Source organism: Halomonas elongata DSM 2581, assembly GCF_000196875.2.
Lineage (GTDB): Bacteria > Pseudomonadota > Gammaproteobacteria > Pseudomonadales > Halomonadaceae > Halomonas > Halomonas elongata.
On sequence record NC_014532.2, the window covers coordinates 566619 to 623540 of the forward strand.

A 56922-nucleotide genomic window follows, 5' to 3' on the forward strand; every position below is an offset into this window, starting at 1 on the left:
GCAGGGCAAACGGGTTTGGTGCGACTTGGGTATGTGGGTAGTTCACTTTATGGTCGTTTACCTGATGCCATTCGTGCATTCAGGGTGCAGTATCCAAAGGTGCGTCTTGAGCTTCGTGAAGCCACTACGGCTGCACAGATTTCTGCAATACGCGCTGGAGTGATGGATGTTGGTGTGGTGATACCTCCTCTTCATAATGCTGAGGATGTTGGGCTGGAAGGCTTCGATAATGATCGATTATGCATGGCGATACCGAAGGATCATCCTCTTGGGAAAAACGATAAGGTACAGCTCTCTGATCTGTCGGATGAACCGTTTGTTCTCTGGCCTATGCTTGAAGGGCGTGGGTTTCATCTACAAGTGATCCGCCTCTGTGCAAATGCAGGGTTTGTGCCGAGAGTCGAACAGGAAGCGTATGGAATGCATGCGGTTCTATCCTTGGTAGCTGTCGGATTAGGAGTTTCCGTCGTGCCCGATAGCATGAGTGGGTTCCGTGATGATCGAATCACTTATCGACCAATAAATGATGCTGGCTCCGAGTTCGAACTCTCTTTCATTTATCGTGATCTGTCTCCTTCGGCGGCATCCTTCGTTTGTCACGCCTCGGGTAAAGAGAAATATAAGGTGCTCTAGAGCCAAAGGTTCTCTAGAGCCAATAGTTCGGCCAGCGACGCCCTTCTCCCAGGTTGTTGATCAGCAGAGCTACCAGCACCAGGCTCACCGAGCCCGCCAGCACCGGCATCAGCAGGAAGTCATAGCCCACTGCACCGGACATCATCACCACCAGCGGATTGGCGCCCGCGGGGGGATGCACCACCCGCAGTCCCTGCATGGCTGCGATGGCCACGCCAACGCCGATTGCCATGGCCAGTGGTCCGGTGCCCAGCAGTTGCATGGCGACCAGACCGACCAGTGCCGAGACCAGGTGACCGCCGATCACATTGCGGGGCTGGGCCAGCGGCGCGCCCGGCGCGGCGAACAGCAGCACACAGGTGGCGCCGAAGGGTGCCATCAGCAGCGGCACCTCGGTGAACCGGGTCAGCCAGGCCACCAGCCCGATGCCGCTTATGCCGCCCATCAAGCCGGTGAGTATCTGGAGGGTATCGGGACGCGCCGGCAGGGTGCCGCCACCCTTCATCTTGTGGAGCATAGAGGTAGCCTCGTCAGGGTTGTGTACAGACAGGTCTGTACAGTAGTAGCATGCATGCATCGATGCAAGACTCCCGATGAAGAGGAGGTGTGTTCATGGCCAAGCGCGACGACATTCTGGCGACGGCGACCCGGTTGTTCGGGGAGCATGGTTATCATGCGGTTGGTGTGGATCGCATCCGGGACGAGGCCGAGGTCTCGAAGATGACGCTCTACCACCACTTTCCCGGCAAGGAAGCGTTGGTGGAGGCAGTGTTGGAGCAGCGCCACGAGCGCTTCATGGCCTCCCTGAACGCTGCGGTCGAGTCGTCAAGCACGTGGGAGACACGGCTTCGCGCAGTCTTCGACTGGCATGCCCGCTGGTTCGCCTCCGAGAACTTCCACGGCTGCATGTTTCTCAAGGCGACCGAGGAATATGCCCGGGAGCCGGCTTCCCTGCTGGCCCTATCGCGGCGCCACAAGGCTGAGGTGAAGGCATTGGTCGAGGAGATTATCGCCACGCAGGAAGGCGTGTCTGCCCCGCGGCTGGCGCGCCTCGTTCAAGTGACACTGGATGGCATGATCGTCAACGCCTATCTGTTCGGCCCGGACGCCGTGGACGATGCCTGGGCAGCGCTGGCGCCGTTATTGGCGCTGGACGCCCGACCACTGGATCGCGAAGGCGCAGCGGACTGGACACAACCCTGAGTGCTCTCACGGGCCCGTTCAGCGGTGCGCCAGTGGGTCGAGGAATGCTCAGGAAGGGGAGTCGGTATCCTGCAAGACGGGAGATACCAGCGGTGAGGCGAGCAGGCCACTGGGCAAGAGGAAATCGCCTGGATACAAGGGCAGGTTCAGATGCTTGAACTTGGCTTGCAGGTCGATGCCGGCTGCCTGCCAGGCATCGCGGATCAATAGCGTGCAGTAGGTGCCGTTGCCCGGAACGCCGGCGTCCAGGAGGGTGAAGGGGACGCCGAGGTTTGCTTCGGCGAAGTCAGTGGCACTCTGCCGTTGTGCGTCCGTAGCCTTCACGCGGAAGTAGGCAAACTGCCTCGCATGTTCGGCAGCGATGTAGTCAGCCAGTGGCTCACTGATAACGCCGCCCTCGGGGACGGCGTGCACAACCTGCCAGTCGTCGGGCTGGCCAGCCAGCATGCCGACATGGCTGAAGCGGTTATCATCCATGACCATGACGGCTTCGCTGACCGGCTCGGTTCCCTGTCGGAACACCAGGTCGCCCGGCAATAGTTGGCTGGCCTGGCAAGTTCCGGCAAGCAGGCAGAGGGCGAGTAGCAGAAGAGACTTCACTGTTATTAGAAGCTTATCTTCCACTCCCCATCTTCCTTGACCATATCGTCCGTATTTTTCTCGCTCTTGCCATTACCGAAGGTCACCTGGACCTCAACCTCGGCTTCGGTCTTCTCTTCATTGGTTGCGACATTGAGCACCTCGACCTTTTCAATGCCGCCTTTTTCCTCGGCCTTGGCGTGGAAGTTGCCGACCATCATCTTGATCTTTTCCCTGGCCACGCCCATTTCGGATTCCTTGATGTCGGCCAGGGAAACGTGTTCGAGAGCCGTTTTGGCATCGTTTTCTGCCACAGCTTCGTAAAAGGCGGTGAGGCTGCTCTCGGGTGTGTCCGTGGAGGCGCCGCAAGCGCTCACCATGAGGAGGATGAGCGCCGAAGCCAGAAAGTGCATGAAACGTGTCATGGAAGAATCTCCGTATTCACCATGTTGGAGGGAGGCGTTGAGGGGCTTGAATGTCGTCATGTCAGTTGGCTCGGCGACGAACTTGCCATGTTGCTTCGCTGAAGTTGCAGCCTGGGTTTGCTTGTCATGACAACTCGTGAATATACCGAGCCATCAAGTGGGGATAAAGTCCTGTTATGTGTTTTCGGGTTATCTCTTGAGGACTCTTCTCGATGTTTTTGTCAGTGATAACTGACAATGATTGTGAGAAAAAACCGAAGGTCGTGAAGCTATTTGAAATTCTGAGCCAACACTGGATGCTCTGGGCATCTCGGGAGGCGCGTCGGTGGCCAGGATGGACCGGTGGCGTCACCCTGTGAGTACCAGCGAATCACGGGAACCTGTCTGCATGAACACCGAACGTCTCGAATGCGACGCGCCGGTCGGGGTGATCGCCGATACCCATGGCACGCTGCGCGATGAGGCGCTGACGATGCTCGAGGGCTGTGGTGTGATCCTGCATCTCGGCGATGTGGGCAGCCGCGATCAGGATGCGGCGATACTCGAGCGGTTGGCCGAGCTGGCGCCGGTCCATACGGTGCGGGGCAACGTCGACACGGCGCCATGGGCGGAGCGGCTGCCCTGGTACCTGGATCTGGTGGTGAATGGCTGGCGGCTTCACCTGGTGCACGATATCGCCGACTTCGCGCCCGATACGCCCTGCGATGCCATGCTGCATGGCCATTCCCACAAGGCGCGCAACGAGTGGCGTGACGGCCGGCTGCTGTTCAATCCCGGCGGAGCCGGCCGGCGCCGCTTCTCGCTGCCGCTGACCCTGGGCAAGCTGTGGGCCGACGAGACGGCCTTGCGCGGCGCCATCCTGCGTCTTCCGTTGTGAAAGCGATACGGCGCCCCGGGCAGGCACGGTCTAGGGGGCCGGCAACACGGGCAGCCACAGTGCCAGGGCGAGCAGGGTGGCCAGCAGCACCGGCGGGGTGATGACCAGCCCGACTTTCATGTACTGCCCCCAGCCGATGCGGTAGCCCTTGCCGGCGAGCACATGCAGCCAGAGCAGCGTGGCGAGGCTGCCGATGGGCGTGAACTTGGGGCCCAGGTCGTTGCCGATGACGTTGGCGTAGACCATCAACTGCTGAGTCTGCTGTGCGACATCCGCCTGGTCGATGGCCAGCGCGCCGATCAGCGTGGAGGGCATGTTGTTCATCAGCGAGGCCAGGATGGCGGAGGCGAAGCCGGTGCCGACGGTCGCCACGATCGTGCCTTGCTGGCTCAGCCACACCAGCACATCCGCCGCTCGGGCGGTCAGCCAGGCATTGCCCAGGCCATAGACCACCAGGTACATGCCCAGCGAGAACAGCACGATCTGCCAGGGGGCATTGCGAATCACGCGTTTGAGCGAGATGACATGCACGTGCCCGGCGGTGAACCAGCGTCCGGCGATGGCCATCAGGATGAGGGCGGCGCTGCCCATGATGATCGCGAAGGGCACTTCCCAGCGGGTGGTCAGGAAGAGCGCGGCCAGCAGCACGAGCAGCAGCGGGAAGGCGGCGCGAAAGACGTGATGGTCGCGGATGGCGCTGGCCGGAGCTTCCAGGCGTTCGACGTCGTACTGCCCGGGGATCTCGCGGCGGAAGTACCAGCCCAGCACGACGAGGGTGGCGATCAGCGAGACCAGGTCGACCGGCACCATGACCTGGGTGTAGCGCGTGAAGCCGATGTCGAAGTAGTTGGCGCTGACGATGTTGACCAGGTTGGAGATGATCAGCGGCAGGCTCGTGGAGTCGGCGACGAAGCCGGTGGCGATGATGAAGGCCAGGGCGGCACCCGGCCGAAAATCCAGCCGTGCCAGGATGGCGATGACGATGGGCGTCAGCAGCAGGGCCGCGCCGTCGTTGGCGAACAGCGCCGCGATCATCGCGCCGAGCATCACGATCAGTGGAAACAGCAGTCGACCGCGGCCGTTGCCCCAGCGGGCGATATGCAGGGCGGCCCAGGCGAAGAAGCCCGCTTCGTCGAGGATCAGCGAGATGATGATCAGGGCGACGAAGGTGAAGGTGGCATCCCAGACGATGTGCCAGACGGTGTCCACATCGCCCCAGTCGACCACGCCGGTGGCCAGTGCCACCGCCGCGCCGCCCAGCGCGCTCCAGCCGATGCCCAGCCCCCTGGGCTGCCAGATGACCAGCATCAGCGTGGCCACGAAGATGGCGAAAGCCAGCATGTTCGATTCCCTTCTGTTGGCGATCCTTTTAGTGCGTGGCCTGATTGACGCGCCGGGACAACTCCTCGGCACTCTCGACCCGTTCCGAGTAGCGGTCGGTCAGGTAGGCGGAGCGCCCGCGCGTCATCCAGGTGAACTTCACCAGTTCCTCGCAGACATCGACGACCCGGTAGTAGAGCGGCGAAAGATGCATACGACCGGCCTCGTCGAACTCGTTGAAGGCCTTGGGCACGGATGACTGGTTGGGGATGGTCAGCATGCGCATCCAGCGGCCGAGGATGCGCAACTGGTTGACGGCATTGAAGCTCTGGCTGCCGCCGGAGACTTCCATCACGGCCAGCGTCTTGCCCTGGGTCGGCCGCACGCCGCCCAGCGCCAGCGGAATCCAGTCGATCTGGGTCTTCATGATGCCGGTCATGGCGCCATGGCGCTCGGGACTGACCCACACCATGCCTTCGCTCCACTTGGCCAGGTCGCGCAGCTCCTGCACCTTGGGGTGCTCGGCGTCGGCATCGTCGGGCAGCGGCAGGCCGGAGGGATTGAAGGTGCGTACCTCGCAGCCGAACCAGCGCAGCAGGCGTGCGGCTTCCTCGGAGAGCAGGCGCGAGTAGGAACGTTCGCGCAGCGAGCCGTACAGCACCAGAATGCGCGGGGGATGACGAGGCTGGTCCGGTCCCACCAGGGCATCGACATCGATGGCGTGCAGGTGATCCGGGTCGATGTTGGGAAGCGGCTCGAAACTCATGGAATATCTCCTTGGCAATGCACGTGCTGGCCGTCCGCTGGGGTGATCCGCGGCACTGGGCGGGCCGGCTCGGAGCATGCTGGCTCCGGAGGGCGGCAGGGCCGAAAGCCATGCGCCGTCACCAAGCGGGAACGGTCGATCATGACGGGTCTGACTCCTGTGACGGGCAGGCAGGCTGCAGTTCGGCGAGCAGCGGTTCGCACAGTTCAGCTCGTCCGGCGCAGCAGTCGCGCACCAGGAAGCTGAGCGTCTCCCGCATGTGATCCAGGTTGGCTCGATAGATGATCGAGCGGCTCTGCCGACGCGAGCTCACCAGCCCTGCCCGCGACAGCACGCCCAGATGCGTCGACATGGTGTTGTGCGGCACGCCCAGCAGTCGGGCGATCTCGCCGGCCGGGAGGCCTTCCGGTTCGAACCGTACCAAGACGCGGAAGGTCTCCAGGCGGGTCGCCTGGGAAAGTGCCGTGAAGGCTTCGAGAATCTTTTCATTGTCCATATGTCGAGACTTACAGAAATAAAGGCGAGAATCAAGCGATGCTGGAATGTCGTGGCTCAGGAGCCCGGCATGTCGCCGTTCGTCATGTGGAGCGGCGACGGCACCGCCGTCAGGGTGCCGTCATGGGAGGCAGGGCGGCTCAGCGGTAGGTGGCGTCGAAGCGCTGGCGCAGCTCGTTCTTCTGCACCTTGCCCATGGTGTTGCGGGGCAGGGCATCGATGAAAAAGACGCGCTTGGGCTGCTTGTACTTGGCCAGGCGCCCCTGCAGGTGGTCGAGCACCTGCGCTTCGTCGAGGCTGGCGCCCGGCTCGCAGACCACCGCCGCCGTGACGCCTTCGCCGAAGTCCGGATGAGGCAGGCCGATCACCGCCGACTCCTGTACGCCCTCGAGCTCGTCGATCACCTGTTCGACTTCCTTGGGATAGACGTTGTAGCCGCCGGAGATCACCAGATCCTTGTCGCGACCGACGATCTGCACGTAGCCGTGATCGTCGATCATGGCCAGGTCACCGGTGATGAAAAAGCCATCTTCCAGCAGCTCCTCGCGGGTCTTCTCGGGCATGCGCCAGTAGCCAATGAAGACGTTCGGGCCGCGCACCTGCAGCAGGCCGATCTCGCCTTCGGGCACCTCTTCGCCGGTCTCGCGGTCGGTGATGCGGATTTCCACGCCGGGCAGCGGCTTGCCGACGGTGCCGGCGCGGCGTGGGCCGTCATAGGGGTTGGAGATGTTCATGTTGGTTTCGGTCATCCCGTAGCGCTCGAGGATGGCGTGCCCGGTCCTGGTCTCGAAGGCTTCATGGGTCTCGGCCGTCAGCGGAGCGGAGCCGGAGACGAACAGCCGCATGTTGGCGGTGCGCTCGGCCGTCAGGCGCTCGTCGGCCACCAGTCGGGTGTAGAAGGTGGGCACGCCCATCATCACGCTGCCGCGGGGCATTTCCTCGAGAATGACCTCGGCGTCGAACCTGGGCAGGAAGAGCATGCTCGAGCCGGCCATCAGGCTGACGTTGCAGGCCACGAACAGGCCGTGGGTGTGGAAGATGGGCAGGGCGTGGATCAGCCGATCTTCCGCCTCGAAGCGCCAGGCATCCACCAGGGTCTCGGCGTTGGAGGCGAGGTTGCGGTGGGTCAGCATGGCACCCTTGGAGCGACCGGTGGTGCCGGAGGTGTAGAGAATGGCGGCCAGGTCGTCGGCCTCGCGTGGCACTACCTCGTTGCGCGGCGTGGCGCGTGCGGCCTTGTCCAGCAAACTGCCGTCGGCATCGGCTCCCAGGGTTTCCACCGCCGGGCAGCCGGTTTCGGCGGCGATGGCACGGGCATCCTCGTGGACCTGGGGCCGGCAGACGAACAGGGCGGGTTCGGCGTCGCCGAGGAAGTAGCGGATCTCGTCGCCGGTATAGCCGGTGTTGAGGGGCAGATAGATGCCGCCGATCCGCAGGCAGGCCAGGTAGAGCAGGATGACTTCGGGGCTCTTGTCGACCTGGACGGCGACCCGGTCGCCGGACGCGACGCCCAGCTCGGTCAGGGCGCCGGCCAGGCGCGCGCTTTCGGCGAGCGTGTCGGCGTAGGAGTAGCGTCGACCCTCGCGGGTGGTGATGAAATCGGCGTCGCCGCGCTGCTGCATGCGGTTGGCGAAGATCTCGAATAGGTTGTGGCTCATTTAAGCTCTCCCTTGGCCTGCTGTTTCCTGGCCTTGCGGGCGAGGTCACGAACCTCACTCGAGCAGGCCACGGTGGCGTTGGCGGTGTAGTTCTCGTGGTTGCGTTCGATGTCGTTGAGCACGTAGAGGTAATTGACCATCAGGCCGGCGGCCTGCTCGAGTCCCTTGTCGGAGATGTCGCCGAGCCAGTTGATGCGATGCAGCTCGGCGCCGTTGCCGAGGTGAAAGCGGGCCACCGGGTTGAGCGGCAATCCCCGGTCGTTCTTCTCCTGCGTCAGATAGCGGGCGGCCATCGGCCGCACGACGGCCTTGAGGGCCTCGGCACGTTCGGGATCCCGGTGCCAGCCCGGCTCATCGAGGGCCGCAAGCGCCTCGCGCTGGGCCTCGGACGTGCTGTCGTCGTCGCGCTGTGCCTTCAGCCATTGAGCGAAGCCCGGCACCGGCGAAAGGGTGACGAAGTGCTTGAGCTGGGGCAGTTCCTGCTTGAGTTCCTGCACCACCTGCTTGATCAGGAAGTTGCCGAAGGAAATGCCGCGCAGCCCGGTCTGGCAGTTGCTGATGCCGAAGAAGGCGGCGGTGTCGGCATCCTCGGGTGCTTCCACGTCGCTGTCTTCCCCCGCCAGGATCGGCTGGATGTGATCCGGCAAGCCCTTGCACAGCGCCACTTCGACGAAGATCAGCGGTTCATCGCCGATGGCGGGGTGGAAGAAGGCGAAACAGCGCCGGTCGCGGGTATCGAGCCGCCGGCGCAGGTCGTTCCAGTCGTGGATTTCGTGTACCGCCTCGTAGTGGATGATGCGTTCGAGCAGCGAGGCCGGTGTGTTCCAGTCGATGCGCTTGAGCATCAGGAAGCCGCGATTGAACCAGGAGGCGAAGAGGTGGGCGAAGTCGGCATCGATGCCCGCCAGCTCTGGGTGTTCGCGACGCAGGGCGAGCAGGTCCTCGCGCATGCGGACCAGTTGATAGGTGCCGTCGCTGGCGAGGTTGAGTCGCCGGAACAGCTCCTGGCGCCGTGGTTCGCAGGCCTCGAACAGGCCGTTCAGGGTGGCGTTGTCGCGAGACTCGCTATAGGCGGCGTAGGCCTGGTCGATTCGCGTCGGATCGGCGGCGAATTCCTCGGCGAGCCGGGCGAAGAAACGCCGGCGTTCGCTGCCATCCAGCCGCTCGTACATGGCCAGGGCGCGGCTGGCCAGGGCGATGCTCGAGGCCTCGCCATCGCTCTCCAGCAGGGCGCGGCAGGCGCCCACCAGATCGGCGTGGTCGGGGTTGGTGTTGTACCCGTGGCGACGTCGCAGCAAGGCGTCGCGCTGGGTGATGTTGTTGAACATCTCCTGCAGGAAGGTCATGTTCATGACGTCGACTCCTTCAGCCCATGAGCAGGTCGGGTAGCCACAGGGCAAGGCCCGGGAAGAAACACAGCAGGACGATCCCCAGCACCATGCACAGCGCGTAGGGCAGGCTGCCGAACAGGATGTCGCGCAACGAGATATCCGGTGCGATGCCCTTGATGATGAAGAGGTTGAGGCCGACCGGCGGTGTGATCAGGCCGATCTCCAGGTTGATGGTCAGCACCACGGCGAACCAGTAAGGATCGAAGTTGGCGGCCAGGATGATCGGCAGCAGGATCGGGGCGGTCATCACGATCACCGCCACCGGCGGCAGGAAGAAGCCGGCCACCAGCAAGAAAACGTTGATGACGCCCATCAGCACCCAGCGATTGACCTCCAGCTCGGCGATGGCGCCGGCCACGGTCTGGGTGATGAACAGCGACGACAGGGCGTAGGCGAACACCTCGGCGCAGGCGATCACCAGCATGATCATCACGCTTTCGCGCAGGGAGTCGCGCATGATCAGCTTGATGGGACCGACCTGCCACATGCGGTAGATGAGAATGGCCAGTGCCAGGCATAGAAAAGCGCCGACGCCGGCTGCCTCGGAAGGCGTGGCCACCCCGCCGTAGAGCGCGAAAAGGATGCCCGCCACCACGGCCAGGAAGGGCAGGACCCGCATCAAGGCCTTGATGTTGGAGTCGGCATTGGCCTTGACGGTCTCCTTCAGGCGTTCGGCCGTCTGGGCCATCGGGGTCTGGTAGCCGCCGGCCAGCTTGCAGGCAATGATGGTCCAGACCATGAACAGGCCCGCCAGCATGAAGCCAGGCACGATGCCGGCGATGAACAATCGCCCGATGGAGGTCTCGCTGGCGATGCCGTAGATGATCATGGTCACCGAGGGCGGAATCAGGATGCCCAGGGTACCGCCGGCGGCAATGCAACCGGCGGCGACGCCGTCCGGATAGCCGCGGGTGCGCATCTCGGGGATGCCCATCTTGCCGATGGCCGCACAGGTGGCGGGAGAAGAACCGGAGAGGGCGGCGAAGATCGAGCAGGCGCCGATATTGGAGACCGCCAGGCCCGCCGGCAGTCGTCCCATCCACAGGTCCAGCGAGCGATAGAGGTCGCGTCCGGTGGGCGAGGAGGCCACGGCGGCACCCATCAGGATGAACATGGGGATGGCCACGAACCCGAAGTCGGCGATGCGCTCGAAGAAGGTCTCGCCGAAATAGGTCAGTTCCGGCAGGCCCCGGTCATACAGCAGGGCGAGCAGCGAGACGCCGCCCAGGGCGAAGGCGATGGGCGTGCCGATGGCCATCAGCGCCACGAGGCCGACGGCCACGATGATACCTAGCGTGATCGGATCCATGTCAGGCCTCCCCGCGCAGCAGTTCGGCGATGTACTGCAGGGTCAGCAGGCTGGTGCCCACGGCCATCGGTACCAGGGCCGGCCAGAGAGGAGGATTCCATACTGTGCCGGTGGTCCATTGCCCATGCCAGGCCTCGGCCAGATAGATCCAGGCGCCGTAGCTCAGGGCCGCACAGAAACCCAGGCCGAACAGCGAGGCCACGCCTTGCATGATCTTGCGAATCACGCCGCCCGCCATGTCGGGCAGCAGGGTGATGGCGACGTGGCCGCCGGTCATCAGCACGTAGGCGCTGCCCATCAGCATGGCGCCGGTGACGGAGAAGACGGTGAACTCCGTCTGCCAGCTGGTGCTCATGCCCAGCACGTAGCGCACGAATACCATGTGGCAGACCGCGAACACGCCGGCGATGAACATGGCGGCGGCCAGGTAGGCGGCGTAGCGAGAGAGGCTGTCCATCATGCGAATGTAGAGATCGATGAGCGGCAGGCGTCTGGCAAGGGGTGAAGTATTGGCCATGGCCATGTCGTCCTCCCGAGGTCAGGGGCACCGGCACCTTCCGGCCGGTGCCGGTGGCGGAGAAGATCCGGATCAATCGACGGCCAGGGCGGCATCGATGAGGGCCTGCCCATCGGGGACGTTCTCGGCGAAGTTCTTGTAGGCGCTCTGCTTGGCGATTTCCAGCCAGGCGTTGTAGTCCTCTTCGCTCATGCTCACGACCTCGACGCCATTCTCCTCGAAGACATCGACCATCTGCTGGTCCAGGCCGGCCGCTTTCTCGGCGAAGAACTCCTCGGCGGCCTGGCCGGCTTCCATGAGCGCCTTCTGCTGAGCCTCGTCGAGTTTCTGCCAGCTCTGCTCGGAGATCAGGATCGGTTCGTACATGAACCACAGGGCATGCTCGCCGGGCTGGGTAAGGCACTCGACCTGCTCGTAGATGCGGTACGAGACGAAGGACATCGAGGAGGTGTTGGCGGCATCCAGAACGCCGGTCTGCATGGCGGTGTAGATGTCCGAGGAGGGCATGGAGGTGATCGATGCGCCCGCGGCTTCCAGCATTTCCTCGAAGGCCGGACCGGCGGCGCGGAAGTTCTGGCCGTCGACGGTGTCCGGCGAGGTGATGCAGCGCTCGCTGGAGGCGAAGCCGCCGGCCAGCCAGGCATCGGCCAGTACCCGGGCGCCGCCTTCCTGAATGACGTCCTTGATCATGCCCATGAACTTGGAGTCGTTCAGCCGCTGGGCGTGCTCGTGGTTGCGCACCAGGCCGGGCATCAGGGTGGCGGAGAACTCCGGATGACGACCGCTGGCATAGTCGAGCGGCAGCGCGGTGATGTCGAGTCGACCACGGGTCAGGGCGGACCATTGCTCGCGTGCCTTGAACAGCGACTGGCCGGGATAGACCTCGACTTCGAGCCCCACATCGGCATCGGCGACCTTCTCGGCCATCAACTGAACCATTTCGTCGCGCACGTCGCCTTGCCCGCCGGGGAACTGGTGGGAGGCGCGCAGTACCGTCTGGGCGGACGCGGAGGAACTGGCGGCGAGCGCGGCGAGAGCCAGGCCGGCCACCAAGGGTGGCATGTATGAGCGTTTCATGGCGTCTCCTTCGAGATTGTTCTTGTATGAAGTGTGCATCAGCCAAGCTGATGTATACTTCAATAGCCGTATTGAAATACCAGTGTCAAATTTAGGACCTTAGACCAAGGGGTGAGGCAAGCGCGTGAAGGGAGGAGTCCAGACCATGAAACGGTCGAATACGCAGCGACTTCGGGATGCACTGGAAGACGACATCATCAACGGACGGCGCGCACCGGGGGAACGCCTGGACCCGGAGGCCCTGGGCCGCGAGTTCGAGGTGTCGCGCACGCCGGTTCGCGAGGCGATACAGCAACTGGTGGCCAGCGGGCTGGTCACGGTCTCGCCGAAGAAGGGAACCTTCGTGGCCAAGGTGGGCATTGATCAGTTGATCGAGATGTTCGAGGTGATGGCCGAACTGGAGGGCATGTGCGGGCGGCTGGCCGCCCGGCGGATCAGCGATGCGGAACTGGCGGAACTGCGCGAGGCCCTGGCGCGATGCGAGACGGCGGCCCGGGCGGGCGATCCCGACGAGTACTATTACGAGAACGCGGCCTTTCACGACTGCATCTATCGGGCCAGCCACAACGGCTTTCTGGATAGCGAGGCGCGCCAGTTGAAGCAGCGGCTCAAGCCCTACCGACGCCTGCAGCTTCAGGTGCGTCAGCGCATGGGCAGCTCGCTGGAGGAGCATCGCGAGATCGTCACTGCCATCGAGGCAGGAGAGGCCGAGCGGGCCGAGCGGGCGCTACGCGATCACGTGCTCATCCAGGGCGAGCGCTTCAGCGACTTCGTCGCCAGCGTGCGCCGGCTCGGCACCCTGCAGGAGGATGCCGTCTGAGCGAGCCCCTTCAAGCCAGTTGAAAGGGAATCTCGCCGGCTTCGTGGGCCAGCAGCCATTGCTTGCGACCGATGCCGCCAGCGTAGCCGGTGAGTTGGCCGTCGCTGCCGATCACCCGGTGGCAGGGCACGACGATGGAAATGGGATTGCGCCCATTGGCCGCGCCCACGGCGCGTTGTCCACCCTTGCAACCGAGCTGTTCGGCGATCTCGGCGTAGTTGCGCGTTTCGCCGAAGGGAATGGTGGCCAATGCCTCCCAGACCCGCCGTTGGAAATCCGTGCCTCGCGGCGCGAGCGGCAGCTCGAAGTCGCGGCGTTCACCGGCGAAGTACTCGTCGAGCTGCTGCCGGGCACGCTCGGTGATCTCGTTGGGGCGTGGCGCAGCGTCCTTTTCCATGACGAAGGCGATCTCGGTGATACCCGAGGCCGTGGCGCTCAGGCGCAGCAGGCCGAGGGCGTCGCTTTGCGGGGGCTGGTAGTAATCGAGGGCGTCGGTCATCGGCTCGCCTCCATGACGTTTTGTTCCGGGTTGTCGGGTGTCGGCTCCTGAGACCATAGCTGAAGGGTCAGGTAGCTGCGCCAGGGCGCGGCATCGGCCGGGTCGCTATCGCCCAGACGGTCGAGGGTGCGTCGCACACCGGCGTCGCCGTCCAGCCAGATGTCGGGATGTCCGATGCCACGCATGGCGGCGTAGTTCGCCGTCCAGGGGCCGATGCCCTTGAGGGCCGTCCACTGGAGCGGATCGTCGCCCGATCCGGCTCCAGCGTACCAGCTTGCAAAGCGTTGCAGGGTAGCCTTGCGCGCGCCGGGCATGCGCAGGAACTCGAGTTCGCTGGCGGCAACGGACTCGGGTGTCGGGAAATGATAGCCGTCGCCGGCCGGTTCACCGAGTTGCTCGACCAGGCTGCCGACCAGCCGGCGGGCGGCAACGATCGAGACCTGCTGGCCGAGGATCGCCCGCACGCCGGCCTCGAACGGTGACCAGACGCCGGGCAGGCGCAGGCCCTCGGTCAGTGACAGCCCCGGCGCGATGCGACCGAGATGCGACTCGATGGTGGCGGTGTCGGCATCCAGGTCGAGTACGCGACGAATCTGCCGCACCACCGGCGCCAGGACGGCGAGGTCGTCGAGCATCAGGTGCACGCGGAAGGCGTGATGCTCGGGATCGTGTTCGGCGGTGAACCAGCCCCGGGCGCTTCCCCAGTGGACATGGCGACCGTAATGGTGCTCGCCGACCCATTCCAGGCCGTCGATGGCGCGCTGTCGGTGGAAGTCGTGCAAGGGATGCCAGGCATAGGGCGGCCGGTAGGAGAGCGTCAGCGTCAGGCCGTCGTCGCCGGTGCCACCACGACGGCGCAATTCCCGAGGGGCCAGGCCGATGTGGCGACGAAAGGCATCGTTGAAGCGCCTCAGGCTGCGAAAGCCGCTGGCATAGGCGACCTCGGTGACGGGCAGCCGGGTCTGGTGCAGCAATTGCTTGGCGAACAGGCACTGACGATGCAGCGCATAGGTCTTGGGCGAGACGCCGAGACGCTGCTGGAAAAGCTGGCGCAGGTAACGCTCGCCGATACCCAGACGTTCGCAGAGCGCGCCCAATGGGGCCTCGCGAAGGGCGCCTTCGTCGATCAGCCGCAGGGCACGCTCGAAGGTGGTGTGGGTTCCGCGCCAGGCCGGCGAGTCCGGTGCGCTGTCCGGCCGGCAGCGCAGGCAGGGCCTGAAGCCGTCCCGCGAGGCGGCCAGGGCGCTTTCGTAGTAACGCACGTTGCGCTCGTGGGGCGGCGTCGCCGGGCAGATCGGGCGGCAGTAGACGCCGGTGCTGGTCACCGCGACGAAGAAGCGGCCGTCGAACCGGGCATCCCGCGCGAGGCGGGCCTGGCGGCACTGTGATGGTTCCAGCATGATGGCGCTTCCCCCAGCATCCCGAGTCGATGTTGCCAGTGTAGCGCGGTGCATCGCGGAGACTAGCCGGAATCGGAAGTGAAGTGTCGACGAAGCGCCGGGCCATCGCGAAGCGGTCGGCCTGGCATCGCGGTCCTTCCTGGCGGATCATCGAGGCATGCCTGGCCGCTCTGTCCCTGTTGGAGAATCGAACATGGCCGTGACACTCGATAGCGCTCGCGAACTCGACCGTCAGGATCCACTGGCGACCTTCAAGGAACGCTTCGCCTTGCCGGAGGGTGTGCTTTATCTCGATGGCAATTCCCTCGGCGCCCAACCTCTCGCGGCCCGCAAGGCGGTCACCGAGACCATGGACCAGTGGCGCGACGAGCTGATCAAGGGCTGGAACCAGGGCTGGTTCGATGCTCCCGAGCGGCTTGGCAACCTGCTGGCGCCGGTGATCGGTGCCGGCGAGGGCGAGGTGGTCGTCACCGACAACATCACGCTCAATATCTTCAAGCTGCTGGGCTATATCATCGGTCAGCGCGGCGACGGAGGCGGTGTGGTGCTGAGCGAGGGCGGCAATTTTCCCACCGATGGTTACATCGCCCAGGGGTTCAGCCGCTTCGGCGGGCACCAGCATCGCTTCCTGCCCGAGGGCGAGTCGCTCGAGGCGCATCTCGACGGCGTCGACGTGGTGGTGCTGAGCCAGGTCAATTATCGCACCGGGGCGCTGCGCGACATGGCGGCTGCCACCCGGCTGGTGCACGCGCACGGCGCCGAAGTGATCTGGGACCTGGCCCACTCGGCGGGCGCGCTGCCGGTGGATCTCAACGGCAGCGGTGCACGCTATGCGGTGGGCTGTACCTACAAGTATCTCAACGGTGGGCCAGGTGCACCGGCCTTCATCTATGTCCAGCGCGGCCACCAGGACAGTGGCTGGCAGCCGTTGTCCGGCTGGCACGGTCACGCCGCGCCCTTCGCCTTCGAGGCGGACTATGCGCCGGCCGGCGATATCACGCGCTTTCGCACCGGAACGCACTCGGCGCTGGCCTACAGCGCCCTGGAGGCCTCACTGGCGATGTGGGCCGAGGTCGACATGCACGCCCTGCGCGACAAGAGCCTGGCGGTGAGCGAGCTGTTCCGCGACTGTCTGGCCGATTTGCTCGAGCCCTACGGCATTGCCGATATCACCCCGGCGGCCGGGGAGCGGGGCAGTCAGGTATCGCTGGTGGCTGCCGAGGATGGCTTCGCCATCGTTCAGGCGTTGATCGCCCGGGGCGTGATCGGCGATTACCGTGAACCCGGACTGATGCGCTTTGGCTTCACGCCGCTCTACCTGAGCTTTGAAGACGTCTGGCAGGCGGCCCGTCACTTCCGTGAAGTGCTGGAGAGCGGCGAGTACCGGGAGTCACGCTTCAAGGTGCGTAGCGCGGTGACCTGAAGGCAGGGCAAGACAAGGGGGCGGATGACATGACCGACGTATCACCATGGGTACAAGCAGGGGAGCCGTCGTGAGCCATTTAGACGAGAACAAGACACGCCAGAACGCCGTGAACCTGCAGGACGAAAAAAATGTTCATTGGGATCAGGACATGAGCTATGGGCAGTACCTGGGGCTCGAGGCCCTGCTGTCCTGTCAGCGTCCGGTTTCTAACGAGCATGATGAAATGCTCTTCGTGATTATCCACCAGGTCTCTGAGCTATGGCTCAAGCAATGCCTGCATGAGGCTCATGCGGCGGCCCGGCATATTGCGGCGGATCAGCTTCGGCCGGCCTTCAAGATGCTCAGCCGGGTCGCGCGAATTCAGGAGCAGATGATCCAGGCCTGGGAGGTTCTGGTCACCATGACGCCTTCCGATTACGTCAGTTTCCGCGACAGCCTGGGGCAGAGCTCCGGCTTTCAGTCGCATCAATACCGGGAGCTGGAGTTTCTGTTGGGCAACAAGCACCCTGGCATGGTCAAGGTGCATCGTTCCCATTCCGCGAATTACCAGAGGCTCATGAGTGTATTGCAGGCGCCAAGCCTGTATGACATCAGCCTCCAGTTGCTGGCTCGACGGGGGTTCAAATTGCCGGCATCGGTACTGGATCGAGACTGGTCAGAGCCCTACGAGGCTTGTGCAGAAGTTGAGGCCGTGTGGGCGGATATCTACGCGAGTACCGACCATCACTGGGATTTGTATGAGCTGGCGGAAAAGTTGGTCGATACCGAATACAACTTCCACAAGTGGCGCTTCAGCCACATGAAAACCGTGGAACGTATTATCGGCCATAAGAGCGGGACTGGCGGAACCTCGGGCGTGTCCTATCTGAAGAAGGCGCTGGACCTGAAGTTCTTCCCTGAACTCTGGTCGGTCAGAACCTCCTTGTAGCCGGGTTGGTCGGTATCCTTGGAGAAGCGGTGACGTGTTTTTGGTACGGGCCTGGTGTTATTCCATGGTACGTTCCGTAAATATGTTCCGATGACTTTTAAAGAACCTCCAAGAAACGCCTTGAGAGCTTTTCCTGACCAGTAAAGGCCATCGGGGTTGTGTCGGGCTTACCTGGTGGCTTGGAGTTTGCTTGACTGTAAGGATGCCGTTTCGGCTGCCTTCGATCATACGGAGTTGCCACATGCCACAACCCCTGACCCGCCACAATCGCCCCCGCCAGGTGCTGGACGCGATCGCTTCCGCCAATGCCGGGCTCTCCGAGCAGGAGCGCGAGGCCAAGTACGCCAAGCTGGCCGAGTCGCCGTACCGGTTCTTCCGGGGCACCAATCATCTCTACTGGGACGATATCTGGCACGATTGGCGTTTTGCGCTCTATGGCGGCCTGCCCGAGACCCAGACCTGGCTGCAGGGCGACGCCCATGCCTACAACTTCGGCGCCTATGGGCATCGCGACGATACCGTGCGCTACGGCATGGATGATTTCGACGATGCCATGATCGGCGATTATCAATACGATCTCTGGCGACTGGCCATCAGCCTGGTGCTCGACGCCCGCGAGAATGTCGGCCTGTCGCGCAAGTCGACCGGCAAGGCGCTGGCGACGCTGACCGAGAGCTATCACGACGAGCTGGCCGGTCATCTGAATGGCGAGGCGCCCGATGGCGTGACCCTGGAAACCGCCAAGGGGCCCGTGGCGCCCTTTCTCGAGAAGGTCGCCGCCAAGCGTAGCCGCGCCAGGATGCTCGACAAGTGGACGCGCCTGACCGATGAAGGCCGTTGCTTTGCCGAGCGCCCGGACAAGCTCGCCCGGCTGCCGGCGCACCTGGCCAGCCAGTTGCGCAAGGCTGTCGAGGGCGAATATCGCGAGACGCTGTACAGCGAGCGTGCCGAGGCCGATGAAGATCACTTCAGGGTCAAGGACATGGCGCGTCGCCTGGATGCCGGCACCGGCTCGCTGGGCCTCGAGCGCTACTACGTGCTGATCGAGGGCGGGCGCGATCACGAGCACGACGATGTGATTCTCGACGTCAAGCAGCAGACGCCGCCGGAGGGCTGGCGATTGATGAACGCCACCGAGAAGCGGGCCTGGCGTCGCGCCTTTCCCCATGAGGGAGTGCGCCATGCCGCTGCCTTCCATGCCATCGCCGAACATCCCGATCCCTATCTTGGCTGGCTGCACATCGGCGACAGCGTGTTCTCGGTGCGTGAGCGCTCGCCCTTCAAGGACGACTTTCCGACCCACAAGCTGGACAGCGGCAAGGACTACCGCAAGCTGGTCAAGCGCTGGGGACGCATCCTCGCCCGTGAGCACCTGCGCGGCGCTCGGGACCTGTATCCCGAGGATCCGGGAAGCTTCGCGCGAAACGTCTGCGCAAGGCTCGAAGGCCGGCTGGACCACTTCACCGACATGGTTGCCACCCTGGCGGTCAGCTATGCCGAGTGCGTTACCCAGGACTACCGAACCTTCGTCGCCAGTCGTGCTGAACAGGCCGAGGAAACCTCAGCGGAGAAAACATGATCGTTACCGCGTTCGGGAATGTTGGCCGGTCCCGCCTGTCCCTGTAGGGTGAGGGAAATTCTGCATAAATGCCTGCGCATGCAAATCGCTGCGTTACGCGGTGCTCGAAAGCTCGCCTAACCCTTCGTTATGTCTCGCTTTCTGTGTTCCGGGCGCCTTGCGCTTCACGATGCTCGGCAATTTATTCAACATTTCCCGAGAGCCCACTGCACAGGAGGCGTCATGTTCCCGAGCTTTTCCCTGCGCTATGCACGCCTGCCCGAGCGGATGCGTGCCGCGAGTCAGCCAATACCGGTCGAGGATGCCCGGCTGGTGGCCTTCAATCGTGAGCTCGCCGACGAGCTTGGCTTCGAACTGGCGGCGTTCGAGGCCGACGAGGCGGCCGAGATCTTCGCGGGCAACCGCCTGCCCGAGGGGGCCGAGCCGGTGGCCATGGCCTACGCCGGCCATCAATTCGGCAACTTCGTGCCCCAGCTCGGCGACGGGCGGGCGCTGTTGCTGGGCGAGGTGGTCGACCGCCACGGCCGGATTCGCGATATTCAGCTCAAGGGCAGTGGCCGCACGCCCTTTTCCCGCGGAGGCGACGGTCGGTCGCCGCTCGGTCCGGTGTTGCGCGAATACCTGGTCAGCGAGGCCATGCATGCCCTGGGCATTCCGACCACCCGGGCGCTGGCCGCCGTGACCACCGGCGAGCGCGTCTTCCGGCGCATTCCCGAGCCCGGTGCGGTGCTGACGCGGGTCGCCTCCAGCCACCTGCGGGTGGGGACCTTCCAGTACTTCGCCGCCCGTGGAGACACCGAAGCGGTGCGCCTGCTGGCCGACGAGGCCATCGACCGTCACTATCCGCATCTCGCCGACCGCACCGATGACGGCGAGCGTTACCTGGCGCTGCTCGATGCCGTGGCGGAGCGTCAGGCCGAGCTGGTGGCGCGCTGGATGGGCGTCGGCTTCATCCATGGCGTCATGAACACCGACAATACCGCCATCTCGGGCGAGACCATCGACTATGGCCCCTGTGCCTTCATGGACACCTTCGACCCGCGCACGGTGTTCAGCTCCATCGACGAGCGGGGGCGCTATGCCTACGTCAATCAGTCGGTGATCATCCAGTGGAACCTGGCGCGTTTCGCCGAGACGCTGGTGCCGCTGATCGACAGCGACGGCGAGCGTGCCGTCGAGCGCGCCACGCCGATCATCCGCGACTTCTCGGAGCGCTTCGATGCACGCTGGCGCGAGGTCATGTGCGTCAAGCTGGGGCTCGTCACCGAAGAGGAAGGCGATGGGGAACTCGCCCAGGCGCTGCTGGATGCCATGCGCGACGGGCGCGCCGATTTCCACCTGACCTTTCGCCACCTGGCCGATGCCGTCGATGCCTCGGCCGAGGCGCCGCGGCTGAGGGAAAACTTCGCAAGCCAGGAAGAACTCGAGGCGTGGTTGCCGCGTTGGCGCGAACGCCTGGCCCGCGAGGGCGTGTCGACCGATGACATCGTGGCACGCCTGAATGCCGCCAATCCGGCCGTGATTCCTCGCAACCATCGCGTCGCCGAGGCTATCGCCGCCGCCGAGGAAGATGACTTCGGGCCCTTCGAGGCATTGCTGGCGGTGATCACCGATCCTTATACGACGCCGGATGGCGATGTCGATTACATGCGACCGCCGCGTGACGAGGAGAAGGTGCTGCGGACGTTCTGCGGTACCTGAGACCTCAAGAGCGCCTGCCCGTGGGACAAGGCGGTCGAGCCTTCCGAGGTTCGTCCGTCGGGCTCCCGGTGGAAAGGGGCAGTGCTGCCTGCCATTCGGTGTGTATGAAATAATGGTCTATCGATAGATAAGAAAGTTTGTTTATGATGGGGCATGTGCCGGTTCCGGCATGCATCGAGTGCGATGCCCCTCATTCTTCGCTGCAAACGGAGGCATTCCATGTCCCAGCAGCCCATCGTCCAGACCTTCTTCGACGAGCCCACCAAGACCTTCAGTTACGTGGTGCAGGATCCGGATGGCAAGGCATGTGCCATTCTCGATTCGGTGCTCGATTTCGACTACGCGGCCGGGCGCACCGATGTGCGCTCCGCCGACGAGATCATTGCCTTCATTCGCGATAACGCTCTGGAGGTGATGTGGATCCTCGAAACCCACGTCCATGCCGACCACCTTTCGGCGGCGCCTTACCTGCACGAGCAACTGGGCGGCCGGACCGGCATCGGCGCGAACATCACCGTGGTGCAGGAGGTCTTCGGCAAGGCCTTCAATGCGGGGAGCGAGTTTGCCCGCGACGGCAGCCAGTTCGATCACCTCTTCGAGGAGGGCGACACCTTCGCCATCGGCAACCTGGAAGGGCGCGTACTGTATACGCCGGGACATACCCCGGCCTGCCTGACCTACGTGATCGGGGATGCCGCCTTCGTCGGCGATACCCTGTTCATGCCCGATTATGGCACCGCGCGTTGCGATTTCCCCGGCGGCGATGCTCGTACGCTGTACCGCTCCATTCAGAAGGTCCTGGCGCTGCCCGGCGAGACGCGCCTGTTCATGTGCCACGACTACAAGGCGCCGGAGCGCGAGGAATACCAGCATGAGACCACAGTGGCCGAGCAGCGCGCCCACAACATCCATGTGCATGAGGGCGTCAGCGAAGAGGCGTTCGTCAAGTTGCGCACCGAGCGCGACGCGACGCTGGGCATGCCTCGGCTGATCATCCCCTCGGTGCAGGTCAACATGCGTGCCGGCGAGATGCCTGCCGCCGAGGATAACGGCCAGGTCTACCTCAAGGTGCCCATCAACGCTTTCTGAGCCTTGAGGACATGAAAACGCCGCGCCGGCTCGGGGCCGACGCGGCGTCTTTTCAGGCGTGAAAGCGGTTCGGATCAGGCGAGATCGAAGCGGTCCGCGTTCATCACCTTGTTCCAGGCCGCCACGAAGTCCTGGACGAACTTCTCCCTGGAATCATCCTGGGCGTAGACCTCGGTCAGGGCACGCAACTGGGCGTTGGCGCCGAAGACCAGGTCCACGCGGGTGGCGGTCCACTTCGTCTCGCCGGTCTTGCGGTCACGACCCTCGTAGACGTCTTCCTCGGACGAGACCGGCTGCCAGTCGGTGCCCATGTCCGTCAGGTTGACGAAGAAGTCGTTGGTGAGGGTGCCGGGGCGATCGGTGAGGATGCCATGCGACACGTCGCCGTAGTTGGCGCCCAGGGCCCGCATGCCGCCGATCAGCACGGTCATCTCCGGAGCGGAGAGGCCCAGCAGCTGGGCACGGTCGACCAGCAGTTCCTCGTCGGGAATCGCGAACTTGGTGCGACGGTAGTTGCGGAAGCCGTCGGCCTCGGGCCGCAGTACCTCGAAGGACTCGGCATCGGTCTGGGCTTCGGTGGCGTCGGTACGACCCGGCGAGAAGGGCACTTCGATGGCGTGGCCGGCATCCTGGGCGGCCTTCTCGATGGCTGCGGCACCGCCGAGCACGATCAGGTCGGCCAGCGAGACTTTCTTGTCGCCTGACTGGGCGGCGTTGAAGTCGGACTGGATGCCTTCGAGCACCTGCAGCGTCTTCGCCAGTTGCTCGGGCTGGTTGACCTCCCAGTGCTTCTGCGGGGCCAGGCGGATGCGGGCACCGTTGGCGCCGCCACGCATGTCGGAGCCGCGGAAGGTGCTGGCGGAGGCCCAGGCGGTGCGCACCAGTTCGGTAACGGACAGCCCGGAGCCGAGCAGTTTGCGCTTGAGTTCGGCGATGTCCTGGGCGTCGATCAGTTCGTGATCCACGGGCGGTACCGGATCCTGCCAGATCAGGTCTTCGTCGGGCACTTCGGGGCCAAGATAGCGGGCCTTCGGACCCATGTCGCGGTGGGTCAGCTTGAACCAGGCACGAGCGAAGGCGTCGGCGAATTCCTCGGGGTTCTCGTAGAAGCGACGCGAGATCTTCTCGTAGGCCGGGTCGTAGCGCAGCGACAGGTCGGTGACCAGCATGGTCGGGGCGCGACGCTGCGAATCGGCTTCCGGTCCGGGGACCTCATCGCCCTTGGCGTCCTTGGCGATGAACTGGTAGGCGCCGGCCGGACTCTTGGTCAGTTCCCACTCGTAGCCGAACAGGTTGCCGAAGAAGTGGTTGCTCCACTGGGTGGGGGTCTGGGTCCAGATCACCTCGGGGCCGCCGCCCATGGTGTCCTCGCCCATGCCCTTGCCGTAGCTGCTTTTCCAGCCGAGGCCCATCTGCTCGACGGGGGCGGCTTCCGGCTCGGGGCCTACCTGCTCTTCCGTCCCGGCGCCGTGGGTCTTGCCGAAGGTGTGGCCACCGGCGATCAGGGCCACGGTTTCCTCGTCGTCCATGGCCATCCGCTTGAACGTCTCGCGGATGTCGTGGGCTGCCTTGACCGGGTCCGGTTCGCCCTCGGGGCCTTCCGGGTTCACATAGATGAGACCCATGTGGGTAGCGCCCAGCGGGTTTTCCAACTCGCGGTTTTCCTTGTCGACGATGCGCTCGTCGCTGCCGAGCCATTCCTTCTCGGCGCCCCAGTAGACATCTTCTTCAGGCTCCCAGGTGTCCTCGCGGCCGCCGGCGAAACCGAAGGTCTTGAAGCCCATGGATTCCAGCGCCACGTTGCCGGCGAGGATGTACAGGTCGGCCCAGGAAAGCTTGTTGCCATACTTCTGTTTGATCGGCCACAGCAGGCGGCGGGCCTTGTCCAGGTTGACGTTGTCCGGCCAGCTGCTGAGCGGTGCGAAGCGCTGCTGCCCGCCGCCGGCGCCGCCGCGACCGTCGCCCATGCGATAGGTGCCGGCGCTGTGCCAGGCCATGCGGATCATCAGGCCGCCGTAGTGGCCGAAGTCGGCCGGCCACCAGTCCTGGGAGTCGGTCATCAGGTCGTTGAGGTCTCGCTTGACCGCCGCCAGGTCGAGTTTCTTGAACTCCTCGGCATAGTTGAACCCTTCGCCCATGGGGTTCGCCTTGGCAGTGTGCTGATGGAGGATCCCCAGGTTGAGTTGATTGGGCCACCAGTCACGGTTTTCCGTACCCTTGCCGCGCATGTTGGTGTTGCTGCCGTGCATGACAGGGCACTGGCCAGCAGCCTTGGAATTCTGTTGTTCGCCCATGGTTTTCTCCCCCGATCAATAAAATGACTGTCTTAGGTGAAACTGCGACGTATCGGACAGCTTTGCGTGCGTGGATGCCGATGCTGCTTGTCGCGTGGCGAGCATCCCGGGCGTGTCCGGTCATCCATAAGCTACTCCCTGGCGTCCGGGTGTTGCCAAGTGCCTTTCCCAACCATGGTGATAGCATCATTTTATGGTGACAGTTTCGTGGTCGTCGTCTCATGGTCACGGCGACTGACGACGGCCTCGCGCTTTCGGCTCAGGAGGGTGACGGCGGGATCGTCAGCTCTCGGCTTTCACCCATCAGGAAGTCGCGATTGAGTTCCAGGGCATCTCGCAGGAAATCCCACAGCAGCCGTACCCTGGCGAGTCGGCGCTGTTCCTGGCGAGCGGTGATCCAGAACTGCCGCACGATATCCACCTCGTCGACCAGCAGGCTGGAAAGCGTTGGTGTCGTGGTCCCCATGAAGCAGGGTAGCACGGCGAGTCCGGCACCGCGCAGACAGGCGCTGTGCTGGGTGGTGACGCTGGTGCCGCGCATGGCGAAGTGCGGGCCGGGGTGGCCGATCACGGCCGGGTCGAGCAAGGGGTCGAGATAGTTGAGCTGCTCGCTGAAGATCAGGTCATCGATGTAGCCGATCAGGCGATGCTGACCCAGGTCGGCGAGCCGTCGGGGAGTGCCGTGGCGGTGCAGATAGTCCTGGCTGCCATACAGGCGCAGGCGGTAGTCGCAGAGTCGCGAGATCACCAGGCCCGGGCTCGAGGGACGTTCGATGGTGATCGCCAGGTCGGCCTCGTGGCGGCTCAGGTTGACCACCCGGGGCAGGGCCAGCAGGTCGAGGGTCACGCCCGGATGGCGGTCGCAGAAGGCGGCGAGCAGTGGGGCGATCACCCAGGTGCCGAAGCCTTCGGTGACACCGAGACGGATCTGGCCGCTGATCCGGTGGTCCTGGTCGGTGAGGCTTTCGCTGGCCTCGAAGGCATGCCGGGCCATCTCCTCGGCGTGGGCCAGCAACCGGTGGCCGGCCTCGGTGAGGTGGTAGCCGTGGGTGCTACGCTCGAAGAGCTGGGTGTTGAGGCGCTGCTCGAAGCGGCGGGTGCGGCGCGACAGAGTGGAGTGGTCGAGCCCCAGTCGTCGGGCGGCGTCGGCGAGTCGCTGGCTGCGTGCCACTTCCAGGAATATCTGGATGTCCTGCCAGTCGAGCATGGGAATCTCCGAGGGATCGGTGGTTGTGCATGAGCGCACAAACAATGTGCCTGTGTGCCCGTTGTTTCGCTATCCGACGTCTGGCTAGACTCGAATCATTCGGGCGTCTTGTCGATATGCACACGACACCACAATCACAATCGTCACAGGAGCATGCTCATGTCCGTCCGCGAGATTCCGCTGTACATCGACGGCCAGGCCGTTCCCTCCCGGAGCCAGGAGGTGCGCGACGTCGTCAATCCCGCCACCCAGGAGGTGGTCGCCCGCGTGCCTTTCTGCACCGTCGAAGAGGTCGACCGGGCCGTGGCCAGTGCCCGGGAGGCCTTCAAGAGCTGGCGCAAGGTGCCCTTGGCCAAGCGGCAGCGCATCATGCTCAAGCTGCAGGCGCTGATCCGCGAGCACACCGAGGAATTGGCGGCGCTGATCACCGAGGAACACGGCAAGACCCTGCCGGACGCCGCCGGCGAGGTGGGGCGCGGCCTGGAAGTCGTGGAACACGCCTGCTCGATCACCTCGCTGCAGCTCGGCGAGCTGGCCGAGAATGCCGCCAGCGAGGTGGATGTCTACACGCTCAACCAGCCGCTGGGCGTGGGAGCCGGCATTACCGCCTTCAACTTCCCGATCATGCTGCCCTGCTTCATGTTTCCGCTGGCCATCGCCACCGGCAACACCTTCGTGCTCAAGCCCTCCGAGCAGGATCCCAGCTCGACCATGCGACTGGTGGAACTGGCCCATGAGGCCGGCGTGCCGGCGGGCGTGCTCAACGTGGTGCATGGCGGACCGGAGGTGGCCAACCGGATCGCCGATCATCCCGATATCAAGGCGCTGTCCTTCATCGGCTCGACCCATGTCGGCTCGCTGCTCTACAACCGCGCCGCGGCCGCCGGCAAGCGCATGCAGGCGATGATGGGGGCCAAGAACCACTGCGTGGTCATGCCCGATGCCAATCGCAGCCAGGCCATCAACAACCTGCTGGGGTCGGCCTTCGGCGCCGCCGGTCAGCGCTGCATGGCCAACTCGGTGGTGGTGCTGGTCGGCGAGGCACGGTCGTGGCTGGACGACATCGCCGAAGGGGCACGCAACATGAAGGTCGGCCCCGGCACCCAGCGGGATGCCGATCTCGGACCACTGGTGTCGCCGGCCGCCAAGGCGCGGGTGGAGGAACTGATCGCCACCGGCGAGCGTGAAGGCGCCAGGCTGGTGGTCGATGGGCGCGGCCATCAGGTGGAAGGCTATCCCGATGGCAACTTCGTCGGACCGACCCTGTTCAGCGACGTGACCGCCGAAATGACCATCTATCGCGAGGAGATCTTCGGGCCTGTGCTGTGCGTGGTGGGCGTCGAGACCCTGGACGATGCCATCGATTTCATCAACGCCAACCCCAACGGCAACGGCACGTCCATCTTCACCAACTCCGGCTGGGTGGCGCGTCGCTTCGAGACCGACATCGATGTCGGTCAGGTGGGCATCAACGTGCCGATCCCTGTGCCGGTGGCCTATTTCAGTTTCACCGGCTCGCGCGGCTCCAAGCTCGGCGACCTGGGGCCCAACGGCAAGCAGGCGATCGCCTTCTGGACCCAGACCAAGACCGTGACCGCCCGCTGGTTCGAACCGGAGAACGTTTCCAGCGGCATCAACAGCACGATTTCGCTGAGTTGATCCGGCCACGACGATGACAACGGCCCCGTCTCGCGAGAGGCGGGGCCGTTTGTCTTGAGGGACGACGTGGCGTTATCCCTGAGAGGCGCCGGCAGTCAGGCTGACGTCGGGCGCTTCTTCCATGCGGCGGCGTTCCTGATCGAGGATGGCCAGTGCCTGCTCGGGCGTGGTGCGCGGGGCGCGTGTCAGCAGGCTGACGAGCACGCCGCCGCCGATCGCCAGCAGCACCGAGGGAATGCTCGGGTTGCCCCAGAAATCGCTCCAGCCGGCATGGGCGGTGACCGCCAGTGATGTGGCCGAGGCGGTGATCAGCGAGGCCACCGCACCCTGCCAGTTATAGCGTGGCCAGAAGCGACCCAGCAGCCCGCACACGAAGAGTCCGGCCAGCACTGTCGAGATCATCGTGGTGATGTAGTCGATGACGTTGTCCGAGGCCAGGGCGAAGGTCAGGGCCAGGCCGATGGTGACCACCAGCGCGAGACGTGAATAGAGCACCACGTGGCGGGCCGAGGGCGCTCTGCCGGTGAACAGCACGTAGAGGTCGCGCATCAGCGTCGAGACCCCGGCGATGGCGTCGGAGCTGGCGCTGGACATGGTTGCCGAAAGGCCGGCAACCAGCAGCAGCAGGCCGAGCCCCAGCGGCAGCACCTCGGTGGCCAGGAAGGGGAAGGCGAAGTTGCTGTTGTCCAGCGAGGGGTTCAGGGCGTGGGTGGCCATGCCGATGATCGCCGGGACGATCGAGAAGGCCAGGTAGAGCACGCCGGTCACCAGGAAGGAGCGGCGCACCGAGCCCACCGACTTGCCCGAGTAGATGCGCTGGCGGAACGAGGGTGTGGCGAGTACGCCGACGGCGATCACCGCGGCCAGCGACAGCGCCGGCAGAGCGCCGATCTTGTCGATGCCGAGCAGGCTGGTGGCGCCGGCATCCATGCTCGCCGTGAGTCCCGAGAAGCCGCCGACCTCGATCAGCGCCAGGCCGGCCATCAGGAAGAAGCCGATGAACAGCACGATGGCCTGGATGGTGTCGGTCCAGACCACCGCCATGTAGCCGCCGATCACGCAGTAGATGCCGAAACCGAGCGCCACGATGACCTTGGCCAGGGCGGGGTCGATATCGGCCATCCAGGCCAGGTAGAGGCCGCCGCCCAGGATATGGGCACCCAGCCAGCCGATGCAGGCGATGTAGATCAGCAGGGCGACGAGGTTGCGCACCAGCCGATTGGCGCCGACGTAATACGACAGTTCCTCGCTCATGGTCATGAAGCGCAGCTTGCGCACCGGGGCGAACAGCAGGGCCAGCAGCAGCACGCCGACCGCGCCGCCGATGCCATACAGGGCGCCGGCCCAGCCGTTGGTGTAGCCGAAGCCCACCGCACCCATGCTCGAGCCGGTGCCGACCATGGTGGCCACCGTGGTGCCGACGGTCAGGAACAGCGGCACGCTGCGTCCGCCGAGCAGGAAGTCATCGCCGCTACCGCGGCTGTGCCGCGAGACCCACCAGCCGAAGCCGATCATCAGGACGATGTAGACGAAAAAGGTGCCGAGGAAGATATGACTATTCATACATGCCTCTTATACTTGTTGGCTCGGTCGTTGCCGCGACCGAGGCAGTGGTAAGAACGCTGTGTTTATCGCTGTGTGGCGCCGTGTCCTTGCCGGGGCGCGGCGCCTTTTCATTGGCACGGTCGCTGGGTGTCGCGGTCGTTCCCTCCTTGTTCTTCTTGCCTTCAGCCGTGTCTTCTCTCCGGCCTCGGGCCCTCGTGGTCAGGCGCGATCGGCGCGGTAGCAGGAGACGTCGACCTCGACCTTGCAGTCGACCACCAGGTCCTGGACGCTGCAGATCCGTGCCGGCGGATGGTCACCGAAGATCTCGGCGAACACCTTGTTGAACGACGAGAAGTAGCGCGCATCGGTGAGCACGGCGGTGACGTGCACCACGTCCTCCACGCCGTAGCCGGCCTCGTGCATGATGGCCAGGCAGTTGTCGAAGGCCAGGCGGGTCTGCTCGACGATGCCGCCCTCGACGACTTCGCCGTCGGTCATGGGTGTCTGGCCGGAGACGCGCAGCCAGCCGCCGGCCTCGACGGCGCGGGAGAAGGGCAGCTTCTGGCCGCCGGTACCGGTGCCGCCTTCGGCGCCGTAGCGTTTGATGGTCATGGGGAGTCCTCCGTCATGGCATGAATGGGAGTGGGGGAAAGACGCTGCCGCCGACGCAGCAGGCGGCCGCGGCGGTGGTCGGCGAAATGGCCGTCGCGATAGGCGATCGCCCCGTTGACCGTGACCAGGTCGATGCCGCGAGCCGCGGCGATGGGGCGGGCGTAGTCGGCGGTATCCTCGAGCGTCGTCAGGTCGAATAGCGTCAGGTCGGCGTAGGCGCCCTCGCGGATGACGCCCCGGTCAGTGAGGCCGAACTGTGCCGCCGAGAGGCCGGTCATCTTGCGCACCGCCTCGGCCAGCGGCATCAGGCCCAGGTCGCGACTGTAGCGGGCCAGAACCCGTGGAAAGGCGCCCCACAGGCGCGGATGCGGATGCGGGTCGTTGGGCAGGCCATCGGAGCCGATCATCGACAGCGGGTGGGCCAGCACCCGGCGCATGTCGTCCTCGCTCATGTTGTGATAGACGGCACCGGCCGGTTGCAGGCGTCGCGCGGCATCCATCAGCGAGACGTTCCAGTCGGCGGCGATGTCGGCCAGCGGGCGGCGCGCCTGCTCGGGATGCGGATCCGACCAGGTGATGAAGATCGCGATCTCGTCGGTGACCTGGCCCAGGTCGAGGGTCGAGGAACCCGCCGTGTAGGGGTAGCAGTCGCAGTGCACGCGATGTTCCCGTGCGGCCCGTTCGAGGCTGGAAAGGGCCAGGGGAGCATTGCCCCAGTTGCCGGCGCCGGCGCACTTGAGGTGCGAGATGACCAGCGGTGCCTGGCCGTGCCGGGCGGTGGCGTAGGCTTCGTCCATGGCGTCGAGCAGGCCGGCGAATTCATCGCGCAGGTGCGTGGTGTAGAGGCCGCCGGCGGCGCCGACCTCGTCGACCAGGGCACGCATCTCGGTGTCGGGGGCATGGAAGGCATTGCGGTAGGCCAGCCCCGAGCTCATGCCCAGGGCGCCGTCGTCCAGCGCGTCGCGCAGCGAGCGCCGCATGGCCTCGATCTCCGCCGCTTCGGCGGGCCGGGCGAAATCGTCCATCACCTGGCTGCGCAGGCTGGTATGGCCGATCAGTGCGGCGACGTTGACCGAGGGCACGGCGTCGTCCACCGCCCGGGCATAGTCGGCGAAGCTCGGGTAGCGGAAGTCTTCGACGCCGCCCAGCAGGTTCATCGGGTCCGGCACGCTGTCGCGCAGGGTCACGGGCGAGGCGCTGATGCCACAGTTGCCCACCACCACCGTGGTCACGCCCTGGGAGAGCTTGGGCTGCATCTCGGGGGTGCGGATGACGTTGGTGTCGTCGTGGGTGTGGACATCGATGAACCCCGGCGCCAGATAACGCCCGTGGGCCTCGATGACAGTCGTGGCGTCGTCCGCGGCGAGCCTTCCCACGGCGACGATGCGCTCGCCGCTCACGGCGATGTCGGCTGGAAAGGGCGCGGCGCCGGTACCGTCGAGCACCATGGCGCCGCGAATCAGCAGGTCGTGATGCATGTCAGTCCCCCAGGGGCTGGCGGTTGTCGCCGCCGCGATGGGCGTCCAGGGTGATCTTGAGCCGGCGCAGCTTGTCGCGGCTTCGATCCTGATGACGCAGGGCCAGTTCGAGGGCCAGCACATCGATGGCGGCGAGCACGGCATAGCGCGATGCCGAGGGGTGATAGATGAAGTCGGTCTCGCGGGCGGCTACCGGCAGCACGACATCGGCGGTCTCGGCCAGGGGCGAGCCGTTGGCGGTGATCGCCACGACCCTGGCACCGTACTGGCGGGCGATCTGTGCCGACTCGACGATCTCGGGCGTGTAGCCGCTCACCGAGAGGGTGACCACCACATCGTCGGGCTCCAGGGTCGAGGCCACCATGCGCGGCAACAGCGATTGCGGATAGGCGCTGATCGCGTAGCCCAGCCTGACCAGCCGAAACTGCAGTTCCTGGGCCAGCATGGTGGAGCCGCCGCCGGCGCCGAACACCAGGATCTGGCGGGCACCGTCGAGTAGTTCGATGGCCCCGGCGACGTCGGCCTGTTCCATCAGTTCGCGATTGACTTCGAGCGTCTGGGTGGCGATGTCGTAGACGGCGCCGAGTCCATCGGTATCGCCGGCGTCCTGGATGAAGCGACGCCCGGCGGCCAGGGCGCGGGCCAGGCGCAGCTTGAGGTCGCGTACGTTCTGGCAACCCACGGCACGGGCGAAGCGGGTCACGCTGGCGTCGCTGACGTCGGCGCGTGCGGCGATGTCACCGATGCTGGCTTCGCTGACGAAGTCGATATCGGCGAAGATCAATTCGGCGACCTTCTTTTCGGCGTCACGCAAGCCGGCGAAATCGCTGGTGATGCGTGACAGGATGTCGATGTCCTGAGTCACCATTGGCTCCTGGCGTGTGGTGAATGGCTTGGAAACACTGCTTAAATGCCTACGCGTGCTAATCACTACGCTCGGCGATTTATTCAGCGTTTCCTTGGATCCTTAGAGAAGGGCCTGTGGTTGCCTGTCGATCAAGGTATGGTATTTTCTAACAAGAAATCAATATGTGTGAAAGTTTTTATCAGGGCGCCGTCGCGAAGGCGGTGTCGCAAGGCCCGATTCCCGAACACGAGGAGTGACGAGATGCGTCAGATGGCGTCGAAGATGGGTGACAAGGGAGTCCCGGAATCCGGGACCTCGCTGCTGGAGGGCGTGAGTCTGCCGGCGGCGGCGATCCAGGAAGCGCCGCTGGCGCACAACCTGGCGTGGATGCAGCGTTTCGCCGAGTCGCATGGCGCAGAGCTGGCGCCGCACGGCAAGACCACCATGACGCCCGAGCTGTTCCGTCGTCAGCTCGAGGCGGGCGCCTGGGGCATCACCCTGGCCACCGCACCGCAGTGTCGCGCGGCGTTCGTCAGTGGAGTCGAGCGGTTGTTGATGGCCAACCAGCTGGTGGGCCGTGCCAACATGGCGATCATTGCCGATCTGATCGAGGCGGGCGCCGACTTCCACTGCGTGATCGATGGCGAGGACAATGCGCGGGCCCTGGGGCGTTTCTTCTCTGAACGTGGCCTGACCCTCAAGGTGCTGATCGAGCTGGGCGTCGAAGGCGGGCGCACCGGCTGCCGTTCCGTCGAGGCGGTGAGCGAGCTGGCCCGGATCGTCGACACCGAGCCGGGCCTGGCATTGGCCGGCATGGAAGGCTACGAGGGCGTGGTGCATGCCGAGGATCCGGTGCCGGCGATTCGCGATTACGCCGCACGGCTGGTCGAGGCCGCCCGTCGCCTGGATGACGAGGGCCGGTTCGGCGTGGATGCCCCGATCATCACCGCCTCGGGATCGGCCTGGTATGACCTGATCGCCGAGACCTTCGACGCCGCCGAGCTGCGCTCCCGCTTCACCCCGGTGATCCGCCCGGGCTGCTATGTGGTGCACGATCATGGCATCTATCGCCAGGCCCAGCGCGGCGTGCTGTCGCGGCGGCCCGATCTGCACGAAGGGCTGCGGCCGGCGCTCGAGGTCTTCGCCCAGGTGCAGTCGTTGCCCGAGCCGGGACTGGCCATCGTGGCGCTCGGCAAGCGCGACATCGGCTTCGATCACCTGCCCGAGCCGCTGCGCCGCTATCGCGAGGGCGGCTCGGCGGACGAGGTGCTGAGCGTGTCGGGCTGGGAGCTCACCAAGCTGATGGACCAGCATGCCTTCATCCGCTTGCCCGAGCACGCCGACAATGTACGGGTCGGTGACGTGGTGGCCTTCGGGGCTTCCCACCCCTGCCTGACCTTCGACAAGTGGCGGCGCATCTGCCTGGTCGATGAACACCTGACGGTGACCGAGACGCTCGAAACGGCGTTCTGAGCCACTGTTCGTCTTCCACTGCTGAGTGTGGCATGCTGTCGGGCGGTCCTTCCGGGCCGTCATGCACAGGGTGATTTTCGCGGCCTGTGCCCCACAATTCATTCACTGTCGCCAGGGGAGTCTCGTACCGACGGGGCTGAGAAAGCGCGTGACGCTGACCCTGGAACCTGATCCGGTTCACACCGGCGGAGGAAGTGCGACATGCCTTACTTGACGTCAGCCGTGCTCGGCGCGGCGCTGCTGTGTTTTGCCTACCTGGGCCTGCGGGCCCGCCGGGCCGATGGCCCCCTCGACGACTATGTGACCGCTCGCAACTCCCAGAGCGCCCGCTCGCTGGGCGTTTCCTTCCTGGCATCGGGCATGGGGGCCTGGATTCTCTTCGCGCCACCGGAGATCGGTGCCATGGTCGGGCCGTTGGCGCTGGTCGGCTATGCCCTCGGCTCCGCCTTGCCCTTCATCGTGCTGAGCCTGTACGGGCCGGTGATCCGTCGTTACCTGCCCGAGGGGCGCAGCATCGGCGAGTTCGCCGAGGCCTGCTATGGGCAGGGCGTGCGGCGCTGGGTCACGCTCGTTTCGATCCTCTACATGGCGTGTTTCCTGGCCGCCGAACTGACGGCCATTGGCGCGATTGCCTCCTTGCTTTCCGAGGTGCCGGCGGGGCTGGTGGTGATGGGCGTGGCGGTCGTCACCCTGGTGTACACGGCAGTGGGCGGACTGCGTGCCAGCCTGGCCACGGATCGCTGGCAGGGCTGGCTGCTGCTGGCGCTTCTGGTGCTGGTGGCCGGCGTGGTGGTCTGGGTCCTGCCGCCCTTGCCGGAAAACGCGTCAATGCCGACCACGCCTTCGGTGAATGCCCTCTCGGTGGCCTTGACCCTGATTATCGCGGTCACGGCGGCGGAGCTGTTCCACCAGGGGTACTGGCAGCGTGTCTGGGCCGCCGAGACGAATGGCGCACTGGGGCGCGGCGCCCTGCTGGGCGGGGTTGGCGTGCTGCTGGTGGTCATGGTGATCGGTGGCCTCGGCATTCTGGCCGCCATGCATGGATTGCCGTTGGGCGAGCCGCCGATTCCCTTCTTCGCGCTGCTGGCCGAGGCGCCGGGTTGGCTGGCCGTGCCGGCACTGGTGCTGGCCGTCACCCTGGTGGCGTCGAGCGTGGATACCCTGCAGAACGCCATCGCCTCCCTGGTGGTGGCGGGCTCCGGGCGTCGCGGGCTATCCATCGGCTCCGCGCGGCTGGCCACCGTGGTCCTGATGGTCCCGGTGGTGGTGGTCGCCCTGCAGGAACTCTCCGTGTTGCGGCTGTTTCTGATCGCCGATCTGCTGTGTGCGGCCACCGTGGTGCCGGTCTTGCTGGGCGTCTGGCGGCGGATGGGCTCCCTGGCGGCAATGGCCGGCGGTGTGGCAGGCCTGGTGGGTGCGGTCGTGCCGGGCTGGGTGGCCCAGGGCAGCCTGATGGCGGGCGTTCAGGCGGCCAGCTTCCCGGGTGGCATTCCCACCTTGTCGCCGTTTCTCTGCGCCCTGATCGCCTCGACGCTGGTCAGTCTGTTGATTGCCTGGTGTCGGCCCGCCCGGCGTTCCCGGTCGGTCGCCTCCGAGGGTGTCTCCTGAGTCGCGAGTGCCAATGGGCAGGCCTTCCCGGGTTGCCAGCGCGGGTGTGGCCAGCCACCCTCTAAGGTCTGACTAGCGAGCCGAGACCCGAGGAGAACCCGCATGAGCGATACGCCAAGTGATTCACGTCGTCGCTATTCCGCCCCGGTGGTGGATGGCGTCGGCAAGTCGGCCAGCCGCGCCATGCTGCGCGCGGTGGGCTTTTCCGATGACGACTTCAGCAAGCCGCAGGTGGGTATCGCCTCGACCTGGAGCCAGGTCACGCCCTGCAACAGCCATCTCGGCGAGCTGGCCGATCGGGCCAGTGCCGGCGCCGATGCGGCCGGTGGCAAGGGTGTGATCTTCAACACCATCACCATTTCCGATGGCATCGCCAACGGCACCGAGGGCATGAAGTACTCGCTGGTGTCGCGGGAGGTGATCGCCGATTCCATCGAGACGGTGGCCGGTTGCGAGGGCTTCGACGGCCTGGTAGCGCTGGGCGGCTGCGACAAGAACATGCCGGGGTGCCTGATGGGACTGGCCAGGTTGAACCGCCCCAGCGTCTTTGTCTATGGCGGTACCATCATGCCCGGTGCCGATCATACCGACCTGGTTTCGGTGTTCGAGGCCATGGGCGCCCACAGTCGTGGTGATCTCGATCTCATCGACGTGAAGCGCATCGAGGAAACGGCGATTCCCGGCCCCGGTGCCTGCGGCGGCATGTATACCGCCAACACCATGGCCTCGGCCATCGAGGCGCTGGGCATGAGCCTGCCGGGCAGCTCCGCACAGAATGCCGTGTCGGACGAGAAGCGAGCCGACAGTCATGCGGCAGGGGAGGCGGTGCTGAACCTGCTCGAGCATGACATCAAGCCCTCGGACATCATGACCCGGGAGGCCTTCGAGAATGCCATCACCGTGGTGATCGCGCTGGGCGGCTCGACCAATGCCGTGCTGCACCTGATCGCCATGGCCGACACCATCGGCGTGTCGCTGAGCCTCGAGGATTTCACCGCCATCGGCCGCCGCGTACCGGTGCTTGCCGACCTGCGCCCCAGCGGGCACTACATGATGAGCGAGCTGGTCGCCATCGGCGGCATCCTGCCATTGATGAAGACCCTGCTCGACGCCGGCCTGCTGCATGGCGATTGCCTGACGGTGACGGGGCGGACCCTGGCGGAAAACCTGGCCGATGTTGCCCCCTATCCCGAGGGCCAGTCGATCATCGCGCCCCTCGATGCGCCGCTCAAGGACGAGAGCCACCTGCGCATCCTCTACGGCAATCTGGCGCCGGAAGGTGCGGTGGCCAAGATCACCGGCAAGGAAGGCACCCGCTTTACCGGCACGGCACGGGTGTTCGGTTCCGAAGAGCAGGCCCAGGCGAGCATCAACGACGGCGGCGTGGTGGCCGGCGATGTGGTGGTCATTCGTTACGAGGGGCCGCGCGGCGGGCCCGGCATGCGCGAGATGCTGACGCCGACCTCGGCGATCATGGGGCGGGGGCTCGGCGATCAGGTGGCCTTGATCACCGACGGGCGCTTCTCCGGCGGCAGCCACGGTTTCGTGGTCGGCCACGTCACGCCCGAGGCCTTCGACGGTGGCCCGCTGGCGCTGGTGGAGGATGGCGACAGCATCACCATCGATGCCGAGGCCAACACCATCGACGTGGCTCTGGATGACGACGAACTGGCGCGTCGCCGCGCCGCCTGGCAGCGCCCCGAGCCTCGCTACACCCGGGGCGCCCTGGCCAAGTACGCGCGGGTCGTCAGCTCGGCCTCGATGGGCGCGGTGACCGATCGGCTGGAGTGACCGGGGTCACTCCGAAATGGCCGAGCGCATCATGTCCTCGAAGGACTTGGCGTTTTCGGGCAATTCGAAGATATCCGGCGCCGGAGAGGCGTCGGTCATCTCGGCCAGCCGGAAGCGGTCGCCGAAGCGCAGCATGCCCAGGCCGCGTTCTTCCAGCGTCGTGGCGATGGGATCGGACTCGCCGGTCATGCTGCGCTGATAGTCGTGGAAGGCCGACATCAGCTCGAGCACTTGCGGGTCGTCGCTGAGCACGAGCTCGTCATCGTGCGCGCTGCCGTTCTTGTCGGTCCATTGAAGCCGGTAGACATCGCCTTCGAGGCCGGCGATGGATTCGCTGTCGCCCGTGGCCTCGAGGGCATCCACCCGGCTGGCCTGCTGGCCGGCGATGGTCTCGACCTCGCCACCGCCCATGTTCTCGGCCATGCCCTTGAGCTTGGCCATGTCCATGACCATGGTCTGCCCCTGCACCTGGGTGACCAGGTAGCCCTTGCCGTCGCGCAGCAGCATGAAACCGGCCTGTGACTGGCCGGGGAAGTCCATTCGCAGGTTTTCACCCGCCCAGCGCACGTTCATGGTGACGCCGCCCTGATCCGATTGTGCTTCCAGGGTGGCCTGACCATCGGCCAGCGCGGGGGCCGAAGCGGTCATGACGAGTCCGGTGGCCAGCAGGCCGGTGGCGAGGTGTCGCATGGGATTTCTCCATGTCACTGAGGGTTGCCATATGCCCCGGGCGGCGTTCGTCGGCACCCGGGGCAGCGTCCGGTCGCTCAGGAAGCGGTGAACTCGGGATCGATGGTTCGCCGCAGGGTCCGCAGCTCATCGAGAGTGAGTTGTTCCAGGCGCCCGGCGAGCAGGTCGCTGATCTTCTGCATCGGCAGGCCGGCGCGGCGGGCAATGTCGCGGCTGCCGAGATCAGAGATGGCGATCAGCCGGGTGATGATGCGCATGAGGCGCGTGCGTTGTTCCAGATCCCTGACATCGAGGTCAGGGCACCTTCGTGGAGGAGGATCGCTGGGATCCGTATCACAGGTATGGCTTGCCGTGCTCATGATGCTCCAGTGGGATGGACGACCGCTACAGGATGCTATCTTTTTCCCACTTTCGCCAGTGTCTCGCAAGCCCGATCCGGCAGGTCGCCGAGGGGAGGCCGACGGGGAGGGCGAGAGAGGGGAAATCGACGGAACAGACTACGACAAAAGAGGGAGAAGACGTGCAGGCTCGCGTTGTCATTCAATAGGTGTCGATGTTATTTGTTTTTTTCGACGATTTATAAATCGAACGCCACGATCCCGTGACGACCATCCATCGATAACAACCGATCGACAACCGAGTGGATAACCGACCTATGCATGATGATACGACACGACTGACACGGGTACTGGCGCGCAAGGATGTGCTGGCCCTGGCGTTCGGCGCGATGATTGGCTGGGGCTGGATCGTCATGACCGGCAACTGGATCCAGTCGGCCGGTAGCCTGGGGGCCATCGTCGCCTTTCTGCTGGGCGGTAGCGTGATCGTCCTGGTGGGACTGACCTATGCCGAACTGGCTTCGGCCATGCCGCAGGTGGGCGGCGAGCATGTCTACAGTTATCGGGCCCTGGGCCACTTCGCCTCTTTCCTGTGTACCTGGGCGATCACGCTTGGCTATGTCAGCGTCGTCTCCTTCGAGGCCGTGGCCTTGCCGACCGTGGTGGAGCATCTCTTCCCGGGGTATGCGGTGGGGCGGATGTGGACCATCGCCGGCTGGGACGTCAACGCCACCTGGGTGGCGGTCGGTGTGGCCGGCTCGGTGGCGATGACATGGATCAACTATCTCGGCGTGCGTACGGCGGCCCTGGTACAGAAGGTCGTGACCCTGCTGATCCTGGTGGTCGGCATCATGTTCATCACCGGCGCCCTGTTCGAGGGCAACACCGCGACCCTGGAGCCGCTGTTCAATGTGCAGGAGGGCGTGATCGGCGGCATCATGGCGGTGATCATCATGGTGCCGTTCATGTTCGTCGGCTTCGACGTGATCCCGCAGGCCGCCGAGGAGATCGACCTGCCGTTCCGGGAGATCGGCCGGGTGCTGATGATCTCGGTGATCCTGGCGGTCTTCTGGTATGCCCTCATCATCCTCGGCACAGCCCTGATGCTCGACCCCTCCGCGCTGGCCGAGAGCTCGCTGGCGGTGCCCGATGCCATGCAGGCGGTCTTCCAGGCGCCCTGGGCCGGCAATCTGATGATCCTGGCGGGGATCGCCGGCATCATCACCAGCTGGAACGCCTTCTACATCGGCGGCTCGCGTGCCATCTACGCCCTGGCGCACGCCGGCATGCTGCCGGCTTTCCTCGCCAGGCTGCATCCCAAGCATCGCACGCCGACCAACGCCATCCTGGTCATGGGGCTGTTGTCGGCCATCGCGCCCTTCTTCGGTCGGCCGGCGCTGGTCTGGCTGGTGGTGGCCGGCGGCCTGGGCATCGTCATCGCCTATCTGTTCGTCGCCCTGTCCTTCGTCGTGCTGCGCCGCCGTGAGCCCGAATTGCATCGCCCGTTCCGCGTGCGCCACGGCAAGACCGTCGGGGCACTCTCGGTGCTGCTCTCCATCGCGCTGATCGGGCTCTATCTGCCCGGCAGCCCATCGTCACTGTCGATGGCGGAGTGGGGCATCTTTGCCGTCTGGATGCTGCTGGGCCTGGCCTTCTATGCGTGGTCGCGACGTCGTTATGGTGTGGCCTACAGCGACACCATGATGCGTCGTGAACTGGAGGGAGAGTCATCGTCGGGCTGATGCCGGCGTGGCCGCCGTTCATTCAACGATGAGGCAGGCGATGCACGATTTCATCATCATCGGCGGGGGCATCCTCGGCATGTCGACCGCCATGCAGCTCAAGCAGGCCTACCCGGATCGGCGCATGCTGCTCGTGGAGAAGGAGCAGGCGCCGGCGTGCCACCAGTCCGGGCACAACAGTGGCGTGATCCATGCCGGTGTCTATTACACGCCGGGCAGTCTCAAGGCACGCTTCTGTCTGGCGGGCAATCGCGCCACGCGCGAGTTCTGCGAGGCCCACGGCGTCGCGTACGAGATCTGCGGCAAGCTGCTGGTGGCCACCAGCGAGCTGGAAAAGCAGCGCATGGAAGCGCTCTGGGAGCGCACCGCCGCCAATGGGCTGGAACGCGAGTGGCTGAGCGGCGAGGCGCTGCGCGAGCGCGAGCCCAATATCACCGGCATCGGCGGCATCTTCGTGCCGTCCAGCGGCATCGTCGACTATGCCGCGGTGACGCGTGCCATGGCCGCCGAGTTCGAGCGTCTGGGCGGCGAGATTCGCTATGGCGCCGAAGTCTCCGGCCTGGAAGAGCGTCGCCGGGAGGTGGTGGTGACGACCTCGCAGGGCGAGTGTACCGGGCGCTATCTGGTGACCTGCTCCGGGCTGATGGCCGACCGCGTGATCCGCATGCTGGGACAGAAGCCGGGGTTCACCATCTGTCCCTTTCGCGGCGAATACTATGTGCTGCCCGAACGCCACAACGACATCGTCAACCATCTGATCTATCCGATTCCCGACCCTTCCATGCCGTTTCTCGGCGTGCACCTGACCCGCATGATCGACGGCTCGGTCACCGTGGGGCCCAACGCCGTCCTGGCCTTCAAGCGCGAGGGGTATCGCCGCCGGGATGTCTCGCTGCGCGACCTCGCCGGCATGGCCGCCAATCCCGGTCTCCTCAAGGTGCTGGGCAGCAACCTGCGGCCGGGCCTCGCCGAGATGAAGAACTCCCTGCACAAGCGGGGTTACCTGGAGCTCGTGCGCAAGTACTGTCCGAGCCTGAGCCTGGACGACCTCGAGCCTTATCCGGCCGGCGTGAGGGCCCAGGCGGTGTCCCGGGACGGCAAGCTGGTCGACGACTTCCTGTTCGTCAACACGCCGCGCACGCTCAATGTGGGCAATGCGCCGTCGCCGGCGGCCACTTCGGCGTTGCCCATCGGCGCCCATATCGTCGAGAAACTCAAGAAGCAGGTGGCGGACTGAACGGCATACGACCTTGGAGACTTGCCTGCCAGCCCCGCAAGCGTGGAAATGATGGCTGGCCCCTCCTGCGGGGGGCTGCTAGGGTCTTTCGAGGCGGCCGAAGCCGTCGTCACTAACGATAATGACAGTTGAATGGCAACGGAGGTTATTCATGCGCGCTCTCAAGTATGCTCTGGCGGCTTCGCTTTTGGTGGCTGCGCCCGCCGCAGTGGCCCAGCAGCAGCTTTCCATCGCCACCGGCGGTACCGGCGGTACCTATTATCCTTACGGCGGTGGCCTGGCCGAGCTGATCAAGGAACACATCGACGGCTATGACGCCGTGGCCGAGGTGACCGGCGCCTCGGTGGAGAACATGGGGCTGGTCTGGCGCGGTGACTCCGACATGGCGCTGGCCCTGGCCGATACGGTCTACCAGGCCTATAACGGCACCGGCGACTTCGAGGGCCGCCAGCTCGAGAACATCCGGGCCCTGGCCTCCGTCTATCCCAACGCCGTGCAGATCGTGACCATGGCGGATTCCGGCATCGAGTCCCTGCAGGATCTCGAGGGCAAGATCGTCTCGGTGGGTGCGCCGGGAAGCGGCACCGAACTCAATGCCCGGGCCGTGCTGGAAACCAATGGCATCAGCTACGACGATTTCGAGGCACGCCGTCTCAACTTCAACGAGACCGCCGATGCCCTGCGCGACGGCGACATCGATGCCGGCTTCTGGAGCGTGGGTCCGCCCACCAGCTCGATCATGAACCTGGCCACCACCCGCGACATTCGCCTGATCGGCCTGAGCGACGAGGAAGTCGCCAATGCCCGCGAGGAAGTGCCGGTATTCGCGCCCTATGAGCTGCGTGCCGGGCTCTACGAGGGCATGGAGGAGCCGGTACAGACCATCGGCATTCCCAACATCCTGGCCACCAACGCCGAGATGGACGAGGAACTGGCCTATCAGATCACCAAGACACTGTTCGAGCACACCGATCAGTTGATCGCCATCCATCCGGCGGCCAATGACACCACCATGAAGTTCAGCGTCGACTCCACGCCCATTGCCTTCCATCCGGGCGCGCTGCGCTACTACGAGGAACAAGGGGCCGAGATCGAGGATCGTCAGCGTCCGTGAGGGGGCGACGAATCCAACTGATAGCGGGGCGGGCTCGAGGGTCCGCCCTGCTGCTGTGGCTGGCATGGGCGCTGGTGTCGCTGCCGGCGCAGGCCGCTTGCCCGGAGTATGAACTGAGGGTGAGCGACGCCGAGGGGCAGCCGCTGGTGAGCCTGCCGATGCCGGAAGGCGCCGGCTGGTGCCTGGCCTGGAATCATTCGGTGGAGGGCTTCGCCGTGCATGATTGCTACCGCAATGTCGGTGGGCATATGGTGCTGGAGCGCAGTCATCTGCCGGATTTCGCCGCCGGGCTCGACCACATTCCCGGACGTGGGCGCCAGGTCTCCGATGGCCAGGGCGGTTACTGGATCGAGGATATCGACGAGCCGGTTCCCGGGGATCGCTATCGCCTGCGCGTCGGTGCCATGCGCGTCGATCATCGACTGGTGCGCCATGGCGAACCGAGTCTGCGGAGCCTGCTCGAGCGCTCGCGAGATCAGGGCTGCGGCATCGACGAGGACATGCTCGCCGGTGACGGTCCCGTCGTGATCAGCCTCAGCGAACTGGCCGCCAATGAAGGCGTGACCATCGGCCTTTATTCCAAACACTGACATCGTCGCCTCGGCCGAAAAATCGGGCGACGCCTCATCCCGTTGCGAGAGACTCTTCATGAGCGATTCGGGCAATTCTCCCGTCATTCCCGGCAGCCAGGCCAAGCATTCGTGGCTCGTGCTCAGACTGATCAGCCTGGTGGCCATCGGACTTTCGCTGTTCCAGCTCTACTCCGCCGGCATCGAGCCCCTGGGGCTCTTCTACCAGCGCAGCATCCACCTGGCGCTGATCATGATGCTGGCCTTCTTGATGTTCCCCGTATTCGGCCCCAGCCGGCCCAGGGGCGTGGTCGGGGGGCTGATCGACCTGGTGTTCTTCGCCGGGGCGGTGATCACCGGGGGCTACCTGGTGCTGTATCTCGACGAGATCATCAATCGCGCCGGGTTCTGGACCCAGACCGACATCGTGATCGGCTGCATCGCCACCGTCACCGTGCTCGAGGCGAGCCGCCGCGCAGTGGGGCTCGGCATGACGGTGATCGGCGTGCTCGCCATTCTCTATGCCTTCGCCGGGGCGCGTGGCGAGCTGCCCTGGCTCGGCGAGTGGCTGCCCGGCATCCTCGAGCATCGCGGCTATAGCCTGGATCGCCTGGTCGGCCAGCTCTATCTGGGGCAGGAGGGCATCTTCGGCCTGCCCATGGGGGTGGCGGCCACCTATATCTTCATCTTCGTGTTGTTCGGCGCCTTTCTCGAGATCACCGGCGCCGGCAAGTTCTTCATCGACCTGGCCTATGCGGCCACCGGTCGGCAGCGCGGCGGTCCGGCCAAGGCGGCGGTCATCGCTTCGGCCGGCATGGGCTCGATTTCGGGCAGTGCCATCGCCAATGTGGTGACTACCGGCGCCTTCACCATCCCGCTGATGAAGCGCCTGGGCTATCGGCCGCATCAGGCCGGCGGCATCGAGGCGGCGGCGTCCACCGGTGGGCAGATCATGCCGCCGCTGATGGGGGCCGGGGCCTTCCTGATCGCCGAATACACGCGCATGCCGTATCTGGAGGTGGTCAAGGTCAGCATCCTGCCGGCGGTCATGTACTTCTCCACCGTCTATCTATTCGTGCATATCATTGCCCTGAAACAGGGCATGAAGGGCATGAGCAAGGACGAGCTGCCGCAGATGCGCGACGTGCTGGGGGCCGGGTGGCACTTCCTGCTGCCGCTGGCGGTGCTGGTGTGGCTGCTGGTGCAGAACCTGTCGCCGATGCGGGTCGGCTATTACGCCATCCTGACCATGCTGGCGGTGGCGATCCTGCGCTTTGTCATCTGGATGGTCTTCGTGGCGCCCAAGCAAGGGCAGCCCGTCACGGCGAGTGCTCTGAAGCTTGCCGTGCGCAATGGGGTGCTCAAGCTGCTCGAAGGGCTCGAACTCGGTGCCCGAAATGCCGTGGCGGTTTCCATGGCCTGCGCCGTGGCCGGGATCATCGTCGGCGTGGTGGGGCTCACCGGTCTGGGCCTGAAGTTCTCGGCGATGATGATGGCCTTCTCCAACGGCCACCTGTTGCTGGCGCTGGTGATGGTGCTGCTGGCCAGCCTGGTGCTGGGCATGGGGCTGCCGGTGACTGCCAGCTACATCGTGCTGATCGTTCTGGTGGGGCCGGCGCTGACCAGCGAGTTCGGGGTTCCGCTGCTGATCGCCCACCTGGTGGTGTTCTGGTACTCCCAGGATTCCAACGTCACGCCGCCCATTGCCCTGGCCGGCTTTGCCGGGGCGGCGATCGCGGGCAGCAAGCCCATGGATACGGGCTTCCAGGCCTGGAAGTTCGCCAAGGGGCTCTACCTGATTCCGCTGTTCATGGTCTACAACCCGGAGATCATCATGGGCGGCCCCTGGCCGCTGCTGGTATGGACGGCGCTGGCCGGCTTCCTGGCCCTGGGGGCCTTCGCCGCGGCCCTGGAGGGGTATCTGTTCACCCGCATGTCGGTGCCGGTGCGTCTGGTGCTGCTGCCGGCGATTGTCGCCGCCTTCTACCCGAGCCTGGTGGCCGAGGTCATCGGAGTGGCGGTGATGGTCGTGGCGCTCGGCGGCAACTGGCTGGCCAGTCGCCGCCAGGCGCTAGCCACGGGCTAGCGGTCTGTATGAAAAGTGCCTGAATCACCTTCGCTCGTCGACTTTTCATACCAGACCTAGCGCTCCATGGCGTGGTGCGTAACGCAAGGGCCCCGTTCGAGTCGCCTCGAACGGGGCCCTTCGCTGCAGCTTGCTGGGTTATTGCGTGGCGGTTTCGCCTGCCGGTGCCGGTTCCTGCATGTCGGCGGCCTGTTCGTTGACTTCGTCCAGTGAATCGGCGGTGTCGCCCTGGGCATCGGCGTTTTCCGCTTCTTCCTGCAACATGTCCTCCTGGGCCTCTTGCAGGCTTTCGCCGTCCGGAGTGGTGTTCACCGGTTCCAGGACCAGGGTGATCGGGCCTTGCTTGGCATCGGGACCGACCTCGACGGTATGACGGGAAGTCGTGGTCCAGAGCAGCTCGCCCTTGTCGCCATGCAGGGCTGCGCGCAGGCCATGAGTGTGCTTGGGATCCACGTCGGCGGCGTCGTAGTCGAGGTGAAACTCCACCGGATCCTCGTTGCCGGGTGTCACGCTGGTCTCGGCGATGGTAGTTGCCGGGGCGTCGGCCCGGGAGATATCGCGCAGGCTGATCGTGACTTCGGCTCCGTCGGGCAGCGGTACGTCGGTGGCGGAGAACTCCAGCACGCCTTCGAGGCTGCGGGTGATGGATGCCTCGCTCTGGTCATCCTGGGCCGAGGCATTGGCCTGCTGTTCGGCCTGGGTGCTCTCGGCATTGTCCTGCTCGGCCTCCTTGGCGTCGTCGCAACCGGCCAGGATCAAGGTTCCTGTCAGGGCGGCGATCAGTAGCAGGGGACGTTTCATGGGCATGCTCCGTAACGGGAAAAGGTGATAAGAAGAAAGGTGATGAGTAACTGGGTTGCTGGCGCCGACGTTGAGACTTGATATTACCAATCAAGTTCGCAAGATGCGTGAAATCCGTTGTCGCATGGTAGCGACGATGTGCTGCGCCAGCGGCCGACGAAACGGGGAGAGGTAGGCGCGGCGCGGCTCTGCTAGAATTGCCCACTTCCACTTTTCCACGTGCCGAATGGCCTCGCCATTCGGTGGTGTCATTGTTTTGTGAATGTTTTTTCAGGAGCCCTGGATGCCAGCAAACGAGTCGCCGCGCGTCGGCGTGATCATGGGATCGAAGTCCGATTGGCCTGTCATGGAGCATGCCGTCGACATGCTCGAGCGCCTGGGCGTGGCCTGCGAGACCCGGGTGGTCTCGGCCCATCGTACCCCCGATCTGCTGTTCGATTACGCCAAGTCCGCCGCCGAGCGTGGCCTTCAGGTGATCATCGCCGGCGCCGGCGGTGCGGCCCACCTGCCGGGCATGGTGGCCTCGCAGACGGCGCTGCCGGTGCTGGGAGTGCCGGTCGAGTCCAAGTCGCTGAAGGGGCTGGATTCCCTGTTGTCGATCGTGCAGATGCCCGGCGGGGTGTCCGTGGGCACCCTGGCGATCGGCAAGGCCGGTGCCACCAATGCGGGCCTGCTGGCCGCGCAGATCGTCGGCCTGCAGGATGCCAAGGTGCGCGAGGCGGTGGAAGCCTTCCGCGCCGAACAGGCCCGCAATGTGCTGGACAATCCCGATCCGCGTCCGGATTCACAGTGATCGCAGCGAGGTAAGCCAAGCAATGAATATCGGTGTACTGGGAGCCGGCCAGCTGGGCCGGATGCTGGCCCTGGCGGGCTACCCGCTGGCCAATCGCTTCACCTTCCTCGATACCACCGGCCATCCCAGCGCCGGCATCGGCGATGTCATGGTGGATACCGACCAGAAGCATCTGGCCGACTTCCTGGCCAAGGTCGACCTGGTCACCTATGAGTTCGAGCACCTGCCGGTGCCGCTGGTCCAGGCCATCGAGGAACACAAGCCCGTTCACCCCTCCAGCGAGGCGATTCGGATCTGCCAGAACCGTGCCGAGGAGAAGGCGCTGTTCGATCGCCTGGGAATCCCCACGCCGGCCTATCGCCTGGTGGACAGCGCCGAAGCGCTGGAAGACGCGGTACGCGAGCTGGGAACGCCGGTGGTCGCCAAGTCGGTGACCGAAGGCTATGACGGCAAGGGCCAGGCGGTGATCAAGACACCGTCCGAGGCTGCCGAGGCCTGGCGGTCGATCAATCATCCCCGGCTGATCGTCGAGGCCTTCGTCGATTTCGTGCGCGAGGTGTCGATCATCGCCGTACGCGGGCGCGACGGTCAGGTGGTCTTCTACCCGATGGCCGAGAACCTCCACGTGGACGGCATCCTGCGCTACTCGCTGGCGCCCATGCCGGATCTCGATGCCGCCATTCAGGACACCGCCGATGGCTATATCCGGGCGCTGCTCGACGAGCTCGATTACGTCGGCGTGCTGACCCTGGAACTCTTCCAGACGCCCGATGGCGGGCTGCTGGCCAACGAGATGGCGCCCCGGGTGCACAACTCCGGCCACTGGACCATGGATGGCGCGGTGACCAGCCAGTTCGAGAACCATCTGCGTGCCATTCAGGGCCTGCCGCTCGGCGATACCGCCGCCCGGATGCCGTCGTGCATGGTCAATGTCATCGGCCAGGAAGGCGAAGCGGCGCGCTTGCTCGAGATTGAAGACGCCCACCTGCACCGCTACGACAAGGGCGAACGCCCCGGGCGCAAGCTGGCCCACGTCAACCTGCTGGCGCCGACCCATGCCGAGCTGATCGAGAAAGTTCGTCGTTGCGCCGAACTGTTGCCCGGCGCACCGACACCGCGCTTCAGCTTCGAGTGACATCCGGTTTCATCGGCTGATACGACAAGGCCGCGTCCATCGGGCGCGGCCTTGTCGTATCTCCTCACGCCTATTCTCTTCGCTCTTCCTTCTTATCTCTTCACCCCATCAGCAGATAGCTGGCGATCCAACCTCCGCCGATCAACAGCACGAACAGGGTCAGTGCCAGAAGGAAAGGGCGGATGCCCAGGGCGCGCAGCTTCTCCAGCCGCGTTTCGAAACCCAGGGCGGCCATGGCCATGGTCAGCGCCACCTGGCCGGCCAGCACCAGAGCGTCGTGCAGCGGAGCGGGCAGGTCGACCAGGCTGTTGAACACCACCATGGCCATGAAACCGAAGGCGAACCATGGAATCACCAGGCCGCCTGGTGCTCTGCCTTCGGCGGGCGTGTGACGGCGCAGCCACCATTGGCCGACGATCAGCAGGAAAGGCACCAGCAGCATGACCCGCACCAGCTTGACGATCACCGCATTGGCCAGGGCCTCGGGGCCCACCGCCTCGCCGGCGGCCACGACCTGGGCGACCTCGTGAATGGTGGCCCCGATATAGATGCCGTAGAGGCCCTCGTCCATGCCCAGCAGCGGATAGAGCAGCGGGTAGAGCAGCATCGCCAGTGAGCCGAACAGCACCACGGTGGCCACTGCCATGGCCGTGGCGGCGGGGCGCGAGCGAATGGTCGATTCGGTGGCCAGGACCGCGGCGGCACCACAGATGGCGCTACCGGCGCTGGTCAGCAGCGTCGTCTCGCGATCCATGCCCAGCACGCGCGTGCCGATCACGTAGCCCACCGTCAGCACGCCGGTGATCACCAGCGCATCCAGCAGCAGAACCTTGGGGCCCAGGGCGACGATCTGCTGCAGGGTCAGCGACAGGCCGAACAGCACGATACCGCCGCGCAACAGCCAGCGGGTGGCAAAGGCCAGACCGGGGCCGGCGTGTTCGAGTCGGCGCGCCAGTGGCAGGTTGCCCGCCAGGATGCCGAGCAACAGCGCCACCACCAGCGGACTGACCCCGCTCTCGGCGAGACCGGGCAGCCGTACCAGGCCGAAGCCGGCGGTAGTGAGGGCGGCGCATATCAACAGGCCTTGCCACATGCTGGATTCCTCGACGACGTTGTGTCTGCCGAGCATCCTATGCGCTAATAGCTCATCTGGTTATCAGGTAATAACGAAACATCTCTTCGGAAAAACCGATATGACGCCCGCGGTGAGTTTTCGACAACTGCAAGTCTTCGTCACGGTGGCGCGGCTGGGCACGGTGAGCGCGGCGGCGGAATCGCTGAGCCTGTCGCAGTCGGCGACCAGCCAGGCGTTGTCCGATCTCGAGCGGCAGCTCGGGGTGGCGTTGTTCGAGCGTCCCGGCCGCCGCCTGCTGCTCAATGAGCTGGGGCGTCGGATGATGCCGCGGGCGGAGGAACTGCTGGAGGGCCTCGCGGATTTCGTGGCGACCGCCCGGGAGCCCGAGGGAGCGCTGCATGGGGCGCTGAGCGTTTCCGCCAGTGCCACCGTGGGGACCTACCTGCTGCCCGGCCTGGCCGGACGATTCAGCGAACGTCATCCGGCGGTGGACCTGCGCCTCAAGTTGCGCAACACCTTCGAGGTCATCACCGATGTCCTGCGCCTGGAAGCGGACCTGGGGCTGATCGAGGGGGAATGCCGCGAGCCTCGGTTGGCCAGCGAGGCCTGGTGCGAGGATCGGCTGGTCATCGTCGCCGCACCGAATCACCCCCTGGCGGAGCGTAAATGGCTCGACGACGAGACCCTGGGCGAGGCGGACTGGATCCTGCGCGAGTCGGGGTCTGGCACCCGCTCGGTCTTCGAGCGGGCGATGCGAGACCGCAACCTTCTGCCCAAGGGACGCATGGAGCTGGGGCAGCACGAGGCCATCAAGCAGGCCGTGCGCGCCGGCCTGGGGCTTGGTTGCCTGTCACGCTTGAGCGTGGCAGGCGAACTCGAGCGGGGTGAGCTGGTGGCACTCGACAGCGAACTGTCGCTGCGCCGGACCTTCTCGCTGGTCTGGCATCCCGAGCGCTATCGAAGCCCGTTATGGCAGGCCTTCAAGGTGTTCCTCGTCGAGTCGATGCCGTAGTGACGCGCCCGCAGCGCGTCGCTATGGCATGCTGTTGGCCGACCAGGACAAGGGAGACACGGGATGCGAAGCGGCTTCGGGTTCGACCTGCGCAGCATGGAGATCTTCGTCGAGACGCTGGAGCGCGGTAGCCAGACCGCTGCCGCCGAGTACCTCGGACTCAAGCAATCCTCGGTGTCGCAGAGTCTCGCCAACCTCGAGGAAGGCTTGGGCATGATCCTGCTGGATCGACACTCCAGGCCGCTGGAGCCCACCGGTGCCGGTCGCTTCTTCTATGATCGCGCCAAGCGGCTGCTGCACGAAGCGCGCCATACTCGGCGCGAACTCCAGTCGGGTTCTTTCGGGCGCCTGCACCAGGTACGCATGGCGCTGGTGGATTCCCTGGCCACTGCCGTGGGCCAGCCGCTGATCGAGGTGATTCGACGCCATACCAGCGATTACAGCCTGACCACCGGCCTGTCGCACATGCATGGCCACTCGTTGTTGACCCGGCACGTCGACATCATCATCTCGGACGACCGTCTCGAGAATTACGATGGCCTGGAGCGCCATGCCATCCTCGGCGAACCCTTCGTCCTCGTCCTGCCCGCCGACTGGACGGGGCCGGTGGACAACCTGCGCTGGCTGGCGCGTCAGATGGATTTTGTGCGTTATACCGCCCAGTCGCTGATCGGGCAGAGCATCGAGCGCCACCTGCGGCTCAATCGCCTGGAGTTGCCGGCCCGGCTGTATATCGACAACACCTTCGCGCTGCTCAGTCTTGTCGGGGCGGGGAGCGGCTGGACGATCACCACGCCGCTCTGTCTCTTCCAGGCGGGCCTCGACCGGCTCGCCCTGCGCGTCGAGCCGTTGCCGACCCCGCCGTTGCGACGCGATCTGACGCTGGTGTCGCGTCGCGACGAGTTGGGAGATCTACCCGCCCAGCTTGCCAGGGACGGGCGCCAGTTGCTCGACCAGCGTTTCACGGGCGAATTGCGCCGACATCTTCCCTGGCTGGTGTCCGAGGTCAGGACAGGACACTAGTCGCACTGTGCGGTGCCTTCACGATGCGCCGACATGGTGCGCATCGCTCGTCAGAATGCCTGCGACGAGTGCATTATCACTTTTACCTATAGTGCATCGGTCAGCCACACCGATGCTGCTTGCCCCCCGACTCAAGCCCGCACCAGACTGCCAGGACGCGTGACGAACCACGACCTGGTGGGCGCGAACGCCGCGCTAACAATGACAAGACAAGCGTTGGGGGTAACCATGAGCCATTCCCGCACGTCCACGGCCTCGGTGGACTATGAATCGGTCGACGAGGCGTATCTCGACAAGCGCAAATTGAAGAAGGGGGCGGCCGGCTGGATCCTGCTGGCCAGCCTCGGTGTTTCCTATGTGATCTCCGGCGACTATGCCGGCTGGAACTTCGGCCTGGCTGCCGGTGGCTTCGGCGGCATGCTGGTGGCGACCATCCTGATGGCGATCATGTACACGGCCATGGTGCTGTCGATCGCGGAACTCTCCTCCTCCCTGCCCACCGCCGGCGGCGGCTACAGTTTTGCCCGTCGTGCCTTCGGTCCCTGGGGAGGGTATGTCACCGGCACGGCGATACTGCTCGAGTACGCCATTGCGCCTGCGGCCATCGCGATCTTCATCGGCGGCTACGTCAACGAACTGATCGGTCTCAATGGCCCGCTGGTCTACGCCGTCTTCTATGCCGTCTTCGTCGGCATTCATCTGTGGGGGGCTGGCGAGGCACTGAAGATCATGATGGGGATCACCGCCCTGGCGGTCATCGCCATCCTGGTCTTTGTGGTCGGCATGCTGCCGCACTTCGATCCTGCCAATCTGTTCGATATCTCGGTCAATACCGGCGCTCTGGGGGCCTCGACCTTTCTGCCCGAAGGGTTCATCGGCATCTGGGGAGCCTTGCCGTTCGCGATCTGGCTGTTCCTGGCCGTGGAGGGCGTTCCCCTGGCCGCCGAGGAGGCGGGCGATCCGGGGCGCGACATGCCGCGCGGTATCATCACGGCCATGCTGGTGCTGCTGGTGTTCGGTGCCTGCGTGCTGCTGTTGGCGCCCGGCGGCGCCGGTGCCGCGGCGATGAGCGAGCACGCCGCGCCGCTGGTCGGGGCCCTGCAGGCGGTGTATGGCACCGACTCCTGGGCGGCAGGGTTCGTCAACCTGGTCGGCCTGGCCGGGCTGATAGCGTCCTTCTTCTCGATCATCTATGGCTATTCACGCCAGACCTTCGCGTTGTCCCGAGCTGGTTATCTGCCTCGCTGGCTGTCGGTCACCGGTGGTCGCAAGGTGCCGTTCCTGGCGCTGATCGTGCCCGGTGTCATCGGCTTTCTGCTCTCGCTCACTGGCAAGGGCGATCTGATGATCACCATGGCGGTCTTCGGCGCCACCATCTCCTACGCCATGATGACGCTCTCGCATATCCTGCTACGTCGCCGCGAGCCCGAACTCGAACGTCCCTATCGCACGCCGGGCGGTGTCCTGACCTCGGGAACGGCCTTCGTGCTGGCCATCGTCGCCTTCCTCTCGACATTCGTGGTCAGCGTCGAGGCGGCGCTGTGGTCGGCGGTGTTCTACGCCATCATGCTGGCCTACTTCGGCTTCTATAGCCGCCATCACCTGGTGGCCCAGGCGCCGGAGGAGGAGTTCGAGGCAATCGCCCTGGCCGAGCGAGAACTCGATGCACAGGCCGAGACCACGCCAGATCGCGCCTGAATCCGACGCAACCGGCGAGTTGCCTGGGGCGCTGCCAAAAACAATGTATCCGATGAGGAAGGAACGATGAGCCGAATGCAGGCGAGAGACATCAAGACGGCGGAGGACGCTCGGCGCATCGTCGAGGAGCGCGGCCTGAGTCACGTCAAGGTGGGCATGTTCGACATCGACGGCGTGATGCTCGGCAAGTACATGCAACGCGACAAGTTCTTCTCCGCCCTGGAGGACGGTTTTGCCTTCTGCGACGTGGTGCTGGGCTGGGACAGCAAGGACGAGCTCTACGACAATGTGCGCTTCACCGGCTGGCACACCGGCTATCCCGACGCGCCGTTGAGGATCGTCATCGACAGTTGTCGCGAGATGCCCAGCGAAGGCAACGGCATGTTGCTGTTCCTGGCCGAATTCGCCGGTCCCGCCGGTGATATCTGCCCGCGCGGCCTGCTCGGCCGGGTGCTGGAGCAGGGGCGAAACATGGGCTACGAAGCCAGTGGCTCCCTGGAGTACGAGTTCTTCATGTTCCAGGAGACGCCGGAGTCGGTGCGCGAGAAGGGGTTTCGCAACCTGCGGCCATTGACCCCGGACATGATGGGCTACTCGATGCTGCGCAGCTCGGTGCATAGCGAGCTTTATCACGAGTTGCTGGCGTTGTCGCAGGAGATGGACTTTCCCATCGAGGGGCTGCACACCGAGACGGGGCCGGGTGTGCTCGAGGCGGCCATCGCGGTTGACGACGCCCTGGCTGCTGGTGACAAGGGCGCGCTGTTCAAGACCTTCACCAAGGTCTGGGCCCAGCGTCGTGGCCTGATGGCCACCTTCATGGCCAAGTGGTCGCCGGACTATCCGGGCCAGAGCGGTCATATCCATCTCTCTCTGCACGACAGCGAGAGCGGCGAATCGGCGTTCTTCGATGCCGACAAGCCCCATCGCATGAGCGATGTGCAGCGCCATTTCGTGGCCGGCCAGCAGAAGCTGATGCCGGAGTTCCTGGCCATGTTCGCGCCCACCATCAATAGCTATACCCGGCTGATTCCCGGCTTCTGGGCACCCACCGAGGCCACCTGGGGCGTGGAGAATCGCACCACGGCGCTGCGGGTGATTCCAGGCAGCGCCAAGTCACAGCGCGTCGAGTATCGACTCGGCAGCGCCGATGCCAATCCATACCTGGCACTGGCCGCCGCCATCGGCGCCGGACTCTACGGCATCCAGCACCGGTTGGAACCCGATGAGCAGGTCAAGGGCAATGCCTATGAGCTCGAGCACCCGGCACATCAGGCGTTGCCGAGCACCCTGTGGGAAGCGGCCCAGCGCCTCAAGGCATCCGAGGCGGCCCGGGGGCTGTTCGGCGATGCCTTCGTCGAACACTTCGCGGCGACGCGGGAATGGGAAGAGCGGGAGTTCCGCAAGCATATTACTGATTGGGAGCTGGATCGCTACTTCGAAATCATTTAGTGGCAAGGCCGGCTGCACGACACCAAAGCTGTGTTGGAGCGCCTCGAAATCTGCTCATTGACGACAGTCAACTCCGCGATTTCTCGTTGCTCCGCCTTGCCTTGGCGCCGTTCACTCGGCCTTCGGCCGCGGGAACTTCCATTCAAGTTACTAGATACCACGTCATGAGGTGAAAACGACAGATGGCACTACAACAGACGATTTCGCCGGTGGATGGCTCGGTGTATGTCGAGCGTGAGCTGGCCGATTCGGCGCAAGTGGATGCGGCGCTGGAGAGGGCGGTGGCGGCGCAGCGTTCCTGGCGTGCGACGTCGATCGCCGAGCGGGCCGCTTTTTGTTCGGCGATGGTCGATGCCTTCGTTGCCCGTCGCGACGAGCTGGCCGAGGAGCTGACATGGCAGATGGGCCGGCCGATTGCCGCCGGCGGTGCGGAGATCGGCGGCTTCGAGGAACGGGCCCGCGGCATGATCGCCCTGGCCGAAGAGTCGCTGGCCCCGGTCACGCTGCCCGACAAGCCGGGCTTCACCCGCTATATCACCCGCGAGCCGCTGGGCGTGTCGTTCATCGTCGCGCCCTGGAACTTTCCGTTCATGACGGCGGTGAATGCCATCGTGCCGTCGCTCATGGCCGGCAATGCCGTGATTCTCAAGCATTCCGCCCAGACGCCGCTGTGTGCCGAGCGAATCCACCAGGCCTTCGAGGCGGCGGGGCTGCCTGAAGGCGTCTTCCAATATCTCCACCTGTCCCATCCGTCGACCGAGGCGGTGATCCGCGACCCGCGCATCGATCATGTGTCCTTCACCGGCTCTGTCGGCGGCGGTGAAATGGTGGAGCGCAACGCTGCGGGTCGTTTCATCGCCACCGGACTGGAGCTGGGAGGCAAGGATCCTGCCTATGTACGTGCCGATGCCGATCTCGATGCGGCCGTGCCGGGTGTGATGGATGGTGCCTTCTTCAATGCCGGCCAGAGTTGCTGCGGTATCGAGCGAATCTATGTGCATCGCGACATTCATGATGCCTTCGTCGAGCGGGCCGTGGCCTGGGTGCGGCAGCTCAAGCTCGGCAACCCCAGCGACCCGTCGACCACCCTGGGGCCATTGGTCAAGCCTGCTGCCGCCGACTTCGTGCGTGGCCAGATCGAAGATGCCGTGGCGGCCGGCGCGACTGCCTGGATCGACCCCGGCGAGTATCCGCTTTCCGAGCCGGGAAGCGCTTACCTGGCGCCCCAGGTGCTGACGGGCGTCGACCATTCCATGCGCGTGATGCACGAAGAGAGCTTCGGCCCGGTGGTGGGCATCATGCCGGTGGATTCCGATGAAATGGCCATCGGTCTGATGAACGAGAGCGACTTCGGCCTGACGGCCGCGATCTTCACTCGTGATATCGCCGTCGGTGAGCGGCTGGCTCAGCGCCTGGAGGCGGGGACTGTCTTCACCAATCGCTGTGACTACCTGGATCCCGAACTGGCCTGGACCGGCGTCAAGCAATCCGGGCGCGGCTGCTCACTGTCACGCTTGGGATACGAGACGCTGACCCGGCCCAAGTCCTTCCATCTCAAGCATTGAACCAGAAGGAAGAGCGGCGCCTTGCGCCTGGAAGCTGGAAGAAAACGTTTGATCCGGTGAGGGCGGGGGCGAGCCTTCGAGCTTCGGCTGCCATGCCCCGATATTGGAGACTGAGGATATGAAGAGTAAAGACGACATGGGTCAGCTCACTGCCACCTGGAACTATCCTGCCCGGATTCTTGCCGGGGCAGGGCGGGTACGGGAATTGCCCGAAGCTTGCCGAGCGCTGGGCATGAGAGCGCCCTTGCTGGTTACCGACCCCGGCCTGGCGGCGTTGCCGATGGTGCACGACCTGGTGCAGAACTGTGCCGATGAGGGCCTGAAGGTTGCCGTGTTCAGCGAGATCAAGGGCAATCCGACCGGGGCCAATGTCGAAGCCGGCGTGACGGCCTTCCGCGAGGGTGGCCACGATGGCGTCATCGCCTTCGGCGGGGGCTCCGGCCTGGATGCTGCCAAGGCGGTGGCCTTGATGGCCGGTCAGCGCGACGAGCTTTCGATCTGGGAGCTGGAGGATATCGGCGATTACTGGAAGCGCGCCGACGGCGACGCCGTGGCGCCGGTGGTCGCCGTGCCGACGACTGCCGGTACGGGCTCGGAGGTAGGGCGCGCCTCGGTCATCACCAATGAGCAGGAACACGTCAAGCGGATCATCTTTCATCCGCAAATGGTGCCGGCGACGGTGATCCTCGATCCCGAACTGACCGTTGGCTTGCCGGCGTCGATCACCGCTGCCACGGGAATGGATGCATTGTCGCATTGCCTGGAGGCCTGGTGTTCGCCCAATTATCACCCCATGGCCGAGGGGATCGCCGTGGAGGGCATGCGGCGGATTCGTGACCACCTGCCGCGTGTTCATGCCGATGGCCGGGATCTCGAGTCACGCCAGCACATGCTGGTGGCCTCGATGATGGGAGCGACCGCCTTCCAGCGTGGCCTGGGCGCCATGCATGCCCTGGCACATCCTCTCGGGGCGCTGTACGACGCCCATCATGGCACCCTCAATGCGATATTGATGCCTTATGTGCTGCGCGCCAACGAACAGGCCATCGGCGAGCCCATGGTGCGCCTGGGGCGCTATCTCGACCTGCGCCAGCCGGGAACCGGGGCGGTGATCGACTGGGTGCTCGACCTGCGTGAGCGCCTGGGCATCCCGCATACGCTGGCAGAGCTGGGTATCGGCACCGAACAGGCGGAAAAGGTGGGTCGCATGGCCGTCGCCGACCCGTCGTCCGGTTCCAATCCCATTGACTTCGAGCCGGCGCGGTATCGCGACATTTTCGTCGATGCGGTCGAGGGCCGCCTCTAGCGGGTACAAGCGCCACGACGGGAGCAACGGGAGGAGGGAGCGATGCGCATAGGACTTTTGCAGTGTGACGACGTGGCGCCGGAGTTGCGGGAGCGGCACGGCAACTATCCGGCGATGTTCGAGCGACTGTTCGCATCGGTGGATCCGACGCTGACCTTCCAGGTGTGGCGCTGTCTGGACGGCGAGCTGCCGGACGATGTCGATGCGGCGGATGCCTGGCTGACGACCGGCTCCAAGTTCGGCGTCAATGACGGCATGGCCTGGATCGAGGAGCTGTGTGGCTTCGTTCGGCAACTCTGGGATGCCGACAAGCCGCTGGTCGGTATCTGTTTCGGTCACCAGTTGATCGCCAAGGCGTTGGGCGGTGAGGTCGTCAAGAGCCCCAAGGGCTGGGGCGTGGGCATGTCGTTCAATGACGTGGCACAGCGGGCTGACTGGATGGATCCATGGCAGGAAGGGCTCGATCTGGTCGTCAGTCACCAGGATCAGGTGAGCACGCTACCGCCGAATGCCAGGATATTGGCGGGCAGCGATTTCTGCCCGCTGTATCTGATGCAGATCGGTGAATGTTTCCTCGGCGTGCAGGGGCATCCCGAGTTCGCCAAGGACTATTCGGCGGACCTGATGCGGTTGCGACGTGATCAGGTCGGGGCCTCCCGGGTGCGGGAAGGCCTGGCCAGCCTCAACGCGCCGGTTGATGATCAGCTGATGGCGAGATGGATACTCAACTTCATGCGTCTCAGGACAAACCACCGCTGACCCACAGCCACAGGGCGATGGCGGCGAAGTGCCCGGGATACCAGCCGAGCCACAGGCGACGCGGCATGCGCAGTGGCACTTCGGCGGGGAGTCGGTGGGCGCCGGCGGCCAGCAGGAGGATCGCCAGGGTGGTGGCAACGGTGAAGGACTTGGCCATGTCGGAGCTGTTCATCAGGCCGGCGACGACCAGTATCGGCAGTGCCATGGCGGTGCTGGCCAGACGCTCGGACAGGCCATCGCCACCCTGATGCAGGCGCGCCAGTGCGAGCATGTAGAACGGGATCATCAGCAGGCCCAGGTGGCCGTATTCGACGATGTAGCCGG

Annotated in this window: 51 protein-coding genes and 1 riboswitch (2 of these 52 running past the window's edge); of the genes, 27 read left to right on the top strand and 24 right to left on the bottom strand. The window is 65.0% G+C overall.

Annotated features, from left to right (window positions below; all coding sequences use genetic code 11):
• Positions 1-633, top strand: the 3' portion of a protein-coding gene (locus HELO_RS02610; RefSeq protein ID WP_223248608.1) for a LysR family transcriptional regulator. 243 nt of this gene lie to the left of the window's left edge; only the last 633 of its 876 coding nucleotides appear in the window; the start codon falls outside the window, past its left edge; its stop codon occupies positions 631-633.
• Between the two features lie 13 nt (positions 634-646).
• On the opposite strand, the gene HELO_RS02615 is transcribed toward HELO_RS02610, so the two are convergent.
• Positions 647-1150, bottom strand: a complete 504-nt coding sequence (locus HELO_RS02615; RefSeq protein WP_041601867.1) for an HPP family protein — start codon at positions 1148-1150, stop codon at positions 647-649.
• 95 nt (positions 1151-1245) lie between these two features.
• Between HELO_RS02615 and HELO_RS02620 the strand changes: the two genes are divergently transcribed.
• Positions 1246-1836, top strand: a complete 591-nt coding sequence (locus HELO_RS02620; protein ID WP_013331248.1) for a TetR/AcrR family transcriptional regulator — start codon at positions 1246-1248, stop codon at positions 1834-1836.
• Positions 1837-1884: 48 nt separating this feature from the next.
• Here the strand turns inward: HELO_RS02620 and HELO_RS02625 are convergent, their stop codons facing one another.
• Both HELO_RS02625 and HELO_RS02630 read right to left on the bottom strand, forming a co-directional pair.
• Complete coding sequence (locus HELO_RS02625) at positions 1885-2460, bottom strand: YiiX/YebB-like N1pC/P60 family cysteine hydrolase (RefSeq protein ID WP_013331249.1); 576 nt, start codon at positions 2458-2460, stop codon at positions 1885-1887.
• Complete coding sequence (locus HELO_RS02630) at positions 2442-2900, bottom strand: DUF4878 domain-containing protein (protein WP_109637309.1); 459 nt, start codon at positions 2898-2900, stop codon at positions 2442-2444. Before HELO_RS02630 ends, HELO_RS02625 begins: the two co-directional genes overlap by 19 nt.
• 328 nt (positions 2901-3228) lie before the next feature.
• Between HELO_RS02630 and HELO_RS02635 the strand changes: the two genes are divergently transcribed.
• Positions 3229-3717 carry a metallophosphoesterase family protein gene (locus tag HELO_RS02635; RefSeq protein ID WP_013331251.1) on the top strand — a complete coding sequence of 163 codons (489 nt, stop codon included), beginning with the start codon at positions 3229-3231 and terminating at the stop codon, positions 3715-3717.
• A 30-nt stretch (positions 3718-3747) separates the two neighbouring features.
• Here the strand turns inward: HELO_RS02635 and HELO_RS02640 are convergent, their stop codons facing one another.
• From HELO_RS02640 to HELO_RS02675, 8 genes are all read right to left on the bottom strand, one after another.
• Positions 3748-5058, bottom strand: a complete 1311-nt coding sequence (locus HELO_RS02640) for an arsenic transporter (RefSeq protein WP_013331252.1) — start codon at positions 5056-5058, stop codon at positions 3748-3750.
• Positions 5059-5086: 28 nt separating this feature from the next.
• Positions 5087-5803: an arsenical resistance protein ArsH gene (gene arsH, locus HELO_RS02645; protein WP_041601868.1), complete on the bottom strand. Its 717-nt coding sequence runs from the start codon at positions 5801-5803 to the stop codon at positions 5087-5089.
• A gap of 139 nt (positions 5804-5942) precedes the next feature.
• On the bottom strand, positions 5943-6299 hold the full coding sequence (locus HELO_RS02650) for an ArsR/SmtB family transcription factor (protein ID WP_013331254.1): 357 nt from the start codon (positions 6297-6299) through the stop codon (positions 5943-5945).
• 139 nt (positions 6300-6438) lie between these two features.
• Entirely contained in the window at positions 6439-7956 is a 1518-nt protein-coding gene (locus HELO_RS02655) for a malonate--CoA ligase (protein WP_013331255.1), read from the bottom strand.
• Positions 7953-9308 (bottom strand): malonyl-CoA decarboxylase, encoded by a 1356-nt coding sequence (locus HELO_RS02660; protein WP_013331256.1) that lies wholly within the window; start codon positions 9306-9308, stop codon positions 7953-7955. The genes HELO_RS02655 and HELO_RS02660 overlap by 4 nt, the downstream gene beginning before the upstream one ends.
• Before the next feature lie 13 nt (positions 9309-9321).
• Positions 9322-10656: a TRAP transporter large permease gene (locus HELO_RS02665; protein WP_013331257.1), complete on the bottom strand. Its 1335-nt coding sequence runs from the start codon at positions 10654-10656 to the stop codon at positions 9322-9324.
• 1 nt (position 10657) lies between these two features.
• Entirely contained in the window at positions 10658-11179 is a 522-nt protein-coding gene (locus HELO_RS02670; protein ID WP_013331258.1) for a TRAP transporter small permease subunit, read from the bottom strand.
• Positions 11180-11245: 66 nt separating this feature from the next.
• Positions 11246-12250, bottom strand: a complete 1005-nt coding sequence (locus HELO_RS02675; RefSeq protein ID WP_013331259.1) for a TRAP transporter substrate-binding protein — start codon at positions 12248-12250, stop codon at positions 11246-11248.
• A gap of 145 nt (positions 12251-12395) precedes the next feature.
• Here HELO_RS02675 and HELO_RS02680 point away from each other — a divergent pair, with 145 nt between their 5' ends.
• A complete protein-coding gene (locus tag HELO_RS02680) occupies positions 12396-13070 on the top strand; it encodes a GntR family transcriptional regulator (protein WP_013331260.1) in 675 nt (224 codons plus the stop codon).
• 10 nt (positions 13071-13080) lie between these two features.
• Here HELO_RS02680 and HELO_RS02685 read toward each other — a convergent pair whose 3' ends face one another.
• Both HELO_RS02685 and HELO_RS02690 read right to left on the bottom strand, forming a co-directional pair.
• Positions 13081-13569 carry a methylated-DNA--[protein]-cysteine S-methyltransferase gene (locus tag HELO_RS02685; RefSeq protein ID WP_013331261.1) on the bottom strand — a complete coding sequence of 163 codons (489 nt, stop codon included), beginning with the start codon at positions 13567-13569 and terminating at the stop codon, positions 13081-13083.
• Positions 13566-14969, bottom strand: a complete 1404-nt coding sequence (locus tag HELO_RS02690; protein ID WP_013331262.1) for an AlkA N-terminal domain-containing protein — start codon at positions 14967-14969, stop codon at positions 13566-13568. Before HELO_RS02690 ends, HELO_RS02685 begins: the two co-directional genes overlap by 4 nt.
• A gap of 193 nt (positions 14970-15162) precedes the next feature.
• On the opposite strand from HELO_RS02690, the gene kynU reads away from it, so the two are divergent.
• From kynU to HELO_RS02715, 5 genes are all read left to right on the top strand, one after another.
• On the top strand, positions 15163-16392 hold the full coding sequence (kynU, locus tag HELO_RS02695; protein ID WP_013331263.1) for a kynureninase: 1230 nt from the start codon (positions 15163-15165) through the stop codon (positions 16390-16392).
• 70 nt (positions 16393-16462) lie between these two features.
• Complete coding sequence (gene kynA, locus HELO_RS02700; protein ID WP_013331264.1) at positions 16463-17323, top strand: tryptophan 2,3-dioxygenase; 861 nt, start codon at positions 16463-16465, stop codon at positions 17321-17323.
• Between the two features lie 241 nt (positions 17324-17564).
• On the top strand, positions 17565-18902 hold the full coding sequence (locus tag HELO_RS02705) for a DUF2252 domain-containing protein (protein WP_013331265.1): 1338 nt from the start codon (positions 17565-17567) through the stop codon (positions 18900-18902).
• A gap of 222 nt (positions 18903-19124) precedes the next feature.
• The gene (locus HELO_RS02710; RefSeq protein WP_013331266.1) at positions 19125-20603 is read left to right on the top strand and encodes a protein adenylyltransferase SelO; all 1479 of its coding nucleotides are present in this window, start codon (positions 19125-19127) and stop codon (positions 20601-20603) included.
• Between the two features lie 219 nt (positions 20604-20822).
• Positions 20823-21692 (top strand): MBL fold metallo-hydrolase, encoded by an 870-nt coding sequence (locus HELO_RS02715; protein ID WP_013331267.1) that lies wholly within the window; start codon positions 20823-20825, stop codon positions 21690-21692.
• A 74-nt stretch (positions 21693-21766) separates the two neighbouring features.
• Here HELO_RS02715 and katG read toward each other — a convergent pair whose 3' ends face one another.
• Positions 21767-23986: a catalase/peroxidase HPI gene (gene katG / locus HELO_RS02720; RefSeq protein ID WP_013331268.1), complete on the bottom strand. Its 2220-nt coding sequence runs from the start codon at positions 23984-23986 to the stop codon at positions 21767-21769.
• Positions 23987-24245: 259 nt separating this feature from the next.
• Entirely contained in the window at positions 24246-25193 is a 948-nt protein-coding gene (locus HELO_RS02725; RefSeq protein ID WP_013331269.1) for a LysR family transcriptional regulator, read from the bottom strand.
• A 159-nt stretch (positions 25194-25352) separates the two neighbouring features.
• Here HELO_RS02725 and HELO_RS02730 point away from each other — a divergent pair, with 159 nt between their 5' ends.
• Positions 25353-26852, top strand: a complete 1500-nt coding sequence (locus HELO_RS02730; RefSeq protein ID WP_013331270.1) for a CoA-acylating methylmalonate-semialdehyde dehydrogenase — start codon at positions 25353-25355, stop codon at positions 26850-26852.
• 72 nt (positions 26853-26924) lie between these two features.
• On the opposite strand, the gene HELO_RS02735 is transcribed toward HELO_RS02730, so the two are convergent.
• The 4 genes from HELO_RS02735 to HELO_RS02750 all read right to left on the bottom strand — a co-directional run bounded on the left by HELO_RS02735 (position 26925) and on the right by HELO_RS02750 (position 31352).
• Positions 26925-28415, bottom strand: a complete 1491-nt coding sequence (locus HELO_RS02735) for a sodium:solute symporter family protein (RefSeq protein WP_013331271.1) — start codon at positions 28413-28415, stop codon at positions 26925-26927.
• 201 nt (positions 28416-28616) lie between these two features.
• On the bottom strand, positions 28617-29009 hold the full coding sequence (locus HELO_RS02740) for a RidA family protein (RefSeq protein ID WP_013331272.1): 393 nt from the start codon (positions 29007-29009) through the stop codon (positions 28617-28619).
• Complete coding sequence (locus HELO_RS02745) at positions 29006-30487, bottom strand: N-acyl-D-amino-acid deacylase family protein (protein ID WP_013331273.1); 1482 nt, start codon at positions 30485-30487, stop codon at positions 29006-29008. Before HELO_RS02745 ends, HELO_RS02740 begins: the two co-directional genes overlap by 4 nt.
• Before the next feature lies 1 nt (position 30488).
• Positions 30489-31352 (bottom strand): MurR/RpiR family transcriptional regulator, encoded by an 864-nt coding sequence (locus HELO_RS02750; protein WP_013331274.1) that lies wholly within the window; start codon positions 31350-31352, stop codon positions 30489-30491.
• Between the two features lie 243 nt (positions 31353-31595).
• On the opposite strand from HELO_RS02750, the gene HELO_RS02755 reads away from it, so the two are divergent.
• The 3 genes from HELO_RS02755 (at position 31596) to ilvD (ending at position 36206) form a co-directional block, all read left to right on the top strand.
• Positions 31596-32807, top strand: coding sequence for an amino acid deaminase (locus tag HELO_RS02755; protein ID WP_013331275.1), 1212 nt, complete (start codon positions 31596-31598; stop codon positions 32805-32807).
• A gap of 103 nt (positions 32808-32910) precedes the next feature.
• A riboswitch (TPP riboswitch) is annotated at positions 32911-33019 on the top strand.
• Positions 33009-34415, top strand: a complete 1407-nt coding sequence (locus HELO_RS02760; protein ID WP_013331276.1) for an SLC5/6 family protein — start codon at positions 33009-33011, stop codon at positions 34413-34415. (Overlaps the previous riboswitch by 11 nt.)
• A gap of 102 nt (positions 34416-34517) precedes the next feature.
• Positions 34518-36206, top strand: coding sequence for a dihydroxy-acid dehydratase (ilvD, locus tag HELO_RS02765; protein ID WP_013331277.1), 1689 nt, complete (start codon positions 34518-34520; stop codon positions 36204-36206).
• Positions 36207-36212: 6 nt separating this feature from the next.
• Here the strand turns inward: ilvD and HELO_RS02770 are convergent, their stop codons facing one another.
• Positions 36213-36896: a hypothetical protein gene (locus tag HELO_RS02770; RefSeq protein ID WP_013331278.1), complete on the bottom strand. Its 684-nt coding sequence runs from the start codon at positions 36894-36896 to the stop codon at positions 36213-36215.
• 77 nt (positions 36897-36973) lie between these two features.
• Positions 36974-37255 (bottom strand): XRE family transcriptional regulator, encoded by a 282-nt coding sequence (locus tag HELO_RS19390; protein WP_013331279.1) that lies wholly within the window; start codon positions 37253-37255, stop codon positions 36974-36976.
• 296 nt (positions 37256-37551) lie between these two features.
• Between HELO_RS19390 and HELO_RS02780 the strand changes: the two genes are divergently transcribed.
• The 5 genes from HELO_RS02780 to HELO_RS02800 all read left to right on the top strand — a co-directional run bounded on the left by HELO_RS02780 (position 37552) and on the right by HELO_RS02800 (position 43982).
• Entirely contained in the window at positions 37552-38976 is a 1425-nt protein-coding gene (locus HELO_RS02780) for an APC family permease (protein WP_013331280.1), read from the top strand.
• 40 nt (positions 38977-39016) lie between these two features.
• Complete coding sequence (gene lhgO / locus HELO_RS02785; protein WP_013331281.1) at positions 39017-40213, top strand: L-2-hydroxyglutarate oxidase; 1197 nt, start codon at positions 39017-39019, stop codon at positions 40211-40213.
• A 151-nt stretch (positions 40214-40364) separates the two neighbouring features.
• Positions 40365-41327 carry a TAXI family TRAP transporter solute-binding subunit gene (locus HELO_RS02790; RefSeq protein WP_013331282.1) on the top strand — a complete coding sequence of 321 codons (963 nt, stop codon included), beginning with the start codon at positions 40365-40367 and terminating at the stop codon, positions 41325-41327.
• A complete protein-coding gene (locus HELO_RS02795) occupies positions 41324-41917 on the top strand; it encodes a DUF1850 domain-containing protein (protein WP_013331283.1) in 594 nt (197 codons plus the stop codon). Before HELO_RS02790 ends, HELO_RS02795 begins: the two co-directional genes overlap by 4 nt.
• A gap of 58 nt (positions 41918-41975) precedes the next feature.
• Positions 41976-43982, top strand: coding sequence for a TRAP transporter permease (locus HELO_RS02800; RefSeq protein WP_013331284.1), 2007 nt, complete (start codon positions 41976-41978; stop codon positions 43980-43982).
• Between the two features lie 138 nt (positions 43983-44120).
• On the opposite strand, the gene HELO_RS02805 is transcribed toward HELO_RS02800, so the two are convergent.
• Entirely contained in the window at positions 44121-44783 is a 663-nt protein-coding gene (locus tag HELO_RS02805) for a YbaY family lipoprotein (protein WP_013331285.1), read from the bottom strand.
• Positions 44784-45066: 283 nt separating this feature from the next.
• Here HELO_RS02805 and purE point away from each other — a divergent pair, with 283 nt between their 5' ends.
• Both purE and HELO_RS02815 read left to right on the top strand, forming a co-directional pair.
• Positions 45067-45576 carry a 5-(carboxyamino)imidazole ribonucleotide mutase gene (purE, locus tag HELO_RS02810; protein ID WP_013331286.1) on the top strand — a complete coding sequence of 170 codons (510 nt, stop codon included), beginning with the start codon at positions 45067-45069 and terminating at the stop codon, positions 45574-45576.
• 22 nt (positions 45577-45598) lie between these two features.
• Positions 45599-46711 (top strand): 5-(carboxyamino)imidazole ribonucleotide synthase, encoded by a 1113-nt coding sequence (locus HELO_RS02815; protein ID WP_013331287.1) that lies wholly within the window; start codon positions 45599-45601, stop codon positions 46709-46711.
• A gap of 100 nt (positions 46712-46811) precedes the next feature.
• Here HELO_RS02815 and HELO_RS02820 read toward each other — a convergent pair whose 3' ends face one another.
• Positions 46812-47804: a YeiH family protein gene (locus tag HELO_RS02820; RefSeq protein ID WP_013331288.1), complete on the bottom strand. Its 993-nt coding sequence runs from the start codon at positions 47802-47804 to the stop codon at positions 46812-46814.
• A 100-nt stretch (positions 47805-47904) separates the two neighbouring features.
• Here HELO_RS02820 and HELO_RS02825 point away from each other — a divergent pair, with 100 nt between their 5' ends.
• The 7 genes from HELO_RS02825 (at position 47905) to HELO_RS02855 (ending at position 56598) form a co-directional block, all read left to right on the top strand.
• Positions 47905-48798, top strand: a complete 894-nt coding sequence (locus HELO_RS02825; RefSeq protein WP_041601869.1) for a LysR substrate-binding domain-containing protein — start codon at positions 47905-47907, stop codon at positions 48796-48798.
• A 63-nt stretch (positions 48799-48861) separates the two neighbouring features.
• Positions 48862-49821 (top strand): LysR family transcriptional regulator, encoded by a 960-nt coding sequence (locus HELO_RS02830; RefSeq protein ID WP_013331290.1) that lies wholly within the window; start codon positions 48862-48864, stop codon positions 49819-49821.
• A 228-nt stretch (positions 49822-50049) separates the two neighbouring features.
• Positions 50050-51519, top strand: a complete 1470-nt coding sequence (eat, locus tag HELO_RS02835; RefSeq protein WP_013331291.1) for an ethanolamine permease — start codon at positions 50050-50052, stop codon at positions 51517-51519.
• Positions 51520-51585: 66 nt separating this feature from the next.
• Positions 51586-52968, top strand: coding sequence for a glutamine synthetase family protein (locus HELO_RS02840; protein ID WP_013331292.1), 1383 nt, complete (start codon positions 51586-51588; stop codon positions 52966-52968).
• 182 nt (positions 52969-53150) lie between these two features.
• Entirely contained in the window at positions 53151-54533 is a 1383-nt protein-coding gene (locus tag HELO_RS02845) for an aldehyde dehydrogenase family protein (protein WP_013331293.1), read from the top strand.
• Positions 54534-54651: 118 nt separating this feature from the next.
• Positions 54652-55839, top strand: a complete 1188-nt coding sequence (locus tag HELO_RS02850; protein ID WP_013331294.1) for an iron-containing alcohol dehydrogenase — start codon at positions 54652-54654, stop codon at positions 55837-55839.
• Positions 55840-55881: 42 nt separating this feature from the next.
• Positions 55882-56598, top strand: coding sequence for a GMP synthase (locus HELO_RS02855; protein ID WP_013331295.1), 717 nt, complete (start codon positions 55882-55884; stop codon positions 56596-56598).
• Here HELO_RS02855 and HELO_RS02860 read toward each other — a convergent pair.
• Positions 56579-56922 carry the end of a TraX family protein gene (locus HELO_RS02860; RefSeq protein WP_013331296.1) on the bottom strand. Its footprint extends 454 nt past the window's final position, so 344 of the gene's 798 nt are visible here — the last part of the coding sequence; its start codon lies off the right edge, out of view — the gene reads right to left on this strand; its stop codon occupies positions 56579-56581. The genes HELO_RS02855 and HELO_RS02860 overlap by 20 nt on opposite strands.

Excerpts from the sequence above, each read along its gene's own strand:
- HELO_RS02615 (WP_041601867.1), bottom strand. The coding sequence starts at position 1,150 with ATGCTCCACAAGATGAAGGGTGGCGGCACCCTGCCGGCGCGTCCCGAT.
- HELO_RS02620 (WP_013331248.1), top strand. The coding sequence starts at position 1,246 with ATGGCCAAGCGCGACGACATTCTGGCGACGGCGACCCGGTTGTTCGGG.
- HELO_RS02630 (WP_109637309.1), bottom strand. The coding sequence starts at position 2,900 with ATGACGACATTCAAGCCCCTCAACGCCTCCCTCCAACATGGTGAATAC.
- HELO_RS02635 (WP_013331251.1), top strand. The coding sequence starts at position 3,229 with ATGAACACCGAACGTCTCGAATGCGACGCGCCGGTCGGGGTGATCGCC.
- HELO_RS02640 (WP_013331252.1), bottom strand. The coding sequence starts at position 5,058 with ATGCTGGCTTTCGCCATCTTCGTGGCCACGCTGATGCTGGTCATCTGG.
- arsH (WP_041601868.1), bottom strand. The coding sequence starts at position 5,803 with ATGAGTTTCGAGCCGCTTCCCAACATCGACCCGGATCACCTGCACGCC.
- HELO_RS02650 (WP_013331254.1), bottom strand. The coding sequence starts at position 6,299 with ATGGACAATGAAAAGATTCTCGAAGCCTTCACGGCACTTTCCCAGGCG.
- HELO_RS02655 (WP_013331255.1), bottom strand. The coding sequence starts at position 7,956 with ATGAGCCACAACCTATTCGAGATCTTCGCCAACCGCATGCAGCAGCGC.
- HELO_RS02660 (WP_013331256.1), bottom strand. The coding sequence starts at position 9,308 with ATGAACATGACCTTCCTGCAGGAGATGTTCAACAACATCACCCAGCGC.
- HELO_RS02665 (WP_013331257.1), bottom strand. The coding sequence starts at position 10,656 with ATGGATCCGATCACGCTAGGTATCATCGTGGCCGTCGGCCTCGTGGCG.
- HELO_RS02670 (WP_013331258.1), bottom strand. The coding sequence starts at position 11,179 with ATGGCCATGGCCAATACTTCACCCCTTGCCAGACGCCTGCCGCTCATC.
- HELO_RS02675 (WP_013331259.1), bottom strand. The coding sequence starts at position 12,250 with ATGAAACGCTCATACATGCCACCCTTGGTGGCCGGCCTGGCTCTCGCC.
- HELO_RS02680 (WP_013331260.1), top strand. The coding sequence starts at position 12,396 with ATGAAACGGTCGAATACGCAGCGACTTCGGGATGCACTGGAAGACGAC.
- HELO_RS02685 (WP_013331261.1), bottom strand. The coding sequence starts at position 13,569 with ATGACCGACGCCCTCGATTACTACCAGCCCCCGCAAAGCGACGCCCTC.
- HELO_RS02690 (WP_013331262.1), bottom strand. The coding sequence starts at position 14,969 with ATGCTGGAACCATCACAGTGCCGCCAGGCCCGCCTCGCGCGGGATGCC.
- kynU (WP_013331263.1), top strand. The coding sequence starts at position 15,163 with ATGGCCGTGACACTCGATAGCGCTCGCGAACTCGACCGTCAGGATCCA.
- HELO_RS02705 (WP_013331265.1), top strand. The coding sequence starts at position 17,565 with ATGCCACAACCCCTGACCCGCCACAATCGCCCCCGCCAGGTGCTGGAC.
- HELO_RS02710 (WP_013331266.1), top strand. The coding sequence starts at position 19,125 with ATGTTCCCGAGCTTTTCCCTGCGCTATGCACGCCTGCCCGAGCGGATG.
- HELO_RS02715 (WP_013331267.1), top strand. The coding sequence starts at position 20,823 with ATGTCCCAGCAGCCCATCGTCCAGACCTTCTTCGACGAGCCCACCAAG.
- katG (WP_013331268.1), bottom strand. The coding sequence starts at position 23,986 with ATGGGCGAACAACAGAATTCCAAGGCTGCTGGCCAGTGCCCTGTCATG.
- HELO_RS02725 (WP_013331269.1), bottom strand. The coding sequence starts at position 25,193 with ATGCTCGACTGGCAGGACATCCAGATATTCCTGGAAGTGGCACGCAGC.
- HELO_RS02730 (WP_013331270.1), top strand. The coding sequence starts at position 25,353 with ATGTCCGTCCGCGAGATTCCGCTGTACATCGACGGCCAGGCCGTTCCC.
- HELO_RS02735 (WP_013331271.1), bottom strand. The coding sequence starts at position 28,415 with ATGAATAGTCATATCTTCCTCGGCACCTTTTTCGTCTACATCGTCCTG.
- HELO_RS02740 (WP_013331272.1), bottom strand. The coding sequence starts at position 29,009 with ATGACCATCAAACGCTACGGCGCCGAAGGCGGCACCGGTACCGGCGGC.
- HELO_RS02745 (WP_013331273.1), bottom strand. The coding sequence starts at position 30,487 with ATGCATCACGACCTGCTGATTCGCGGCGCCATGGTGCTCGACGGTACC.
- HELO_RS02755 (WP_013331275.1), top strand. The coding sequence starts at position 31,596 with ATGCGTCAGATGGCGTCGAAGATGGGTGACAAGGGAGTCCCGGAATCC.
- HELO_RS02760 (WP_013331276.1), top strand. The coding sequence starts at position 33,009 with ATGCCTTACTTGACGTCAGCCGTGCTCGGCGCGGCGCTGCTGTGTTTT.
- ilvD (WP_013331277.1), top strand. The coding sequence starts at position 34,518 with ATGAGCGATACGCCAAGTGATTCACGTCGTCGCTATTCCGCCCCGGTG.
- HELO_RS02770 (WP_013331278.1), bottom strand. The coding sequence starts at position 36,896 with ATGCGACACCTCGCCACCGGCCTGCTGGCCACCGGACTCGTCATGACC.
- HELO_RS19390 (WP_013331279.1), bottom strand. The coding sequence starts at position 37,255 with ATGAGCACGGCAAGCCATACCTGTGATACGGATCCCAGCGATCCTCCT.
- HELO_RS02780 (WP_013331280.1), top strand. The coding sequence starts at position 37,552 with ATGCATGATGATACGACACGACTGACACGGGTACTGGCGCGCAAGGAT.
- lhgO (WP_013331281.1), top strand. The coding sequence starts at position 39,017 with ATGCACGATTTCATCATCATCGGCGGGGGCATCCTCGGCATGTCGACC.
- HELO_RS02790 (WP_013331282.1), top strand. The coding sequence starts at position 40,365 with ATGCGCGCTCTCAAGTATGCTCTGGCGGCTTCGCTTTTGGTGGCTGCG.
- HELO_RS02800 (WP_013331284.1), top strand. The coding sequence starts at position 41,976 with ATGAGCGATTCGGGCAATTCTCCCGTCATTCCCGGCAGCCAGGCCAAG.
- HELO_RS02805 (WP_013331285.1), bottom strand. The coding sequence starts at position 44,783 with ATGAAACGTCCCCTGCTACTGATCGCCGCCCTGACAGGAACCTTGATC.
- purE (WP_013331286.1), top strand. The coding sequence starts at position 45,067 with ATGCCAGCAAACGAGTCGCCGCGCGTCGGCGTGATCATGGGATCGAAG.
- HELO_RS02815 (WP_013331287.1), top strand. The coding sequence starts at position 45,599 with ATGAATATCGGTGTACTGGGAGCCGGCCAGCTGGGCCGGATGCTGGCC.
- HELO_RS02820 (WP_013331288.1), bottom strand. The coding sequence starts at position 47,804 with ATGTGGCAAGGCCTGTTGATATGCGCCGCCCTCACTACCGCCGGCTTC.
- HELO_RS02825 (WP_041601869.1), top strand. The coding sequence starts at position 47,905 with ATGACGCCCGCGGTGAGTTTTCGACAACTGCAAGTCTTCGTCACGGTG.
- HELO_RS02830 (WP_013331290.1), top strand. The coding sequence starts at position 48,862 with ATGCGAAGCGGCTTCGGGTTCGACCTGCGCAGCATGGAGATCTTCGTC.
- eat (WP_013331291.1), top strand. The coding sequence starts at position 50,050 with ATGAGCCATTCCCGCACGTCCACGGCCTCGGTGGACTATGAATCGGTC.
- HELO_RS02840 (WP_013331292.1), top strand. The coding sequence starts at position 51,586 with ATGAGCCGAATGCAGGCGAGAGACATCAAGACGGCGGAGGACGCTCGG.
- HELO_RS02845 (WP_013331293.1), top strand. The coding sequence starts at position 53,151 with ATGGCACTACAACAGACGATTTCGCCGGTGGATGGCTCGGTGTATGTC.
- HELO_RS02850 (WP_013331294.1), top strand. The coding sequence starts at position 54,652 with ATGAAGAGTAAAGACGACATGGGTCAGCTCACTGCCACCTGGAACTAT.
- HELO_RS02855 (WP_013331295.1), top strand. The coding sequence starts at position 55,882 with ATGCGCATAGGACTTTTGCAGTGTGACGACGTGGCGCCGGAGTTGCGG.